This is a genomic window from Algoriphagus resistens (genome assembly GCF_001442615.1).
GTDB lineage: Bacteria > Bacteroidota > Bacteroidia > Cytophagales > Cyclobacteriaceae > Algoriphagus > Algoriphagus resistens.
The window spans coordinates 1-55,506 of sequence record NZ_LMXN01000023.1 but is presented as its reverse complement, the minus strand read 5'-3'; the positions used below and the strand labels follow the sequence as shown (position 1 = coordinate 55,506).

33 protein-coding genes are annotated in these 55,506 nt (G+C 42.9%); 10 read left to right on the top strand and 23 right to left on the bottom strand.

From position 1 onward, the window contains the following. The 8 genes from AS141_RS26740 to lpdA all read right to left on the bottom strand — a co-directional run. Nucleotides 1-22,094: DUF7507 domain-containing protein (locus AS141_RS26740; protein ID WP_198293619.1), on the bottom strand; the 22,094-nt coding region annotated here is incomplete at its 3' end. Nucleotides 22,095-22,609: 515 nt separating this feature from the next. Beyond that, a complete protein-coding gene (locus AS141_RS24755; protein WP_057940407.1) occupies nt 22,610-23,629 on the bottom strand; it encodes a threonine aldolase family protein in 1,020 nt (339 codons plus the stop codon). Continuing rightward, nucleotides 23,626-24,585, bottom strand: a complete 960-nt coding sequence (locus AS141_RS24750; RefSeq protein WP_057940406.1) for a glycerophosphodiester phosphodiesterase family protein — start codon at nt 24,583-24,585, stop codon at nt 23,626-23,628. Before AS141_RS24750 ends, AS141_RS24755 begins: the two co-directional genes overlap by 4 nt. Continuing rightward, nucleotides 24,575-25,033, bottom strand: a complete 459-nt coding sequence (locus AS141_RS24745) for a DUF2721 domain-containing protein (protein WP_057940405.1) — start codon at nt 25,031-25,033, stop codon at nt 24,575-24,577. The genes AS141_RS24750 and AS141_RS24745 overlap by 11 nt, the downstream gene beginning before the upstream one ends. A gap of 86 nt (nt 25,034-25,119) precedes the next feature. Further along, nucleotides 25,120-25,815 (bottom strand): DUF2490 domain-containing protein, encoded by a 696-nt coding sequence (locus AS141_RS24740; RefSeq protein WP_082632431.1) that lies wholly within the window; start codon nt 25,813-25,815, stop codon nt 25,120-25,122. An 89-nt stretch (nt 25,816-25,904) separates the two neighbouring features. After that, on the bottom strand, nt 25,905-26,729 hold the full coding sequence (locus AS141_RS24735; RefSeq protein WP_057940404.1) for an anti-sigma factor: 825 nt from the start codon (nt 26,727-26,729) through the stop codon (nt 25,905-25,907). Continuing rightward, entirely contained in the window at nt 26,729-27,262 is a 534-nt protein-coding gene (locus AS141_RS24730) for an RNA polymerase sigma factor (protein WP_057940403.1), read from the bottom strand. Before AS141_RS24730 ends, AS141_RS24735 begins: the two co-directional genes overlap by 1 nt. A gap of 92 nt (nt 27,263-27,354) precedes the next feature. After that, nucleotides 27,355-28,752: a dihydrolipoyl dehydrogenase gene (gene lpdA, locus AS141_RS24725; protein ID WP_057940402.1), complete on the bottom strand. Its 1,398-nt coding sequence runs from the start codon at nt 28,750-28,752 to the stop codon at nt 27,355-27,357. 293 nt (nt 28,753-29,045) lie between these two features. Here lpdA and fabG point away from each other — a divergent pair, with 293 nt between their 5' ends. Then, nucleotides 29,046-29,828 carry a 3-oxoacyl-[acyl-carrier-protein] reductase gene (fabG, locus tag AS141_RS24720; protein ID WP_057940401.1) on the top strand — a complete coding sequence of 261 codons (783 nt, stop codon included), beginning with the start codon at nt 29,046-29,048 and terminating at the stop codon, nt 29,826-29,828. 198 nt (nt 29,829-30,026) lie between these two features. Here the strand turns inward: fabG and AS141_RS24715 are convergent, their stop codons facing one another. The 3 genes from AS141_RS24715 to AS141_RS24705 form a co-directional block, all read right to left on the bottom strand. Next, nucleotides 30,027-30,800: a hypothetical protein gene (locus tag AS141_RS24715; RefSeq protein WP_157243589.1), complete on the bottom strand. Its 774-nt coding sequence runs from the start codon at nt 30,798-30,800 to the stop codon at nt 30,027-30,029. Next, entirely contained in the window at nt 30,773-31,189 is a 417-nt protein-coding gene (locus AS141_RS24710; RefSeq protein WP_057940399.1) for a hypothetical protein, read from the bottom strand. The genes AS141_RS24715 and AS141_RS24710 overlap by 28 nt, the downstream gene beginning before the upstream one ends. A gap of 418 nt (nt 31,190-31,607) precedes the next feature. After that, complete coding sequence (locus AS141_RS24705) at nt 31,608-32,411, bottom strand: hypothetical protein (protein ID WP_057940398.1); 804 nt, start codon at nt 32,409-32,411, stop codon at nt 31,608-31,610. Between the two features lie 446 nt (nt 32,412-32,857). On the opposite strand from AS141_RS24705, the gene AS141_RS24700 reads away from it, so the two are divergent. Then, nucleotides 32,858-33,817 carry an NAD(P)-dependent alcohol dehydrogenase gene (locus AS141_RS24700; RefSeq protein ID WP_057940397.1) on the top strand — a complete coding sequence of 320 codons (960 nt, stop codon included), beginning with the start codon at nt 32,858-32,860 and terminating at the stop codon, nt 33,815-33,817. A gap of 52 nt (nt 33,818-33,869) precedes the next feature. On the opposite strand, the gene AS141_RS24695 is transcribed toward AS141_RS24700, so the two are convergent. After that, a complete protein-coding gene (locus AS141_RS24695) occupies nt 33,870-34,859 on the bottom strand; it encodes a helix-turn-helix transcriptional regulator (protein ID WP_198293618.1) in 990 nt (329 codons plus the stop codon). Between the two features lie 137 nt (nt 34,860-34,996). Between AS141_RS24695 and AS141_RS24690 the strand changes: the two genes are divergently transcribed. The 3 genes from AS141_RS24690 to AS141_RS24680 all read left to right on the top strand — a co-directional run bounded on the left by AS141_RS24690 (nt 34,997) and on the right by AS141_RS24680 (nt 37,301). Next, nucleotides 34,997-35,491 carry a DinB family protein gene (locus AS141_RS24690; protein ID WP_057940395.1) on the top strand — a complete coding sequence of 165 codons (495 nt, stop codon included), beginning with the start codon at nt 34,997-34,999 and terminating at the stop codon, nt 35,489-35,491. 208 nt (nt 35,492-35,699) lie between these two features. Further along, nucleotides 35,700-36,425, top strand: coding sequence for a DUF4397 domain-containing protein (locus AS141_RS24685; RefSeq protein WP_082632430.1), 726 nt, complete (start codon nt 35,700-35,702; stop codon nt 36,423-36,425). Nucleotides 36,426-36,920: 495 nt separating this feature from the next. Continuing rightward, on the top strand, nt 36,921-37,301 hold the full coding sequence (locus AS141_RS24680; protein ID WP_057940393.1) for a VOC family protein: 381 nt from the start codon (nt 36,921-36,923) through the stop codon (nt 37,299-37,301). A gap of 270 nt (nt 37,302-37,571) precedes the next feature. On the opposite strand, the gene mph is transcribed toward AS141_RS24680, so the two are convergent. From mph to AS141_RS24660, 4 genes are all read right to left on the bottom strand, one after another. Further along, nucleotides 37,572-38,459: an Mph(E)/Mph(G) family macrolide 2'-phosphotransferase gene (gene mph, locus AS141_RS24675; protein ID WP_057940392.1), complete on the bottom strand. Its 888-nt coding sequence runs from the start codon at nt 38,457-38,459 to the stop codon at nt 37,572-37,574. Nucleotides 38,460-38,781: 322 nt separating this feature from the next. After that, complete coding sequence (locus AS141_RS24670) at nt 38,782-40,224, bottom strand: hypothetical protein (protein ID WP_057940391.1); 1,443 nt, start codon at nt 40,222-40,224, stop codon at nt 38,782-38,784. Next, complete coding sequence (locus AS141_RS24665; protein ID WP_057940390.1) at nt 40,211-40,759, bottom strand: RNA polymerase sigma factor; 549 nt, start codon at nt 40,757-40,759, stop codon at nt 40,211-40,213. The genes AS141_RS24670 and AS141_RS24665 overlap by 14 nt, the downstream gene beginning before the upstream one ends. Nucleotides 40,760-40,821: 62 nt before the next feature. Next, nucleotides 40,822-41,079: a hypothetical protein gene (locus AS141_RS24660; protein ID WP_157243588.1), complete on the bottom strand. Its 258-nt coding sequence runs from the start codon at nt 41,077-41,079 to the stop codon at nt 40,822-40,824. Nucleotides 41,080-41,379: 300 nt separating this feature from the next. On the opposite strand from AS141_RS24660, the gene AS141_RS24655 reads away from it, so the two are divergent. Further along, nucleotides 41,380-43,185 (top strand): hypothetical protein, encoded by a 1,806-nt coding sequence (locus AS141_RS24655; protein WP_057940388.1) that lies wholly within the window; start codon nt 41,380-41,382, stop codon nt 43,183-43,185. Between the two features lie 182 nt (nt 43,186-43,367). On the opposite strand, the gene AS141_RS24650 is transcribed toward AS141_RS24655, so the two are convergent. The 4 genes from AS141_RS24650 to AS141_RS24635 form a co-directional block, all read right to left on the bottom strand. Beyond that, complete coding sequence (locus AS141_RS24650; RefSeq protein WP_157243587.1) at nt 43,368-44,114, bottom strand: hypothetical protein; 747 nt, start codon at nt 44,112-44,114, stop codon at nt 43,368-43,370. Nucleotides 44,115-44,179: 65 nt separating this feature from the next. Further along, nucleotides 44,180-44,758, bottom strand: a complete 579-nt coding sequence (locus tag AS141_RS24645; protein ID WP_057940386.1) for a DUF6252 family protein — start codon at nt 44,756-44,758, stop codon at nt 44,180-44,182. 419 nt (nt 44,759-45,177) lie between these two features. After that, complete coding sequence (locus AS141_RS24640) at nt 45,178-47,784, bottom strand: ABC transporter permease (protein ID WP_057940385.1); 2,607 nt, start codon at nt 47,782-47,784, stop codon at nt 45,178-45,180. Then, nucleotides 47,774-48,115 carry a PadR family transcriptional regulator gene (locus AS141_RS24635; protein WP_057940384.1) on the bottom strand — a complete coding sequence of 114 codons (342 nt, stop codon included), beginning with the start codon at nt 48,113-48,115 and terminating at the stop codon, nt 47,774-47,776. The genes AS141_RS24640 and AS141_RS24635 overlap by 11 nt, the downstream gene beginning before the upstream one ends. Nucleotides 48,116-48,440: 325 nt before the next feature. Between AS141_RS24635 and AS141_RS24630 the strand changes: the two genes are divergently transcribed. Then, on the top strand, nt 48,441-49,364 hold the full coding sequence (locus tag AS141_RS24630; protein WP_057940383.1) for an NAD-dependent epimerase/dehydratase family protein: 924 nt from the start codon (nt 48,441-48,443) through the stop codon (nt 49,362-49,364). 2 nt (nt 49,365-49,366) lie between these two features. Here AS141_RS24630 and AS141_RS24625 read toward each other — a convergent pair whose 3' ends face one another. From AS141_RS24625 to AS141_RS24615, 3 genes are all read right to left on the bottom strand, one after another. Beyond that, nucleotides 49,367-50,446 (bottom strand): hypothetical protein, encoded by a 1,080-nt coding sequence (locus AS141_RS24625; protein WP_057940382.1) that lies wholly within the window; start codon nt 50,444-50,446, stop codon nt 49,367-49,369. Nucleotides 50,447-50,584: 138 nt separating this feature from the next. Then, nucleotides 50,585-51,739 (bottom strand): hypothetical protein, encoded by a 1,155-nt coding sequence (locus AS141_RS24620; protein WP_057940381.1) that lies wholly within the window; start codon nt 51,737-51,739, stop codon nt 50,585-50,587. Nucleotides 51,740-52,203: 464 nt separating this feature from the next. Beyond that, nucleotides 52,204-53,358: a hypothetical protein gene (locus tag AS141_RS24615; RefSeq protein ID WP_057940380.1), complete on the bottom strand. Its 1,155-nt coding sequence runs from the start codon at nt 53,356-53,358 to the stop codon at nt 52,204-52,206. Nucleotides 53,359-54,033: 675 nt separating this feature from the next. Between AS141_RS24615 and AS141_RS27510 the strand changes: the two genes are divergently transcribed. The 3 genes from AS141_RS27510 to AS141_RS27160 all read left to right on the top strand — a co-directional run. Then, on the top strand, nt 54,034-54,192 hold the full coding sequence (locus tag AS141_RS27510; RefSeq protein WP_082632429.1) for a helix-turn-helix domain-containing protein: 159 nt from the start codon (nt 54,034-54,036) through the stop codon (nt 54,190-54,192). Between the two features lie 323 nt (nt 54,193-54,515). Beyond that, complete coding sequence (locus AS141_RS27505) at nt 54,516-54,896, top strand: transposase (RefSeq protein WP_082632432.1); 381 nt, start codon at nt 54,516-54,518, stop codon at nt 54,894-54,896. A gap of 67 nt (nt 54,897-54,963) precedes the next feature. Next, on the top strand, nt 54,964-55,506 hold a 543-nt coding region (locus AS141_RS27160), incomplete at its 3' end, for a transposase (RefSeq protein ID WP_262481015.1).

Genomic DNA, 55,506 nt, shown 5'->3' with positions numbered 1-55,506 from the left:
ATGCCATTTACTACTATGGTGTCATCATCAATTACAGCACCCCCTTTAGGATCCGTTCCTGTAGCCGAGCCCGTATTGCTAAAGCTTCCATTATCCACATCCGCTTGAGTTACTGTGTAACTTGTAGTCGTAGTTATTGACTCCCCTGGAGCAAGTGTTCCTAAATTTTCGGTATAACCTGTCAGAGGATCTTCCACTATTACATCTGTCAAGGTTACATTACCTGTATTGGTAACTACCAGTGCAAATGGAATCACATCTCCTGATTCATCATAAGAAGCTACATCGGTGAACTTTTCAATGGCTATGTCAGGGTTTTGAATTCCGTCGATAGTGGTACCATCCTCGTCATCAGTCTGTCCACTGTCAGGATCGGTTCCGGTGGCAGAAGCAAGGTTAGTGATACTGCCATAATCCAGATCTTGCTGAGTCACCGTATAAGTCGTTGTAATGGTCACCGATTCTCCCGTCTCCAACGTCCCCTCATTATTGGAGAATCCGGTCAGGTCATCGACAACCGTTACATCCGTCAAGGTCACATTACCTGTATTGGTCACCACAATGGTGTAAGGGATAACATCACCGACTTCATCGTATTCTGCTTCATTGGCTGTTTTTACCACTTCCAAACTTGGGGCTTTTGTACCCTCAACTATTGCATCATCTGTATCGGTCACAGTACGGCTGATCGGTGTCAGACCATCGGCAGTCACCGTATTCTCAACCACTCCCGTATCCAGGTCGACTTGTGTCACTGTATAATAAGTAGTGAAGGACTGAGATTCATCCGGTACCAGGGTAGCAATTCCTTCATTCATTCCTGTCAGCGGATCTTCCACCGTCACATCGCTCAATGTCACATTACCTGTATTGCTCACCACGATGGTATAGCTCAGTACATCACCTTCATTGTTGTAATCTGTATCATTGGCTGTTTTCTCTACTGAGATCTCTCCACTTCTTCTTCCAAGAACTATTGCCCTGTCATTGTCGGTCAGGACTCTACCAGCCGAAGTAGTCCCTTCGGCTGTCGCATTGTTGACAATTCTGCCGGCATCCATCTGATCCTGGGTCACCGTCAGTTCAGTGCTTCTGTCCAGACTTTCTCCTGGTTCCAAGACCGGTATCACCGCATCCAGACCTGTCAATGGATCCACCACATGCACGTCTGTCAAAGTCACATTGCCCGTATTGGTCAAGGTAAGTGTGTAAGTAATCACATCGCCCGCTTCATCAAACAGGTTAGGTGAAGCCGACTTGGTAATCTTGAGTCCTGCAGCTCTTCTTGCCACTACCGTCGCATTGTCTGTATCATTGACTTCTTGGGCATGGATATCATGGGCAGAGACTGAGGCTGTATTGGTAAAGAAACCGTTGTCTATATCTTCCTGAGTCACATCTCTTGTAAGCGTATAGGTAGTTGACTCTCCGACGGCAAGCGTAGCGATCTCTCGTGGAGCTATTATCACCTGCGGATCCGTGATCACTACTTCGTAAAGTTCCAGATTACCCACATTGCCCACGATGAGTTCATAGCTGATCGTTTCGCCCGCTACATCATAGGTAAGTGGTGTGGCGGTCTTCAGAATCTCTATGCCCGGCTCACCATCGGCAAACACACGCACATCGTCATCGTCTTCCACAATGGAATTGTCAGGTGCTGTACCTCCCACCAGTACCGTATTCAGCACATTGCCATTTTCCAGATCCTGTTGCACAATCGTGTAGGCCGTAGTAAAGGATAATACATCTCCCGGGTTCATAGTACCGATATTTTCAGCATATCCTGTCAACGGATCTTCAAGTGTAACTCCTGAAAGAGTCACATTGCCGGTATTGGTCACCACAAGGGTATAGTTGATCACGTCTCCCTCGGCGTCATAAATTCTAGGAGCTGCAGTCTTCTTCACCTCTATGGCTGCTGCCTGCAATGCGAGAACGGTCACATCATCCTCGTCAGATACTGTATCGTCTGTCGGGGTAAGTCCTTCCACCGTGGCAGTATTTTCCACCTGACTTGCATCGATCTGCGCCTGGGTCACGGTATAACTTTCGGTAAGCGTAACTATCTCTGCCGGTGCTAGAGTGCCTATATTCTGGTCTAATCGAGTCAAAGGATCTTCCACCGTCACATTGCTTAGTGTCACATTTCCTGTGTTCGTAACTACCAGTGTATAAGTAATGATATCGCCAGGACTGTCGTAACCAGTCACATCCGAAGATTTATTGATCTCAACCTCTCCACGCTGGTCAGCTGTGATGATCACCTCATCCTCATCAGTCACCTCATTGTTATCTGTATCTGTACCGGTAGCTGTGACAGTATTGACCACTTCTCCGTTATCTACATCCTGTTGGGTGATGGTGTAAGAGGTCAATACGGTAGCAGATTCTCCAGGTGTCAAGGTACCTGGGCCGACTGTTTCATCCAGCTCGGTCAGAGGATCTTCGACCGTCACGTCAGTCAGAGTTACATTCCCGATATTGGTCACTACCAAGGTATAGCTGACCACTGTACCAGCCTCATCGTAAGTTGTCTGGTCGGCAGTCTTCACCACTCCTATGGACGGATTCTGGGTACCATCAATGATCACTTCGTCTTCATCCTCTGTTTCGCCACCGTCAGGATCGGTACCTGTGGCTGTCACAAGGTTGATGATACTGCCGTTGTCCACATCCTCCTGGGTAACGGTATATGCCGTGATGATTGTTGCACTTTCACCCGGAGCCAACGTGCCCACATTATCATCCAGACCTGTCAGTGGATCCTCTACGGTCACATCACTGAGGGTTACGTTGCCTGTGTTGGTTACCACAATACCATAGTTGATCTCTCCTCCCGCTTCTGTATAAGTTGTCGCATTTGTGGCTTTTTCCACATCAATAGATGGGTTTTTGATGCCGTCTACAGTGGCCCCATCGCCATCATCAATTGGGGCACCGTTCGGATCTGTTCCCGAGGCTGTCGCAAAATTTTCTATGATGCCTGTATCAACATCGGCCTGCGTCACGGTATAGTTCGTAGTCACGGTAACCGATTGACCCGGTGCCATCGTGCCGAAGTTTCTGCTCAGCCCAGTCAGGTCATCCATCCCGTTCACATCCGTCAACGTTACATTTCCTGTATTGGTCACGACGATGGAATAAGGAACCACATCTCCAGCCTCGGAGTAGCTTGACACATCAGCAACTTTGTCCACTGTCAGACTTGGGCTCTGAGTACTTGGGGTCACTGTATTATCCGTATCCTCTGTATCTCCTCCATCTGGATCAGTACCTGTTGCTGTCGCAATATTTTCCACCTCAGCATTATCCACATCCTCTTGGGAAACAGTGTAACTGGTGGTCACTGTTATACTCTCACCCGGAGTAAGCATACCTATATTTTCCATATATCCAGTCAGCGGATCTTCAATCGACACATCAGTCAATGTCACATTGCCTGTGTTGTTCACTACCAAAGAATATGGAATCACATCTCCCTCCTCCACATAAGTAGTTGCGGTCGTGTTCTTGTCAATTGTAATAGATGGATTTTTGACTCCATCGATGATCAGCTCGTCATCATCCTCTACTTCACTACCATCTGGTGTTTCGCCTGTAACGGAAGCCACATTTTCCAGCGACCCCCTATCCACATCAGCTTGCGTAACTGTATAACTTACAGTCAAAGTTGCAGATTCGGTTGGTTTCATAATGCCCACATTTCTGCTGGAGCCGGTTTTTGGATCGCTGACTGTAACATTGTCCAATGATACATTACCATCATTGGTCACAACCACCATGTAGTTAATCACATCACCAGCTTCATCAAACGTGTTTACATCTGCTGATTTCTCCAAAATAATGGATGGCGCTTGAGTAGCTCCTATCTGTACAGTATCGAGATCTACCACATTAACATTTTGTGGGGTGGTGCCTTGAGTTCCTGCAATATTTTCGTAGAAGCCATTATCCAGATCATCCTGATTAATTACATGTGTTGCAGTAAAGCTTAAAGACTCGGCCGGTGCCATTGTCGGCACTACTTCATCCAAACCGGTTTTTGGATCTTGAACCAACACATTGCTCAAGGTTACATTTCCGGTATTTGTGACGGTGATCGTATAGGTAGCAGTCTGTCCCACTTCATCGTAAGTGCTGATATCCGAAACTTTCTCTATAGCAATGCTTCCACTCAAAATGGCCGCTACCTCTTCATCATCCTGAGACACAACAGTTCTTGCCGCAGGAGTGAGACCTGTGGCAGTGGCTACATTGTCAAATACTGAAGCATCCACATCCTCCTGAGTGATGGTATAAGTCGTCGTGATAGTAGCACTTTCACCTGGTGCCAATTCCTCAATATTTTCATTTAAAGAAGTCTGGGGATCCGTCACGGAGACTTCGGTCAAAGTCACATTTCCGGTGTTAGTCACCACCAGAGTATACGGAATCACATCTCCAGTCGAATCGTAAGTTGACACATCAGCAGTTTTTTGGATGGCTATGCTTCCATTTCTCAATGCAATGACAACAGCATTGTCAGTGACATTCAGATCACGTCCTTTTGGTGTGATGCCGGTGGCAGTAGCAATATTCCTTATCAAACCTGCATCCACATCGTCCTGCTCTACGGTGTAATCCTCTGTGAAAGTTCTGCTTGCACCCGGAGCCAAATCACCTACTACCACGTCCATTCCTGTCAGTGGATCGATCACTTGCACATTGCTCAGCGTGACATTTCCACGATTGTTAATTACAATGGTATAGGTAATCTTATCCCCGGCATCGCGGTACAATCTAGGACTTGGCGTTTTATCTATTGTCAATAAGCCAGCTGTCAAAGCAGTCACTTTCTCATCGTCCTGATCGTTTACCACTTCATTATTAGAGGCAGTTCCTTGGACTGTCGCAATGTTTGTAATATTTCCATTGTCCACGTCTGCCTGTGTCACAGTGTAAGTGGTATTTCTGATTGCCATACTTTCAGGAGCAAGTGATCCTACGTTTTCGGAGAAACCTGTCAAATCATCGTTAACGATGACATCGTTTATTGTCAGGTTACCCGCGTTGGTTACAGTCAAGGTATAATTGATCACCTCTCCCGCTTGCGTGTAAAGTTTTGGCGTAGCAGATTTCTGAATTTCTATACCCGGAGTTCCTCTTCGGAATACAGTGACATCGTCAGTGTCCACCAAGCCATCTTCTACTGAAGTGTTTCCAGTTGCCGTGGCTGTATTTACAATTCTACCTCCATCCACATCTTCCTGTGTAATGGTATAGCTAGGTCTATAAGTCGCTGTTTCACCAGGAGCCAAAGAACCAAAGTCTTCATCTAAGGATAGTTTGCTATCGACCAGATTCAGATCTGTCAAAGTCAGGTTGCCTGTATTGGTCACTACCAAGGTGTAAGTGATTACATCTCCAGGTTCATCAAATATTCTAGGGGAAGCAGTTTTATCCAGATCTATAGAACCACTCTGAAGTGCTGTAACCTCCACAGCATCCTTATCCGTCACATCAGGTCCGACAGGTGGAGTGCCATTAACATTTGCATCATTGATCACCGATCCACTATCCACGTTGGATTGTAGAATTGTATAGGTAGTGGTAAATGTCGCTACCTCATCCGGAGTCAAAGTAGGCACAATTTCATTCATTGATGTCAATGGATCGGTCACAATCACATTGCTCAAGGTCACATTTCCGATATTGGTCACTGTGAGCGAGTAAGTAATCACATCGTCGGCAGCATCAAAGGTCGCCACATCTGCTACTTTCTCAAGGAGAATAGCTGGGCTTTGTTCTCCAATAATAGTCACACTATCCTCATCGGAGACTGTCGCAGGATTTGGGGAATTGCCTCTTACGCTTGCCGTATTGTCAATTTGGCCATTGTCCACGTCAGCTTGAGTTACAGTATATCGACTGGTCAACGTATAGCTTTCACCCGGTGCCATGGATGGATAGGATTCATCCAGACTTACCAATGGATCCGTTACATTCACATCTGTCAGTGTCACATTTCCAGTATTGGTGATGATTACCGTATATCTGATTACATCTCCTGCTTCATTGTAGGTGGAGACATTTACAGATTTTGTCAACTCAATCTCTCCTTCCTGTACAGCATCCACAGTTACAGCATCGCTATCCTCCACAGGATTTTCATTAGGATCCAAAGCTGTCACACTTGCTGTATTGTCGATTTGCCCATTATCCACATCAGCCTGAGTGACCGTATAAGTAAAATCTTTTGACAGACTAGCACTTGGAACCAAGGTATTAATAGGCTCGTCAGCACCTGTCAATGGATCCGTAACTTCTAAGGAATGAAGTGTCACATTTCCGGTATTGGTGATGGTAACTGTGTAAACAATCACTTCACCGGCATTGGTATATGTCGCTTTATCAGCTTCTTTCACTAAGTCGATTTCGCCATTTTGAAGTGCATCAACTATCACTGAGTCTTCATCTTCCACGGTATCGCCAGCTGGAGTTTCACCGTTTGCTGAAGCGGTATTTTCTACCTGACCCGCATCTATATCATCCTGATCGACTTCATACACCGCCGTGAAAGTCCTGCTTTCTCCAGGAGCCAAAGACTGTAGTGTCTCGGTCAGCCCGGTCAAAGGATCTACTACTTCCACATTGGTCAGAGTCACATTACCTGCGTTTTGGACCACAATGGTGTAAGTGATTTCATCCCCCACAGAATCATAAGCATCCACATCTGCAGATTTGGTGACAGTGATTTCACCGTTTTGGATAGCTGTCACTAGTTCATCATCAGAGTCAGCTACCGTTCTGTTTGCAGGTGAAGTACCCGAAGCAGTTGCCGTGTTTGGCAATTCACCGTTATCCAGATCTTGCTGTGTAATTGTATAGGCAGTTGTAAATGTCTGAACTTCTGTCGGATTCAAACTTGGAATAGTCGTACCGAACGCCGTAAGCGGATCAGTTACCCCGACATCTGCCAACGTCACATTTCCGGTATTGGTCACGGTCAGCGTGTAGGTAATCACATCACCTACAGCACCATATATCCCCACATCAGCCTCTTTGCTCAAATCAATCGCAGCGGATCTTCTGGACAGGACTACAGCATTGTCAGTATCTGACACGGTTCTACCCGGAGGAGTTGCACCGGTTGCAGTAGCCTGATTAACGATCAACCCTGCATTTACATTGGCCTGGGTGGCCGTGTAGGATACAGTGTAGGTTTCGTTAGCTGTCGGAGCCAAAGTCGGAACAGTAGTGACAAAACCAGTCAACGGATCGGTCACCTCCACCTCGGTCAAAGTCACATTGCCTGTATTAGTCACAGTCAAGGTGTAGTCAATCACTTCACCAGCTTCACCAAATGTCCTTTGGATCGGTACCTTGTCTATAGCAATAGAACCAGACCTTTTCGAAAGAACTCTTGCATTGTCAGTATCGGTCACAGTTCGATCAGCAGGAGTCAGACCAGTTGCCGTGGCTTCGTTAAGAACCAACCCTGCATCCACGTCATCTTGATCTACCTTGTAACTAGTGATCGTGGAAACACTTGCTCCAGGAGCCATAGTTCCCACATCCCAAGTCAGGCCTGTCAATGGATCGGTCACTTCCACATTTTCCAAAGTCACATTTCCCTCATTGGTCACTGTTATGGTGTAGCCTAACTCGTCTCCTGCTTCATCAAAAGTTAGCTGATTTGCTTTCTTATCAATACTAATCGCACCGGATCTCAAGCCTTGAACCCGTACATTGTCACTATCAATTACCTCGTTATTATCAGGATCCGTTCCGGCTACTGAAGCCGTATTTATTATAAATCCTTGATCCAAATCAGACTGGGTAGCGGTATAGGCTACTGTGATTGATGTACTTTGCCCCGGTGCCAAAGTCCCTACATTCTCATCGGTAGAAGTCAGTGGATCGGAAATTGTCACATCTGTCAAAGTCTCATTACCGATGTTGGTTACTGTAAGCGTATAAGAAATCAATTCTCCCGCTTGATCAAAAGTCTGTGGCGAAACCGACTTGGTTATCTCTATTGCAGGAGATCCGACCACATACACGCTCGCATTATCCGTATCTTCGACTTGTTCATCATCAGGAGTCATTCCTGAGGCAGTTGCCGTATTGACCAAGTTGGTGTTATCTACATCTTGTTGAGTCAAAGTATAAGTAGTCGTGAAGCGCTCACTTTCTCCAGGTACAAGCGTGCCGATTGTCTGCCCGAAGCTGGTCAATGGATCATTCACTTCCACTTCTTCCAAGGTCACGTTTCCGATATTGGTCACCTCTATAGTATAAGTGATCACCTCACCTGCGGAATTGAAGAATTTAGGACTGGAAGTTTTCGTCACCTCAATCGCTCCATTTTGCACCGCTATGATCTGCTCATTATCAGTATCCTCCACCATTTCATCATAAGGTGTGGTGCCGGTAGCCGTCGCTACATTATTCACAGACCCGGAATCTACTTCAGCCTGACTCACGGTGTAGGTAGTCTGGAATTGCTGAGATTCCTCAGGTAGTAGGGTCGGAACTGTTTGCGTCAGACCAGTCAATGGGTCTGTCACCGTTACATCTGTCAAGGTCACATTCCCAACATTGGTAACTTCCAGCGTGTAGGTGATTTCCTGACCTGCTGTAGTGAATATTTTTGGTGAAGCCACTTTCCTGATTTCTATTCCACCAATCTGATTTGCCCGGGAAGTGATCTCATCGTCATCGCTGACTTGATTGTCATCTGGATCATTGCCAACGACTGTTGCAGTATTGAGTATTTCCCCACTATCCATGTCCGCCTGCGTTACCGTGTAAGTGGTTTGACCGTTTTTGGATTCATTTGGAGCAAAAGAGCCAGCATTGTAAGTAAGCCCAGTCAGTGGGTCTGTTACAACTACATCCGTCAAGGTTACATTACCTGTATTGGTCACAGTCAAGGTATAGAAAATCACATTTCCAGCCTGATCATAAGTAGTCTGAGGCGTAGTTTTCTCAATTTCGATTGATGACAGTTGTATAGCTTCAATCGTCAGGTCATCTTGATCTGTCACCTGCGTATTTTGAGGTGTGGAGCCTTTAGCTGTTGCCTGATTATAAATCGACCCATTGTCTATATCCGACTGTGTGACAGTATAGTTTTCTATTACATTGGTAGATTCTCCAGGTGCCAACACGCCTACATTGGTAGACAATGTAGTTAATGGATCAGCAACGGATACATCGGTCAGGGTCACATTACCCGTATTGGTGATTGTAAGTGTATATCTGATCACATCTCCAGGCGCATCGTAATCAGATACATTGGCAGATTTCTCAATAGCTATAGCAGGATCAAGTAAAGCCGTGACAATCGCTTCATCGTCATCTCTTGCGCGACTATTATCCGGAGCAACCCCAGTGACCTCTGCAATATTATCCACTTCTGCTGCATCAACATCTGCTTGAGTAATAGTATAACGAGTGGTGATGGAGCTGGATTCTACAGGTTCCAAAGTTCCGATATTTCTATCCAACGAAGTCAATGGATCTTTTACCGTCACATCCTCCAGCGTTACGTTACCCGTATTTTCCACCATCAGGGTGTAAGTAATTACTTCACCAGGTGCATTGTATGTGGTTGGATCGGCAGTCTTGGTGATGCTGATTTCTGGATCTTGCAATCCAATGACTGTAGTGTCATCAGAATCCTGAACCTGACTTCCATCAGGAGTATAGGCGTTTGCATCCGCAGAATTATAGATAATTCCGCTATCCAAATCATCTTGTGTAACTTCATATGCTTCGGTGAAAGTCCTGGATTCGCCTGGCTGAAGTATAGGGATAAACCCACTGAGGCCGGTCATGTTATCTATACCATAAATCCGGGTTAGCGTCACATTTCCGGTGTTGGTCACCACGATGGTGTAAGTAATTACCTCGCCAGTTTCAGAGAAGGTAGCCTTGTCGGCTTCTTTCACCAACTCGATTTCACCGCTTTGGATTGCATCAACATTTGCAGAATCCTCATCTTCTACCGTTTCTCCATCAGGAGTGACTCCTGAACCAAAAGCAGTATTTTCAATTTGTCCAGCATTCAGATCGGTCTGATTTACAGTATAGACTTCGGTAAAGGTCACACTATCTCCCGGTGCCAAAGAGTCAACATCTTCGGTCAATCCTGTCAGTGGATCCAGAACTTCCACATCTGACAAGGTCACGTTACCTGTGTTTTCCACCACTAGGGTATAAGTAATCTGATTCCCTACGGCATCATATGTTCTAACATCAGAAGACTTGGTGATGGTGATTTCTCCGTTTTGAATTGCCCTCACCAGCTCATCATCTGTATCCCTTACAGTTAAGCTTGCCGGAGTGGTACCGGTAACAGAAGCTGTATTTGGAAGTTCGCCGTTATCTACATCTTCCTGCGTGATTGTATAGGAAGTCGTGAAATCCTGAGATTCCCCAGGTGCAAAAGTCGGAATGATTGTATTGAATTGAGTAAGAGGATCAACCACTTCGACATTTGTCAAAGTCACATTTCCAGTATTAGTCGCTGTCAATGTATATGTGATCACATCGTCTGCCTCATCATAAGTCTGGACATCTGCCTCTTTCGTGATGGAAACAGAAGCTGATCTTCTAGAGAGTACAATTGCATTGTCCGTATCATTGACCGTTCTATCTGCAGGAGTCTGTCCGGAGACAGTCGCTACATTTATAATGGTACCTCTATCTACATCAGTCTGAGTTACGGTATAAGACACCGTGTAAATTTTCGCTTCTGCAGGAGCCATGCTCTCAATTGCTGTCTCAAAACCTGTCAGAGGATCGGTTACTTCCACAGCTGTAAGTGTGACATTACCGGTATTAGAGACCACCAATTCATAATCAATTGTTTCACCTGCTTGATTGTAGGTCCGTCGAAGTGGTGTTTTCTCTATGGAAATTGAAGCTGATCTCCTGGAAAGTACTCTGGCGTCATCTTGATCAGTTACTACTTTATCAGAAGGAGTATTGCCTGTAGCTGTGGCTTCATTCAACACCAGTCCGGCATTGACATCGTCTTGATCCGCACTATAAGCCGTCACGGTAGATACACTTGCTCCAGGAGCCATTTCTCCGACATCCCAAGTTAGGCCTGTCAATGGATCGGTCACTTCCACATTTGTCAAAGTCACATTACCTTCATTGGTCACTGTAATGGTGTAGCCTAACTCGTCTCCTGCCTCATCAAAAGTTAGCTGATTGGCTGTTTTCTCTATGCCTATAGCTCCGGAACGAAGTCCTTGAACCCGTGCATTATCGGAATCTTCAACTGTCTCTTCATCCGGGTCAAGACTGGTAACGGTTGCTACGTTGGTAATGAAACCTTGGTCGAGATCCTCTTGGCTAGCAATGTAAGTGGTAGTGACTGTCTTACTTTCCGCAGGCTCCAATATCCCATCTTCTACCAGTTCATTCGTCCCAGTGAGTGGATCGATGACCGTTACATTAGTTAAAGTCACATTTCCGATATTGGTAACCGCCAGGGTATAAGTGATCGTTTCTCCCGACTCATTGAAGGTCAGCGGATCAGCAGTTTTCTCGATTTCTATAGCCGGGGATCCGACTACATAAATACGGGCATTGTCAGTACCTGATACTTCCTCATCCGTAGGGGTCAATCCAGTGGCAGTGGCGGTGTTCATCAGATTGGTGTTGTCCACATCAGCTTGAGTGAGGGTATAATGGGTGGTGAAAGTCTGGGTTTCTCCAGGCGCCATTGTACCCACGAGCTTATCAAAGTTTGTCAGTGGATCCACTAGTTCTACTTCATCCAAAGTCACATTCCCGGTATTGGTAACTTCTAGGATATAAGTGATCACCTCGCCGGCAGCATTGAAGAATTTAGGACTTGAGGTCTTTTTCACTTCAATAGAACCACTTTGTTGGGCAGTGACCAGATCGTCATCCGTATCAGAAACATCCTCACCTTGGGTAGTTTGCCCGGCAGCGCTTGCCGTATTTGGGATACTTCCATTGTCCAAATCTTCCTGAGTAGTATTCAGGGTGGACGTATAGGTTTCTATTTGGCCAGGAGCAAGAACTTCTATCGTCTCATCCAATCCGGTCAGCGGATCTGTTACTGATACATTTTCTAGGGTAAGATTTCCGATATTTTCTACTGTTATCATATAAGTGATTTCTGTGTCAGGAGCACTGAAATCCTTAGGATTGGCAGTTTTGGTGATTTCAATGTCACCATTTTGAAGTGCATTAATCAGCTCATCATCTGTATCATTTACCTGATCACCATTCGGATCGACTCCATTTGTTGCTGCAGTATTGGAGATGGACCCATTGTCAATGTCAGCCTGGGTAATGGTAATTGTAGTTGTATAGGTAGCGCTTTGCCCTGGTGCCAACGTACCAACGGCTTCATCCAAGCCTGTCAGTGGATCTGTCACCTCTACACCCGTCAAAGTCACGTTGCCTGTATTTGAGACGACAATAGTATAAGTCACTACTTCACCAGGCGTATTAAAAGTAGTTTTATCGGCAGATTTATCAACTTCTATAGCTGGAGTTTGGATTGCATTAACAAGTTCATCGTCCGTATCGTTAACTGAAGAGATCTCGCTGGAAGCAGGAGGAACTGCAGTGACGGATGCCGTATTTGGCACTGAGCCATTATCTACATCTACCTGGTCGGTGGTATATGTGGTGGTAAATACCTGCGTGGCCCCAGGTGCAAAAGTTGCAATGCTCTCATCCATTTCAGTCAATGGATCTATTACCTGGACATCCGTCAAGGTCACATTGCCTGTATTTATTACTGTGACCTGGTATGAAATCACGTCTCCGTCTTCTGAATAGCTAGTCGTAATGGCGGTCTTGTCGATAGAGATGCCAGGATTTTCAATCGCCGGAACTGTCACCTCATTGGTTTCGGTATTTACGTTACCGCCATTGGTATCCTGTCCTGTAGCAGTGGCCTGATTGGTATAGGAACCCGCATCAATGTCAGCCTGCACGACCACATGCTCGGCAGTGACAGTGGCATTTTGCTGAGGTGCCAAAGTAGCGATCGGACTTCCTGAGATGATCGTCGCTTTTGGATCTGTGACCACAATATTCGTAAGTGTCACATTTCCTGTATTTCTGACGACAATGTCATAGTTAATCACATCACCAACAGCGGAGTAACTGCTTGTGGTGGATCGTTTGACAGAGGCCAAAGAAGGAGACTGAATAGCAGGCACGATGATTTCATTAGTGGAAGCATCAGCATTGTTGTTTTTTGGATCTTGGCCTCTTGCAGTTGCCTGATTTCTATATTCACCTGCATCCAGATCTTCCTGGGTCACCACATGCTCAGCGGTGATGGTAGCGGTTTCAGTTGGTGCCAAAGTCAATACAGGATTCCCTGCTGTGATTACCGCTTTTGGTTCATTCACCGTGACATTTGTTAGTGTCACATTTCCGGTATTTTCTACTACGAGGGTGTACTCAATCACATCACCCACTTCATCGTAATCTGCAGTGGAAGTCGCTTTGGTTGCTACCAAAGATGGATTCTGGATAGCTTGAAGCGTCACCTGATTGGTAGTGGTAGAAATCGGAACACCGGTCTTCAATGCCCCCTCAGCAGTAGCCTGATTGGTGTAAGAACCTGCATCTATATCCTCTTGAGTCACTGTGTGCACCGCAGTTACTGTAGCGGTTGTATGAGCAGGAATGATTAAAATTGGATTTTCGCTGGTGACTTCAGCTTTAGGATCGTTGATCTCCATAGTATAGAAGGAGACGTTACCTGTGTTATTGATCAGGATTTCATAATTGATCACCTCCCCTACAAAAGAGTAGGTGGTCTGAGGAGAGGATTTGGAAGAGGAAATAAATGGATTCTGAACCCCGGTGATTCTTTCCAGGTCATCGTCAGACACAGGCAGTCCATTAAAGTCTGTGCCCTCAGCAATCGCTGTATTGTCAATTCTGGAGTTGTCCACATCGTCCTGAGTGACTGTATAAACCTCTGTATAAGTCACACTTTCACCTGGTGAGAAAGTCGCTACATTGGTAGAAAGTCCAGTCAGATCATCAGAGACTTCCATGTCGAATACCGTAATGTTACCTGTATTTGTTACGATTATGGTGTAATCCAAGGCTTCACCTGCATTGATGTAGCTATTCTGTTGTACTGATTTGTCGATGGTAATTTGAGGACTTTGGGCACCGTTTAATAATTCGGTGTCGTCGTCTTGCACCACATTACCTAGAAAGTCAAAGCCTGTAGCATCTGCAGTATTTTCAATTGTTCCCCGATCAACGTCTTCCTGAGTTACTGTATAAGTTTCTTGGAACGTTCTTGTATCACCAGGCTCCATAGTTGCAATTTCAGTACTAAGTAAAGTCTTAGAATCTGAAGCTGTAATATCATATACAGTCACGTTTCCGATATTTTCCAAAACAATAGTGTAATGAAGCACTTCACCCACTGCTGTATAGCCGCTTTCCTCCACTGATTTGGTTACTTCCAATCTCGGGTTTTGAATAGCATTGACGATTTCTTCGCCCTGGGCATCGGGTAAGTTGCCTCCGGCAGGGGTCCCTGTAGCCGTAGCCGTGTTGGTAAACGAACCTGCGTTGATGTCCTGCTGGTTTACCGTGTATTTGGCAGCGTACTCCCATGTCTCTCCTACATCCAGGATATCATCTCCGTCTTTGTCGCCAGTTCTATATGTCGGGCCTTCGGCAACAAACGGATCAGTGACATCTACATTGCTGATCGAAATATTCCCGGTGTTTTCGAGCTCAAGCTGATAGGTCAGAATATTTCCAGGAGCTGAATAGGAATTAGGCAGTGTGGTGCTGGTTTTGGTTAATGTCCATTCAGGGTTTTGGATAGCATTTATAGTTTCACTATCTGTAAGATCAGGTATCGATCCTCCTGCCGGACTGCCTTTGGCTGTGGCGGTATTCACAAATTGGCCATTATCAAGATCCTGCTGGGTAATGATGTGCGTAGCTGTATAAGTCCAGCTTTCCCCTACATCTAGGACGTTATCAGTATTGACATCTCCGTCAAGGTAGTCTGGCCCAGTAGTAGCATTTGGGTCTTGAATGTTGACATTGCTGATGGAGATATTTCCAGTATTGGCAAGTACGATGCTATAATTAAGTGTTTCGCCTACCTCGGTGTATGCGCTGGGATTATCTATTCCAGCCTTATCCAACGTCCAGCTTGGATTTTGGATTCCAGCGACTGTTTCATTTGCACTTCCCTGAGTGGATCCGCCCCCTGCCAAATCTCCACCCGCATTGACGGTATTATCAAAATCCCCATTGTCCACATCTGCCTGAGTGGTTATATAGGAAGCCGAGTATGTCCAAGTTTCATTGACATTCAGTAAACCGTCTCCGTCATCACCACTGACATATTCCGGACCCGAGCTGACTTTGAGATCTACTACGTCCAGATTCGTAACAGTTACGTTACCAGAATTAGTTACGGTAATGTTATAATTAATCTCCACTCCAGGAGAATCAAATTCTGCGATATCTGCATCCTTGGTTACAATCAGTTCAGGTTGTCTGTCAGCAGGGACATTCACCGCGTCCTCATCTGAAACAATAGCACCACGGAAATCTTTTCCAGTAGCATTTGCAGTATTGAGGATATTTCCCCGATCTATATCCTCTTGAGTAACCTCGTAGGTGAAGGTAAATGTCGCCGATTCAGTAGGCGCCAATTCCGGCACAGTCTCTTCAAATCCGGTGAAAGGATCTGTGACATCCGTGTCAAAGACAGTGAGATTTCCTGCATTGGTGACAACCAAAGTATAATGGAGTTCATCTCCAGGATTGGTATACGTAGATTCCTCGACTGTCTTGTTTAGGGTCAGTTTCGGATTTCTGGCACCGGTTTCATTTTCAGTAGCGTCACCGGATACCTGCACATCGTAGTAGTCCTCCCCTGCTGCGGTCGCTGTATTTGTCACCACTCCAACGTCCAGATCTTCCTGAGTGACGGTGTAACTTTCGGTAATGGTTAAAACCTGACCAGGCGCAATAGTAGGTTCGCTCAGGGCCAATCCTGTCAGTGGATCTGTAATTTCTACATCAAACAATGTGACGTTTCCGGTATTGGCGACCAGTATGGTATAGTTGATTACATCCCCAACTGACTTATATCCTCCCTGACTAGCCTCTTTTTCCACTTTGATCTGTGGTGTCTGCACACCGTTGATGCGCTCGGAGTCAGTATCGGTTAGCGTTTCATTGGAGGTATTCTGACCCGTCGCTGTGGCTGTGTTGGTAATGAATCCTATATCTACATTCTCTTGGCTGACGGTATAGGTTTCGTTGAAAGTCTGGCTTTGCCCAGGTTCTAAATCAATAGTCTCACTCAGCCCGGTTAATGGATCAGTTACCACCACATCGGTAAGTGCATCATTTCCCCGATTGGATACTACAAGGGTATAGTTCAGCAGGTCACCCTCTTCGGTATAGCCAATTTCTTGAACCGTTTTGGTTACCCTCAACTCGCTGTATGGCCCATCTCCACCATCAGTAGTAGTGTCTGAATCACTGGTATCGTTTCCATCCGGGTCCTCTCCTGTTGCTGTGGCGGTATTGGTAAAGCTGCCTGCTGCAACATCCTCGGCTGTTACGGTGTGGAAAGTAGTCAAGGTATAAGATTCTCCCGGAGCCAAGTAACCGATATTCACATCTAGCCCTGTACTTGGATCGGTTACTTCAATGTCAGAAATCGTGACGTTACCGGTGTTGGTCACCACTATCGTATATTCCAAGACCTCTCCCTCTACCAGATCACCTGAAGTTTGGGTTTTGTTGACATTCAATTCCGGATTTTTTGCTCCGTTTATTGTCTCTGAATCATCATCTTGTATATCCTCCCCGTCTGAATTTGTCCCAGAAGCAGTGGCGGTATTGCTGATGGTACCGTTGTCCACATCTACCTGCGTGACGGTGTAGGTGGTAGTATAAGTGACCGTCTGACCCGGATCAAGAGTCCCGATGTCTTCTGTCAGGCCAGTCAATGGATCTACTACCGTTGCATCACTGATGGTCGAATTACCGGTGTTGGAAACCAAAATGGTGTAGGTCACTACTTCCCCTGCTTCAAAATACCCCGACTTATCGGCATTTTTGAGCACGGTGATTTCATCGGATTCCGCCCCATTGGTTGTTTGGGAATCGTCATCAATGATGTCTTCTCCGTTCGGATCCTGGCCTGAGGCCGTTGCAGTATTGGTGACTGAACCATTGTCCACATCAGCAACGGTTACCGTATAGGTTGTGGTAAACACCAAACTTTCTCCCGGAGCAAGGCTTGGGATATTCTCACTCATTTCTGTGAGGGGATCAATCACATCCACATCACTCAGCGTCACATTTCCGGTATTGGTAACAGCAATGGTATATTCCAAAACATCCCCCGCTTCCACATAGCCATCGCTGGTCAGGGTTTTATCTACGTTGATGGAAGGTCTCTGATCGGCATCGGACTCAGTGGAATCGGAGTCATCGACATCTTCTCCATTTGGATCTGTGCCTGAAGCGGTCGCCGAATTGATAATCGATCCACTGTCTAGATCTTCTTGGGTTACAGTGACCGAACCTGTATAAGTCAATTCCTGACCTGGCTCCAAAGTGATTCCACTTTCATCCAAATCAATCAAGTCATCGACAATTGTAACGTCGCTGAGCGTGAGATTCCCAGTGTTTCTGACGACAACGGTATAGTTCAGGATGATTCCTGTATCGTCATAAGTCACCTTGTCGACAGATTTGTCAAGGGAAATATCCGGGTTTAGGATTGCATCTATAGTGGAAGAATCTTCCGAATCCGGAAGGTCGTCGCCATTTGCAGGAGTGCCGGCGGCTGTAGCAGTATTTGTGAAACTGTCATTATTGATATCTTGCTGGGTAATGGTGTATTCAGCGGTGAAGACCCACACCTCATCCGGCTCAATATTTCCGTTGTTGTTAGAATCGCCAGAGACGTATGCAGGCTCAGAGGTCAGTGGATCAGTAAGTGTGATCTCAGAGATCGAAACATTGCCTGTATTTTCCACTTCGAAAGTATAGGTGATTACTTCACCTGCGTTGGTGTAGGTATCGCTGGATGGAGTCTTGGTGATCTTCCAATCAACTACCTGATTAGCAGGGACGGTTTCATCGTCGTTAATATTCGGCAGATTTCCCCCAAAAGAAATCCCGTTTGCTTCGGCAGTATTGGAGTAACTACCATTGTCAATGTCTTCCTGGGTCACCACATAGCTGGCTGTGTAGGTCCAGGTTTCCCCAACATCCAGTATTGAATCATCGTTGTCATCTCCACTTTCATATATTGGTGGATTGGTAGCTCCGGTATCGAATACTTCCACGCTTTTGATGGAAACGTTTCCGGTGTTGGCGATTACTATGTCATACTCAATCGCATCGCCAGCTGAAGCATATTCTTTAGGATTGTTGGTGGCGGTTTTGGTCATCTCCCATTCTGGGTTTTGAATGGCCGGCACCGTCACTTCATCCATTTCATCAGGTAAGGTTCCCGCCGCGGGGTCACCACTGGCGGTGACCTCATTGGTGAAGCTACCATTATCAATATCCTGTTGGGTCACGACATGGGTAGCAGTATAAACCCAGGTTTCTCCTACATCCAACACGCCGTCAGAATCCTCATCGCCCGTTTCATAGCTTGGACCGGAAGTAGCTAACGGATCTTCTACTTGCGGATTATTGATGGTAATATTCCCGGTATTCTCAAGGATGATGGTGTAATTCAACACCTCACCAACTGCGATATAATCCGGTTCAGCAGCTGATTTGCTCACCTCCATCCTCGGAGTTTGGGAGGCCTTGATATCTTCGGAGTCATCGAGGGTGAAAGTAGTTCCGTTCGGGGTTGTTGCAGTGGCTGAGGCGGTATTTTGCAAAGAGCCCCGATCTACATCTTCCTGAGTGACAATATAGGTTAAGGGAATGGTGACGGTCTGACCAGGCTGGAATTCTGGATAGACGTCTGAAGTCCCAACTTTTGGGTCAGTGATGAGCAGATCAGTCAGGGTAACGTTACCGGTATTGACTACGGTGACATTATAGTGCAGTTCCTCCCCAGCCTCGGAGTAGCCGCTTTCCTCCACGGATTTACTGATGGAAAGCTTTGGGTTCTGAGAACCTACCAAGGTCTCATCATCGGTAGCGTTTTCGAGATCTCCACCCGCAGGGTCACCGGAAGCAGTCACTTCATTTGTAAAGCTTCCAGCGTTCAGATCATCTTGATTTACCACATGCTCAGCAGTGTAAGTCCAGCTTTCTCCTACACTCAGTTCATTGTCAGAATTGGTATCTCCGGAGACATAGGTAGGACCGGAAGTCGCCTGTGGGTCATTGACCACTACATTGCTGATCGACACGTTACCGGTGTTTGAAAGTATAATCTCATAGGTAAGCACATCGCCTATTTCGCCATAACCATCTTGATTGACAGACTTGGAAATCGTCCATTTTGGCGTTTGGATAGCCGGTACAGATTCATCATCTGTCACATCATCCAAGTCCCCACCTGCAGGATCGCCGTTAGCTGAAGCAGTATTATTAAATGAGCCATTATCCACGTCTTCCTGGGTGACGGTATACTCAGCGGTAAAAACCCAGGTTTCGTTTACGTCGAGCTCCTGATCGTTGTCCTGATCGCCTGACTGATACGCAGGAGCACTATTGGTCAATGGATCTGAAACGACCACTTTGCTGATGGATACGTTTCCTGTGTTTTGAACAGCAATGGTATAAGAAATGACATCGCCCGGTTTACTATACGAAGCAGTATTGCTTGTCTTGGAGATAGTCCATTCCGGAGTCTGGATGGCAGGGACGGTGGCATCGCCGCTTTCCGGATCAAGTGTTCCGCCGGCAGGATTCCCATCAACTGTGGCAATATTGGAAAAACTTCCTTTGTCCACATCGTCTTGGGTCACCGTGTAGGATGCCGTAAAAACCCAAATCTCCCCTGGAGACAGCCTATTGTCATTGTTGTCATCTCCAGAAGAAAAAACAGGCACGGATGTCGCCTGAGGGTCTGAAACGATCACATCACTCACCGATACGTTACCGGTGTTTTCTACTTCAATGGTATAGGTTATTACATCGCCGGCGTTGGTGTAGGAAGGAACATCCGGCGTCTTGGAAATTGTCCAGGATGGATTTTGAACTGAAGGCACTGTAGCCTGACCGCTTGCATCTGGAATCGAGCCGGAAATCAAATCACCTGAAGCCGTAGCTGTGTTGGTATAGCCTCCGCTGTCAATGTCTTCTTGGGAGACCACGTGTGTGGCTGTGAACTCCCATGTTTCGCCTACTTCCAAAACCCCGTCACCATCATCACCTGATAAATAAGCAGGTGGAGAACTCGCACCAGGGTCGGTCACGATAGGGTTTTGAATCGAAACATTCCCTGTATTTTCCAGTGCGATGGTGAAATTAATCACATCTCCAACAGCATCAAAATCTGATTCAGCCGCCGATTTGCTAAGCGTCCAGGATGGGTTTAGTATCGCATTGGCCGTAGTTTGGCCAGTCGCATCTTCCAGATCACCGGCTGTTGGATCTCCTGTGACAGTGGCGGAGTTGGTGAAGCTTCCGTTGTCAATATCCTCCTGCGTCACTTCGTAGGATGCTGTGAAGACCCATGTCTCATCTACCTCCAGAATATCATTCGAATTCGTGTCACCGGAGCTATACTCGGGTCCGGAAGTGGCCTGCGAATCTGTTATCATCACATTTGAGATGGAAACGTTCCCTGTGTTTTCTACCTCTATGTTATAGACAATGACATCTCCGGGATTTTCAAAGCTATCCGAACTGCTTTTGGTCAAAGTCCAGCTTGGATTGGATACTGGAGTGGTTATTTCGCTTGCTGAATTATTGGCAGGATTAGGATCATTTTCGTTGCTGCCAATGATCGAAGTATGATTTTCAAAGTCAGCACCTGAGACGGGCTCTAAGACTCTGGCAGTAATGCTCAGGGTTGCAGAAGCTCCAGAAGCCAAATTTCCTACTGTCCAGATTCCCGATCCCTCATCGTAGGTACCCTGCGAAGGACTGTCAGAAACATATTCATAGCCGTCTGGAAGCTGATCTGACACTAGTATTCCAGTGGACGGCGACGGTCCGCTGTTGTTGACAGTAATGGTGAAATCCACGGTACTACCTACATCTGGCGCACCATTATTTGCCATCTTGGTGATTCCCAGATCTGTCTGAGGAACAGGTGTCAAAGTTATTGAGCTCTGATTGTCGGAATTATCCGGATCAAACTGGTTTGCCCTGGCTGTCGCTGTATTCCCGTAATCCCCATTACCATTGACCAAAACAGTGATTTCTATACTTGCTGTGCTACCATTTGCCAAATCACCTAAATTCCAATCACCGGTACCGGCGTCATAGGCTCCTTCACTGTTATCGCTTATATAAGTATAGCCAGATCTTAGCTGATCGTTGACTACTACATTGGTAGCATCGTAATCCCCGTTATTGGTTACTGAAACGGTGAAAACAAGCTGTTCACCGGCATTGGGAAAGTTGTTGCCGGTAGTTTTAGCAGTGGACAGATCTGCTATCAGAACAGGATCTATGGAAATTCCTGCCTGATCATTTTCAGGATCAGTATCTATCTCCTCATGCGTGACAGCCGCAGAAAATTCATAATCCGCCGTAGTAGTGACTGTCGTAGTAATCTCAATACTTGAAGATTCTCCGGTAAGCACTCCCCCGATATTCCATATACCGGTAGCCGCATTATATACCCCCCCTCCGATATTGTCACCCTGATAGTCATATCCCGCAGGAAGCAATGCCACCACTTCAACCCCGCTGGCATCATTGGGTCCATTGTTATTTACTGAGATAGTAAAAACTACATTGTTTCCAAGAATCGGGTTTGGATTATTGACAGATAAACTGATTGCCAAATCTGTGGGTGCAAAAGTTAAAATACCTGATATAATTCCAGCTTCTGATTTTTTCCCCGTTGACGCATTGAGAACACCTATCTGCAAAAAAAGGAAGAAAGAAAATGTAAGAAGTACCCCTATCCAATGCTTGCCAAACAACTGAGTTTTCATAAAATGAAGCAGTTTTTCAAATCCTTGTTGAGGGCAAATGTGATCCAATTGAAAAAACATATCGTCAGTAAAGTTGAAATCAAAAATTCTTAATTAAATCTTGAAATTATTATTAAAATAAAATACAGATTATTCAAACTAAGGCAGCTGATGTTAAATATAGTGAAAAATTAAAAAGCAAATACAATAAATTGAAGTTAGTTCAAACTTTTTTTACCTTCAGTTGCGGCCAAAATCCAATAAAAAAAAATAAAAAATAAAGACCCAAGTAGCTGAATAAAAGGATTTAACGAAATTAATTGATGAAATCACCTCTATACAGGCGGGTCAGTAATCAAGATAAACTACCTTTTACTTGAAATCTACGCTGAAAAAAAATGGATACCGCGTCAAGAAATCAGCGTAACTAGCGAATATATAAATATTTGGATAAATTATATTCTCTAAATGCGTATGCACTAAAGGTACCCAGCTCTTTAATGAGAGATTGAAGCTGCAAAAGCAATAAAAAAAAGTCAAGGTCTTAGACTTTCCAATCTTTCCCCAAATTGCTCCAACTGATTATCTCCAAAATCGAGATGGGTTACAAACCTTACTAAGTCCGTCCCAAATTTGACAGCTTTGATGTTCTTGTCCGAAAGCTTCTTCAAAAATTCTTCAGGTGAAACACCTTCCAATCTCGCGATCACAATATTTGTGGCAACAGGCAAAACTTCATGCACAAAAGACAATTTCAACAGCATTTCCCCAAGCACTCTAGCACGGGCATGATCTTCTATTAATCTATCCACTTGATAATCCAAGGCATAAATCCCAGCCGCAGCCAATATCCCCGCTTGCCTCATTCCTCCACCCCAGACTTTCCTGACTCTTCTTGCACGCTTAATATCTGCTTTAGTCCCCAAAAGCAAAGAGCCGACAGGGCAACCAAGTCCTTTGCTAAGACATATGGAAATCGTATCAAACTGAGCTCCCCAATCGGTCGTGCTTTCACCTGTTTCCACCAATGCATTGAAAAGCCTTGCCCCATCCAAATGCAACTTCAAACCATGCTCATCACAAACTTTCCTGATCGGCCTGATTTCATCCAACGTATAGATACTTCCACCTCCCTTGTTCATCGTATTCTCCAAAGAGACTAGTGTCGTCGGAGGTGTATGCACATCATCTGGATTGATCGCCGCTTTCACCTGATCTGCAGTAATTTTGCCCAATTCCCCTTCCAGCAATTTTACAGAAGCCAGTGAATTTGACATAATTCCCCCACCCTCATAGAGGTAGATGTGTGAATAGTTGTGGCAGATTACTTCTGTCTGAATCTGGGTATGTAAACGGATTGCAATCTGATTAGTCATCGTACCGGAAGGGCAAAAAATCGCAGCTTCCATTCCAAAAAGCCGCGCGGCTTTCTTTTCCAGCTCATTCACCGTGGGATCCTCACCAAACACATCATCCCCTAGAGGAGCAGAAAACATCGCTTCCCTCATTCCTAAAGTAGGTCGGGTAACTGTGTCACTTCTAAGATCAATAATCATTTTTTAAAATATTTGGATTTGGAACTAGTCGATGGAGCCAACGTTTCGATGGCAGATGCAGCTTCGATGGGTCTATCTGTGGCTAGAATATCGGCACCTTTCTGGATGAAGCTTGCATAAATCTGGTCACCTCTCGCTACGGCTCTTTTATCAAGGTTACCCAAAACACCCAAAATAGTAAATACGCCCTTCTTATGAAGAGCTTGATTAAATTCCTGTGAGCGCTCAGAAACCCCGGTAAAAGCTATCACCCGATTCCAGGGGATGCCTGTTTCCTCCATTCTCTCAATTTCCTCCATATTTCGGATCGTCACTGAAAGCATCATTTCCGGAGCCATCTTATGGAGCTTTTTAGCTGCCGCAAGAGAATAGGTAATCAAAGCAGCATGTGCTTCCGATTGCGTATTACGAACAGCTTCGACGATTTTCTCATAAGGGACAGACTGTTTGATATCAACTGTAAGAAGGGCTTTACCTTTTGACCAAAGCAAGACTTCTTCTAAGGTTGGCACCTTAAAATCGGTAAGATTTCCCTCATTGTCCCTTAGAAAAAGCGCTTGAATTTCTTTGTAGGTCGCATCGCCCACCAAGCCTTTTCCAGTAGTCGTCCTATCCAGCTTATCGTCGTGCATCAGTACCAATATACCATCCTTGGTCATCGCTACATCCAATTCTATAATGGCGGGCGTATAATTGAGCACATTTGCAAAAGCCTCTATTGAATTCTCAGGAAAACCGGGATACGGTCCACCGCGATGCGCAGAAACCATCGGAATGCGGTCCGAGGTCCAGGCATAAAAATCACGGGTTTCTTCTACATTGCTTAAGTGAATATGATTGCTCGACGGTTCTTCATTAGCATCTACCGTTAATGTCTCCTGTTGTTCCCCTGATTTCTGATTGCAAGCGCCAAGAAATAGAAGTAGCAACGGGATCCACAAAAATTTATTCTTCATCTTTCTTGGAGTCTTTTTTGAATATAAAGTCGAGACCGGAACCTGGCTTCCTGAATATTTCCTCCATATCTGCCAATTCCAGGTTCAATGCTTTGGTAGATATCTGGATTTCTATCAAGGACAAAGCGAGCGAGATAAGCAGGGATAACATACTCCCGACAAATACCCAATTGGCTGCCACTGTGATCCCGCGAAACAACAGAAACATACAAATCACACACAATAAAAAGCTAAAGACCCCAAAAAGTTGCATGTTTTTAATAAGTGTAAGTCTTCGTCGAAGATTATGGATTTGCTCTACGATAATGCCTTCATCAGGCGTTTCAATAAACTTTCTGTGTAGACCACGGATCAGATTGGCAATAGCCAAAAAGCGGTTTGTATAGGCAAGCATCAGCAGTGTAATTGCCGAAAAAAGTAAGGCAGGTGTTGAGAGTTGAAGTTCCATAGGTAAACGTTGGTAGCTTAAAGATGCTTCAATTTCCTCAAAATGAAAAAAGCTTGTTCTCTTCGGGCAGGATAAGTATTTCAAGTTTAAAACTTATGATGCAAGCTAAACTGTAATTGCCCCTTACTCCAATCATCTGTGGTCTGCAACATCCAGCCGGTTTGCACTCTGAGGTTTGACTTCAAACCATAGCCAATACCAAGGTAAGCTCTGTTCCTATCAAAAATCTCTACAGATCTTCCTCCACCAATAGCTTTCTGCCCATTGATAAACAATTCATTGTACATCGCAAGATAAACCACACCATCGTCCAAGGCAGATCCATTGAATGGAACATTAAGAAATAGGTTGTACCTGTATCGGGTACGCATATCCTGTGTTTCCACCCATCGTTGCTCATACCTGAACCGATGCGTAAGGAGAAAAATCCGACCTATTTTATTTGAAAAAAGAGCTTCTTGGTAAATCCTATTCTCCTTTACGGTTGCATCAGATTCCCCATAGGCGCCCGAGGTTATATTGGCGTACCCTAAGGTGAACAGGATATTTGCATTTTCTGGAGTATATGTGATACCGGATCTGAAAAGCAATTGCTCTATATCTTTGGTTGGTTTCCAAAATCTGAACTGGAAGTCTCCCTGTATACCAAATTGTGAGTTTTTAAAAGATTTACTGAAAAAATACATATACCAACTGCCAAGTTGGTCCTGGTCAGGCGCTGTTTGAGCAAATAAAACTAGGGGAAATGCTGATAACAACAGGCTGAGGAGTAGCTTTCTCATGGTTTTTATAGTGCGGAACTATATTAAATCAAAACGCCTGATCTCTTCAGAACAGGCATTTTCAAATTATTAATTTATGGTTTTAATTCCTAGGTAACTTCTCCCAATACTACCAATTTCTCTAGGGTAGGTGCTTTTGATCCTCCTTTTGGCTCAATAGTGATGGCAAAAGCACCTGCCTGAGCTACTGCTTCCATCTGCTGCAAAGTCAGTTTCTCCTCTGATTTCACCAATCCAATCCCTATTGGACCATCATCTCCGATTGCCCAAAGCTGATAATCGAACTCTTCACTCAGCTCATTGAGCTTATTCACCGCGATAAATACTTCTTGGGCATTTTGATCCCAAAAGACATCCACTTTCGCATCCTTCTGCATCTCAAAACCTTCACCTCTCATTTCCACACGTTTGAAGTCGCCTGCGATCATTTTGTCAAGCTGGGAATCCTTTTGCTCATATTCCTGCTTCACTTGGTTCAGGTTGTCAGCCATGACACTTTGATCCTGAAGTAGCGCTGTAAACTGCTCATCTCTTTCCTGGTATTTACCAGCATAATAGAATGCCGCTCCGGAGGCTACGATGGCAGCAATAGACGCTGCTATTGCAAAAGGCTTCCAAGGACTATTGATCGGAACCACTTTACTGCCGGCCGGCACTGCGGTCGGTTTTGGCATCTCTTTAAGAATAAAGTCATTTTCTAGGGTAGAGAAAATCTTTTCCTTCACTTCCTGAGACGGGGCCGCACCAGACATATTATCAAAAGCGAACATAGTCTGCTCCAGTTCATCCAATTCTTGTTGGATCTCTGGATGCATCTTAGCCAAGCTCAATACTTCCTCACGCTCCCGCTCCGTCAACTCTCCCAAAAGGAATAGTTCCAGTTTACCTGACGATATGTAAGATTGAATATCCACTAGATTCTTGCTACATTTTTTTTCAACACTTGTATTGCTGCTCTCACCCTAGACTTGACGGTGCCCAGAGGTATTCCGAATTCCTCAGAAACCTCTGAATGCGTATATCCTTTGAAGTAAATATACTCTACTATAAACTTCTGATCATCATTGAGATCGGTCATCAGTTCCCTCACCCCGATCCCATCTATGTGTTCTTGGGTGCCGGATTGACTTTCCATTCCATATACGAAATCATCTATGGTGTTGGTCTTACCGGATTGGGATATTTCTTTGGAACGGAGTTTATCAATGGCTGAATTACGACAAATATTGGCCATCCAAGTGTATAAGCGGCCTTTTGACTCGTCGTAATGCTCTATTTTTCTGGTGATTTTCACAAAGGAATCATGAAAAACCTCTTCTGCTATGTCCTTGTCAAAAATAATTCTGGAGATCACCGCATAGAGTGCTCTGGAGTATTTGTCGTACAAATACTCTGTCGTCTTTCTGTCCTTTGCCCTTAATCCGGCGATGAGTTGTTCCTCCTGCAAAAATCGGTGTTTTGAAAAGTTTATTTCTTAAATGTAAAGCACAAGACCAACTCTATATAGGTCTTGTGCATTTTATTTTCAAAATTTTTATATCAAAGGTGAATTACCTCGTCATATGCAGCGGCAGCGGCTTCCATGATTGCTTCAGACATCGTTGGGTGAGGATGCACGGTTTTGATCAATTCATGACCAGTGGTTTCCAGTTTACGGATAGCCACGATCTCAGCGATCATTTCAGTCACGTTGAATCCGATCATGTGTGCTCCGAGTAATTCTCCGTACTTTTTGTCAAATACCAATTTCACAAACCCGTCCTTTGCGCCAGCAGCGGATGCTTTTCCTGATGCAGAGAATGGAAATTTGCCTATTCTCAACTCATAACCCGCTTCCTTAGCTTTGGCTTCAGTCATTCCTACAGAGGCAATTTCAGGAGAGCAATAGGTACAGCCAGGAATATTCCCATAATCCAAAGGCTCAGGATTCTGCCCGGCAATTTTTTCCACACAGATAATTCCCTCAGCAGATGCTACGTGAGCCAATGCAGGTCCAGGTATTACATCGCCTATTGCATAATACCCCGGCATATTTGTTTTATAATACTCGTCAACTTTGATTTTGCCTTTGTCTACCAAAACCCCCACGTCTTCCAATCCAATATTCTCTAGGTTCGAGACAACCCCTGCAGCAGAAAGTACGATATCACAGTCTAATGTCTCTTCGCCTTTGGCTGTTTTTACGGTCACTTTACAGCCTGTTCCCTTGGTATCTACAGCAGTAACTTCTGAGGAAGTCATGATCGTCATTCCCGCTTTTTTGTAAAGTTTCTCCAGCGTCTTGGATACCTCAGCGTCTTCCACGGGTACTATTCTATCCAAAAATTCTACGATAGTCACTTCTGTTCCCATGGTGGCATAGAAATAAGCAAATTCAATTCCGATAGCTCCAGAACCTACGACTACCATTTTCTTAGGCATCTTATCCAAAGTCAATGCTTCACGGTAACCGATAATCTTCTTCTTATCGATCTTCATGGAAGGAAGCTCACGGGATCTCGCACCTGTGGCAATGATGATATTATCAGCAGAATAAACAGTTTTCTTATCCTCGCTGTCAGTGACCTCTACTTTTTTTCCTGGCTGGATTTTGCCCCAGCCTTTGATCACTTCAATTTTATTCTTCTTCATAAGGAAAGTCACTCCCTTACTCATTCCATCTGCTACACCACGGCTTCTTTTGACAATGCCGGTAAAATCCGCACTGGCATCCTTTACGGTAATACCGTAATCTGCAGCATGATTGATGTACTCAAATACCTGAGCACTTTTCAATAAAGCTTTGGTGGGAATACAACCCCAGTTAAGACAAATACCACCCAATTCCGCAGCTTCTACTACGGCAGTTTTTAGGCCGAGTTGAGAAGCTCGGATAGCAGCTACATAGCCACCCGGCCCGCTGCCCACCACGATCACGTCAAATTTGGTCGAAGACATATATTACTTGTTTTTTAGAACGAATTGATTAACGCAAAAATAGGCCTTTTGGCTTCAGAAAAAAATTTGGTTCCCATCCGTTATTGGGGTTGAAAAACTGTTTTAGCTATTCAAACTGCCATAGTTTAAAGCTATATTCTGTCGTTTGGACCAATCATAAAATTATATTTTTGACAATTTTTGTTTTTCAAATTAATCATTAGTAGCTCAAGGAAAAGACAGGTGAAATCAATTTTAGAATCAAAAGTTTTAGCTTTTTTTCTAATTTTGACCAAACAAAATTTTATAACCCTATGGGATTACTTTCAGGAAAAACGGCATTGATCACTGGAGCATCTAAAGGCATCGGAAGAGCAATTGCGCTCAAGTTTGCCCAAGAAGGCGCCAGAGTAGCCTTCACTTACCTCTCAAGCGTAGAAAAAGCTGAATCGTTAGAACATGAATTGTTAGCGTATAATACTGTTGAAAAAGGGTTTGGTCATGCAAATATCCCTAAAAACGCAATAGGTTTTAAATCTGATGCTTCCGATTACAGCTCCGCAGAAGAACTTATCACCAAGGTAGTGGCAGAGTTTGGCTCCCTGGATATCCTCGTGAACAATGCGGGAATTACCCGTGACAACCTCTTGATGAGGATGTCAGAGGAGAACTGGGACGAAGTGATTAATACCAACTTGAAATCCTGCTTCAACACAGTGAAAGCAGTTACCCGCACCATGATGAAGGCTAAGTCAGGTTCTATCATCAATATCACCTCCGTAGTGGGAGCAAAAGGGAATGCAGGTCAGGCAAATTATGCTGCTTCCAAAGCGGGAATTATTGGCTTCACCAAATCAGTGGCTCTGGAACTTGGTTCTAGAAATATCAGATGCAATGCTGTCGCACCGGGATTTATAGAAACCGAAATGACTGAAGTATTAGATGAGAAAACAGTGCAGGGCTGGAGGGATGGCATCCCGATGAAGCGTGGTGGGCAGCCGGAAGAAGTGGCGGATGCCTGTGTATTCTTAGCCTCGGACATGAGCAGCTATATCTCAGGGCAGGTGCTACATGTGAATGGGGCTATGTATACCTAAGGATTTAGGAATTTTGATTTCGATTTATTGGCGGCTGGAGAGATTCAGCCGTTTTTTTATTAGCTACGAAGAGCACGAAATGATGAAAAGAGCTTAACCACTGAATAAACATAAATCTTTGAGATGCTAATATAGGCCATAAAGGAGCAGGCAGGAGTCTCGAAGGTTTTTATCGTGGTAAGTATACATTCTCAAAGCTCAGTCTGCGAATCTTGATAAATCAATCCAATAAAATTCATATGCATCTTCTGATTCTTGCACTGGTTTATTGATGAACAGTCCTTCGGAAGTCAGGAACCAATCTTGTAGCCCCATCTCATTCTCAAAATCAAAAAAGTATTCCCCTCTCGGTTCCCAATCGCCAGAATAGATGCTCAGCACATAATGCCTGGTGCGTTCAAATTCAGTCTCACCCGTACCTGATTCTTTGATTTTTGAGCAGCGGACGAATAAACCCTTTTCATGATCATACATTAAAAACAGGTGGGCAGAAGCCTCTCTTGGAAGACGCCAAACAGTATGTACTCCCCACGGAACAACCTCAGATGGCAAAAAATTAAATTTTACATTTGATCTAGGTATCACTTTCCTTATAAGCTTTAAGTCTTTTAGCTCATAAACTTCATTTGAATATGGCCAGCCTAAAAAGTAATGACCTCTATTGCGCTCATAAGCTCCAAACAGGAAAGTGGCTGTCATATCCTGCTGAAATACTTCATAGCCTTCTGGAATTAGGAAATCACTTGATTGGATTTTACCCGTAGTCACATCGGTTAAGGTCAGCCAATTTGTAAAGTCCAAAGGAAATTCATTTCTATTTTCACCTGGGCCTGGCTTATCTCTGACATTAACGATATGAGAAGGATTCTGGCCAAATTGAAGATGAGGATATGCAAAAAAGCTTAAGCCATTTCTAAATTCTACATGCACCATGTTATCTAGTGTCAATGGAATATCCAAGTCAGAATCCACGTAAGAGATTTGTTGGCCTGAGGAATACTACTTGTTAGAAAAATAGTATTTCGATCATGCACTAAAACCCCCATAATTCCACCTTTCATAGAATTAGGTCCCTCCATTGGTATTTCAACCACATGTTCTTCTTTTCCGGTCAGAGGATTCAGAAATACGACCCCCCATCCTTCAACCTTTCTTGCGCTTCGATTATAAACCAGGTACTCTTTCCCTGCATCATTTATTGCTTTTAAATTGAAAAATCCAGTTGTCAACGAATCCTTTTCTAGGCTAAAATCCTCCAATAGTAATTCTTCCAACTTTCCCTGATAGATTTCTTCATCTCGCTTTTCAACGCAGGAAAAGAATAACCCAATAGATAACAATGGTAAAAGTATTCTTTTCATCAGTCTCCGAATTGTGATAAATCAACTTTGTAAAATTCGTATTCATCCTCCTACTTTTGCTCAGTCGTACTAAATCTCCTGGATTGCCTCTTTTTCTTTGGCACAGCAAAAAAATACATGGATCAGGAAAAGCAAGTATAGATTTTTCATTTACGAGATTTCAGAAGGACAACTAAAAATAAAGAAATTAGCCAGTTTCACAAATTCATCCAACAGCTGAATCTCTAAAATTTTGTAAAACCTAGCCATGAATTACGGGTTTCACAACCAGAATAAAAGATGAACTTCTTTTATATGGAATCCGTGACAATCTGCTCGGGAGGCCGTCAAAACTGAGCCCCCATAGGAATTTTCATAAAAAAACTCCATGTGAATCAATCACATGGAGTAATACTTTTTGGTGGCCTTTTGCTCTTTTCTAGTCTTTCAAAGTCACTGTTCTCGTTACCTCATTGAAGTCTCCGGGGATGAGATTTCCGTTGGCATCCAGCAATTCCAGTTTGATGGTAACCTCGCCTTTAGGAAGTCCCTTTATCACATAAGGAGCCCATTCGGTGATCATAAATTCCTGGCCATTAATCGTAGCTCTCACTTTATTTCCACTCTCTGACAGCGTTGTATTTAGCAAGAAAAAGTCAAGTAGGAGATTTTCAGTATCTGCTCCGCTATACTCTCCTTTTGGGCGGCTATAGATCATGGTTGGCTGATCCAAATCTACATTCATTTCATCGCCTGCTTCACCTACAACCATTTTTTTTGCAATGAACGATTTATCATTCTTCACTGACTCATGGTATGATCTGCTTAAAAATGCCACTAAATAATGTGTACCCTCAGGAAGTTCTCTCTTAAATTCAGGTTCGTAGTGAGCCGAATAAGGCATATTATCTAAGATAAAATGGATATGTTGGCCATCGCCTGAATTGGCTAAATTACCTGCCATTCCATTTTTCTCAGTTTGTGCTCCCAACTCATAGTTTCCTACTTCGAAAGCAAACTCAACTTCTCCTGCTTTAGCAATTGTGGTGCTAGTGGGTTTTTTCAAAGTTAAAGAAGACGTCAAATAGTCCGGGGAATCGGTGAATTTCTCAATGGAAATTTCTGCAGCTGCAGTCATTTCCGTTTCCTCCATTACTAATTCCTCATTTTCTGCTTTTTTCGATTGGCAGCTAACTGTTATCAATAATGCCACTGCAGCGGTACCCAATATTTTTGCATTCATAGTTTTCAGTTTTTGATGGTTATAATTTTAGTAAAAGTCTCAAATGCCATTCCATGGCTATTCTTTATGATAGTTGAATTCAAAGTTATGGATCTCAAAATTAATATCATCTCATCTGGCAATTGATTTCTATTCGGGATCCATCAAAAAAGGTAGGTAAACCTAAATTTACGATGTTTTGAAAAGAACTCCATCATTTTATTAAATCTAAATCTGAACCTATCATGTATTAACATGCTAGAATAACATATGGTCAAAAAGAATTAATTGCGCCAAACCTCCCTGAATTGGGTAAATTTATCCCCGCTTCAACCTTACCTATCACATCTTCTCCAGAATAAAGGGATTAAAGAACAAGCGATACCATAGAACTACCTATTAATTCCCATCTTACACTTTCCTACATCCTTACATGAAGTTTAGATTTAATCGATAACTATTTTGAAATGAAAGCAGCAATCCGAAGATCCTATGGTAGTCCTGAGGTAATTAGTGTTGAAACCATTGAGCAACCAGTTCCCGATGACGATGAACTTTTAATCCGGGTCTTTGCCACCACAGTGAATCGAACGGATTGTGCCAATCTCACAGGCAAACCTTTTATTATGCATTTGATGCTTGGATTAATAAAGCCTAGAAAAATAATTATTGGGACAGATTTCGCTGGCCAAGTCGTGGAAGTAGGGAAAAACATCAATGGCTTCCATAGCAATCAACGGGTTTTTGGATTTACAGATATGGGTTTAGAATCTCAGGCGGAATTCATTGTTTTAAAACCCAAAGGCAATATTTTGGCTATCCCGGAAAACATCAGTTTTAGGCAAGCCGCCGCAAGTCTTGAAGGTGCACATTATGCCTATACATTTACTCGCAAGGCAGCAATACAATCCGGACAAAAAATACTTATAATTGGCGCTACCGGGGCAATAGGCTCCGCTTTGTTACAATTTCTCAAAACATTCGATGTATATGTGACCGCGACCAGCAACACGCAAAACATCCCCCTAATCCTATCACTGGGAGCAGACAGAATATATGATTACACCAGGGAGGATTTCACTCAGGATGATGAGAAATATGACTTCATAGTTGATGCAGTAGGAAAAAGTACCTTTAGCAAGTGCAAGCACCTATTGAAAAAAAATGGCATCTATAGTTCTTCAGAGTTGGGGCCTTATTGCCAAAATATATTCTTAGCAATGCTCACTCCTTTCTTAGGCAGCAAAAAAGTGATCTTTCCTATTCCTTATAGCCTGACGGAAACACTTCCCTATATAAAATCCATGCTGGAAAAAGGTCTTTTCAATCCCGTAATCGATCGTGAATATGCTCTGGACGAAATCGCAGAGGCCTATGACTATGTACTTTCCGGTGAAAAAACCGGAAACGTACTAATCAATTTATAGCCCTTGATGAAGTACTGTATCCTTAGCCAATTGCGAGGGAATCAACTATACACTAAAGACAATGCCCTCTACTTTCCGACCTGTCGCCTGCTGTATATTGTCTCTCTTTAATTTCTCCAAGCAGCTCATCTAAGCGGTTTTTTAGAATCTGGGGCTGTTTGATCACCACCAAATCACCCAGTGCGATCACCCAACGCACAAATCCCTCAATGGAGGAATTCATAAAAGTCATCTCTGTCAATCCTCCCATTTTTTCTTCTGAAACAAAACCATTATTGTACTTTGAGTTGGCCAGGTATTTCAAAGAACCATCCGGTACCTCCAGAATAATCTGATGCAGTTTTTGTTCACTGGCTATTTTGTCCAGATAGGTCTGAAGGGAAGGATGTTTTGCCGTGGAATAAGAATTTTCCGTCACCTGCATTTTGCTGAACCGATCTAGCCGGAACGTACGATAATCATTTCTCAGACGGCAAAAGGCCAAAAGATACCATTGCTCATAGGAATGAAACAAACCAATGGGCTCCAGTTCACGATCTGATTTTCGCTCTGGGTCAAATGTCATATAGCTTGTAGCCAATATTCTTTTCTCAGAAATAGCGAGAAGGGCCACTTGAAAAGCCTTACTGGATTTATTTGCAGCCTGGGAAGGGCCTGACTTCAAAACCTTGATGGTATCCTGCACTTCTACCAACAAATCTTTCTCGCTTGATTTCAATACCGCTTTGATTTTAATCAGCGCCTCTTTAAAAAATTTACTGCTCTGCTCATCCAGAAGTTTTTCCACCAACTTGTCAGCTACCAAAAATGCCAATGCCTCTTCCCTGGTAAACATGATTGGAGGAAGCCTATACCCTTCCACCAGGGAATACCCCTGCCCCGCCTCACCGATAATCGGCACCCCAGATTCTTCCAATGCTCTCACATCCCGGTATATAGTGCGCAAACTTACACTGAAACGCTCCGAAAGCTCCGCAGCACGAACGGTACGCTTGGACTGAAGGTGGGTAAGAATGGCTGTAAGCCGGTCTATTCTGTTCATGGAAATAGGGTCAATAGTATGAAAGTAAAGAAACTTGAAAAAAATCAGAAAAACTTTCAAATCCCAAAATCCTACTGACATAGGGCTGACACTACGCGGTTGTTTATTTGGGTATTCTTAAACAAAACACAAGCAAAATGGAAACTACAACATCATCAACAACAGCTCAAATCATCAACAAAGATCAGCTTTTGACCCACTGGCAAGGACATCGCAAACTTACCCGAAAAGTGTTGGAAGCTTTTCCTGAGAAAGAACTTTTTGAATTCAGTATAGGAGGTATGCGGCCTTTTGCAAAGCTGGTCAAAGAAATGCTGGCAATGGCAGCACCAACAGCTCAGGGATTAGCTACCGAGGAATGGGAGGCTTTTGATGAGGAAAAAGCAGAGCTGACTACAAAAGCTGCACTTTTGACCAGCTGGGATGAATCTACTGAAAAGATCGAACGCTATTGGAAAGCTATTCCTATGGAGAGATTTCAGCAACACTTAGTGGCTTTCGGGCAATATGAAGGCACAGGCTACAGCACATTGTTTTATATCATAGACAATGAAATTCATCACCGCGGGCAGGGCTACGTATACTTGCGTGCCCTGGACATTACTCCTCCTAACTTCTGGGAGCAGTATTGATTTTAATTTTCTCAGCAGTGGTCTGTGTATGCACAGACCGCTTTTACTTCACCTTTTCAGGTTTATCCTAAAGCTCATTTATATTCTTCATAGTCTATTTCAGAACATATCTTCATTTTCCAAGCAATAAATTTCAAATATTTCTGTAGCGAATAAAACTTGTCTTTCGTCTTGGTAAGGTATTAAAAAACTTAACCAACGATTATCTATGATGAGTGTAAAATCTTTTGCAAAGAAAAATCTTAAATCACTTTCTACTGTAGTATTACTAACCGGAATAATGGGGTTGACGAGCTGCTTGGATGACGACAATGACCCTATTGAGTATCCAGATGCAGGTTATATTTCTATTTATAACGGAGCTCCGGATGGCCCTGGAATAATCGTTTTTGCTGATCAAAATCAGGTGAATAATTCCCCGTTGAAATATTCTGAAGCGCTGCCATATAGCAATTTCTACCCTGGTGAGAGACTGTTCAAGTTTTCCGAAGGCAATTCTGTGACTTCCCTGCTTGAAAAAGAATTTGAAGTGAAAGTGGATTCAGTGTACTCTCTATTTATGGTAGAAGACGGAGAAGAACTGGATGCAATTTTGATAGATGATGACTGGTCAGAACCTACAGCTAGTAAGGCCCAAATCAGAATGATCAACCTTTCTCCTGATGCGGGAATAGTGTCTCTTCTGATCGATGACGACGAAGTGCCTTTATTCGATGACTTAGAGTTCAAGAGCGCATCGGAATTTAAAAGTGTGGATTCGGATAGAATAGATTTAACATTAGTGTCAGGTACGGGAGATACCCTGGCGACTGCCACAAATGTGGAGCTTCGAGGAAGTAGAGTATACTCACTGATAGTGAGGGGCTATGCCCTTTCCACTGAAAATTCCAAAAAACTTGATTTGCAATTATTGACCAACTATATAGACTACTAAGTTAGCTTACTATCACAATTGAAAATCCCGGCCAAATCAGGTCGGGATTTTTTTATGTAAGTTTCAAAGCATTGTGGATGTATAGGACGCAGCTTCGTGACATTCATCGCCACCGTTCGTACCACGAATCGCTTTCCCGTTGAGCTTTATGCTATTTCTCCAGAAGCAGGATCTGATTTACCCTTTTATTCCATTCTTGCTTGTCCTTCAGGGCCGATCTGCCTCTTCGTTTCTCAAGTTCATCAGTTATTTGCTTTTCATACTAATCTCTGGCGGATCTGTTGTTTTATTACCATGTAGTCTCTTAATAAATAGATATAGCGACCAAAAGATTTAACATCCCTGATTCCTTGAAATCATTGTTTTGATTGATGATCTTTCCGGAAGAGTTTTTAATATGAACCCGGCTAGATCATTGAAAAATTGGAAGATTGATAAAAACTGGCGAAATTATGGCTTAAGAACCTGATATTGAACTTATAAACTCTCTTTGCCATGCTTCAAAATTCCAACGCATTCAGTGGTTTTTCAGTGGATGACCTCGCAAAAGCCAAATCTTTCTATAAGGGCATTCTTGGTTTGGATGTATCAGAAGATGAAATGGGATTTCTAGTACTTCATTTTAGTGGTGGAGGTAATGTCATTATTTATCCCAAGCCTGACCATACACCGGCTACGTTTACTGTTCTTAATTTCCCAGTGAATGACATTGATCAAACAGTGGATGGATTGACTGCAAAAGGCATTAAGTTTGAGCAGTACTCAGGCACTATCCAAACCGATGAAAAGGGAATCTGTCGTGAAAGCGGTGGGCCATTGATCGCCTGGTTTAAAGATCCGGCAGGGAATATTTTGTCGGTGCTTGAAGAGGAATAATTGGTTGGTTTTCAAACTGCCTTAGCAAACTTTATTAAGATGAACTTCTTGCCTAGGATGAGGATCAATGTATAAAACCACTGGCCCTATTGACCAAATCATTAACATCTTTACCTTCCGCGCGTCAAAACAAACAACGTCTTTCTGAGCGCTGTTAAATTTAAAAGTGATCTTTGTACATGGCCCACAGCGTGATTCCAACTTCTGGAGGAGTAAGACAATTGCCTGACCTTTGCTGTCGAATTGCACAAAAAAAGAGTTTTGACTTTGCTATGATTCCACTCCCAATTGTGATTTAGCTCCCCGGATATGGGTTTCGTCTTGCGTTTCTACTGCAAAGAAACCGTAGGCCAATGGCGCAGCAGCGGCACGTTCCAGCGTCTGTTCATAAAGATTGTCCCAGACTTTTCCACCTTGTTTTTCGTACTCGGTGATGAGTGCTTTAAGGCTCTCTTCACCAAAAACATTTACATGTCCAGAAAAGTCATGTGAAATATCACTGACATGTGCAGTGGACCAGTCAATAATTCCACTCACAACACCTTCCTCAGATGTGAAGACATGTCCTGCATACAGGTCACCATGAATAAAAAGCGTAAAGTCAGGCCAAAGCTTATCATTATCCAACCACTTTCTGTAACGCGTTTCCAACTCAGTACAAATACCAAGCTCCGATTTTACCAGCTGCAAACGATCTGCAATTTCAGGCCTCACTTCATTCGGTTTCAGTATCTTCAAACCATTTTCCACAACATCCTTTTCGTCAATACTGTGTAGTTCCACTAAGGCCTTTGCCAATGATGGTACATAGTTAGGACTTTCCTGATTCATATTCCATGTCACTTCGTAGGTTATCGCATCAAAAGTCAAAGCAGGCTTGTCTTCCAATAATGGATAAGCGACCAGTTTCGGAGAAGCGATTTGCCAATCAGGAACCTGTACCGAAAGGTGTTTTTTAACCAACTGAAGAATGCATTTTTCTTTTTCGATCTGTTCGCCTAAGTCATTACGTCTAGGAATTCGCAGCAACCATTGTTTTCCGTCTTGATCAGTGGCAAAACCTACCTTGAAGTCGATGCCCATCTCATTAAATTTCATATCGCCCGAAAGAAGCAACCCATGCTCTTCGGCAATTTCTTGAATATCTTTGATTGTCATTTTAATTTTCAAGTATATCCACTAATCTGTCACTAAAAGGTCAACGCGACATAGAATTTGCTGAGTTCTAACAAAAATGGGGTATATACCCATCTGTTATCGGTTCTCCAGCCATTAAATCACAGCAAATAAAACTCCTAGCTGCCATCAGGGATAATTATATTAATTTTTTCTCAAATAATAGGTCAGGCATTCTCATTCTTTCCCTAGATCCAGGTACTGCCTTTAAAGGCAATTCGAATAAATAAGGGAAAAAATACCCCCCGACCAGGTTTGCATGACAGTCTACCCAACCTAAAATCTGAATACTGGTAACTTCCTGCTATTTCTCCCCTCCTCCAAAATTCATTTTAAAGCTGGCTCCAAACAACCCAAAGGTATTGCCATAGCCAGAGACTTGCTTTACTTGATAATTATAAAATGGCATGATCACATAGTTAGCTCCTTTAGTCTCCAAGACACGAAGGTTGACCCCAAAATTCAACGTGGCAAAAGGATAAAATTTTCCGCTTTTGGATTCAAGCGGCATGCTTTCTGTCACTGTCTGCTGCTTCATGGATAATGAAGAATAGCCCATTGCATCATTATTATAGACTGCTACTTGTCTTTCTACCGTATTTTTTTGATTTGCATTTTCATTTACCGCATAGAAATTCGAAAATCCTGCCTGGATGGAAATGGAGTTGCTCCTAGTGACAGGGTACTTCACAAATACAGGCATCTCTACCTGCATCTGACGCACCTCCAGTTTTTCTGTCTGAGGATAGTTGTTGCCCAGGGACATCACCATGCTTTCCTGCTTCGCATTTTGACTGAGATAATTAACCCCAAGACCAGAACCCAAAGTCAGTTTGCCAGGAAGTTTGATATCCACCAGCATCCCCACTCCAATCGTTGAAGCTGTGGCCATCTGATTTTCACCTTGCACGGAGCCAAATCCAGGTGATACGCCCATGCCCAGCCCAACAGTCGTTTTATCTTTTGGAATAAGAGGGAAGTCGCTCTCTGTCACAAACGCCTCCTTTTCCTCAGGTTCCACAGGTTCTTCTACCTTAGCCAATGCAGGTATTTGCTCTGTCGATTTCACCGTTGGCAGCTTTTCCCCCTCTTCTGATTTCGCTATAAGTGGAGGATGTTGTTTAATAATCTTTTCTGTATCTTCAACTTCTTCTGTTTTGGGGATTAGGGGAGGCTCTACCATTTTTGCGTTTTCCTTTACCTGGGCAATGGTCTTTTCATTGGAAACTAAAGGCAGTTCCGGTAAGGATTTCACTCCTGTTTTCTCAGGCTTTTCTACAGTCTCAGGAGCAGTAGCTAAAGCCTTGGTATCGATAACGTTCCCTTGCGGCCTGGTATTATCTGATGGTTCTGCTTGATTTTCAGAGCCGGAGACATTTGTATTTGGCTTCAGCGCTTCTAGATTCGCAACAGGAGAATCTTCAATAGATTCCTGCTCTATAGCATCAGTTATAGTAAAGTCCTCTACTGTGTTTTTAGGCGATTCTCCAGCACTTTCTGCAAGCTTAGCTTCTCCTGAATCTGCAGCATTTTCATTTCCGGAGAAATCAACAGAATTCAATCCCACTGCCAACAGCAGTAAAGACGCGGCAATCCCGCTTGCCCAAGCGGCAATGGTTTTACGCTTCTGGGCTGCGCGTTTTTTCTGAAAACCTTCCCATGCACCCAATTGGTAAGGCACGGAGGCTTCGACTAACTTCTTTTTAAGGGAAGCAGCGATTTCGTTATCCAGCTTATCTTCCTTCATATACTTTCAAGTGTAATGAGACTAATTTGCGGAGCTGGGACTTTGCCCGGGCCAAATAGACTCTGGACGAGCTTTCTGTCAAGCCCAGCTTTTCACCAATTTCCTTATGACTATACCCTTCGACTTCATAGAGATTGAATACCATTTTATGGTCTTCCTGCAGTTGGTTGATCAGCTTGATGATATCCTGAAATGCCAGGTCCTGAAGTGCACTCACCTCATGGAACACAGCCGTCTCCTCGGATACATCCGTATGATTCTGAAACTTCTTCTGCTTGCGGAAATAGTCTATCGCGGTGTTGACGGTGATACGGCGAAGCCATGCCTTCACAGACTGGAAGTCATCGAAATTTTTAATAGACCCGAAGAATTTGATAAAGGAGTCGTTCGTGATCTCATCGGCAAGCATTTTATCTTTGGAATAGGACAAACTTATCCCCATGACATAGCCATAGTATTTTTTATAAAACACCTCTTCATACTTAGCTGATCGTCGTTTGCAACCTTCAATCAGCTCCTGATCAGTCCAATTCAATTCAAACCTATTAGTCTATGGTTCACGACAACCCCATTGTAGTCGGAATTCTTATTAGCTTGCTATTTACTTTTTCTTTTGGCGGGCATTCCCTCTGAGCTACCCCCCGTCTTAGCCCCTTCTATCGTCTTATGCTCATGTTCAATCGAGGAACTTATACAAGCGGCTATTTCCTTTAGATCCTGGTGGTAGCCAGGATTTGATACAAAATTAGACGCTTCTACCGGAAATCCCGAATTGATTGAATCATTCACTGAGCCAGCATCCATAGCGCTACTCGCCAATATCAAAACCAAATAGATTCGAAGAAGTATCTTCATAATGCTTTTTTACCCTGACGGACAGCATATCCAATACGCTACATCAACCGAAAAATATTTTTCCGATTGATGTAGCGGTATTCAGCGACAGTCGCCGATAGCTGCAACCAATGAGGCGTATGGAAGTAGTTCGTTGGGTCAGTATAGAACTTGCCCTGGTACTCAGATCTCCAGGCCATCTATTGTTTACACCATAAACCTGACGAAAGTCAGTCCCTTCACTGAGCTCTTGCAGTGGTAGGGGAAACAGATGATCCTACTTTTACACTTTCAAAAAAGCAAGTCATTTACATTACACATATGAATTATCCACCACTTGTACATACATTCCACATCCCGGTAATGGGACTTGGATATACAGTAGATACACCGATCAAAGTTGCCAAATATGGTATTTCCAGTGTGATCTCTATCATGGATGATCACCTGCTGGAAGACATGCGGAAAATCTACTCAAAAAAATATGTGCGAGAGTTTGTTCCTATTGCCGATACCCAAGAAGACTATCGGGCAAAGCGCATTACGGCATATCTGGATTTGACCCAATCCATAGTGGAGGAGCAATTCAATAAATTGGTGAACGGAGATTGGACTACCAACACTGAATTCAGAAAATATCTGGAACTACTTCCAGAAAGTGCATCTATCTTGAGTATGGTTCAAAAAATTGAACAAGGACCGGATTCAAAGCAATTTCAGCTTAAAGAAGAATTGAAATCCAAACTGGGTATGGGTTCCATCGATGTGAATATCATGACGAAAGTAGACAAACTCAACAGTGACAAAGCTGGAAATGAATTGCCACGGGAATACTCAGACGCATTATCCGCTCTGAGAGGATTTGCCCATAGTAACGTAAATGGATCAGTGGTTTTCTCTGCCGGAATGAATCCGGCGCTGTACAGCTATTTAGCGCAATTCCCAGCATTCTATCCAAATCAATTCGGAGAGCTTTCCAAAGGGGTTATACTCAAAGTCAGTGACTATCGTTCTGCATTGATCCAAGGAAAATTTTTGGCCAAGAAAGGGATTTGGGTATCAGAGTTCAGGATAGAATCAGGATTAAATTGCGGTGGACATGCCTTTGCAACTGATGGTTTCTTGATCGGGCCAATATTGGAAGAGTTCAAGACCAGAAGAATAGAGCTTTACCAAACACTTTATGAAACCTGCCAAAAGACACTGGAAGAAAGAGAATTAAACAAACTTTCTGCCACTCCTCCTTTCAGGATAACGTACCAAGGGGGGATAGGCACCGCTGGTGAAGATGTGTTTCTGCGGGAGTTTTATGGATTGGACGGCACAGGCTGGGGTAGCCCTTTTTTGCTTGTGCCGGAGGCCACCTCAGTAGATGATGATACGTTGAAGCGATTGCTAAGCGCAAAGAAAAGCGATTACTTCTTGAGTTACGCATCACCTCTAGGCGTGCCATTTAATAATATCAGAACTTCTTCAGGTGAACAGCAGCGCTTGGCAAGAATAGAGAAAAGCCGTCCCGGCAGTCCTTGCTACAAAAAATTCCTCCTGAACAACACAGAATTTACCGACAACCCCATTTGCACTGCATCCAGGCAATACCAAGGCCTAAAAGCTAAGCAATTTGAAATCGGAGAAATCAGTGCTGAGGAAATTGAAAAAGTAAAAGCAAAAGATTGTCTATGTGAAGGATTGAGTGCGCCTGCGATTTTGGCGGCCGGAGAAATTCCCCGTCGTAATCTGACAGCAGTAACAATTTGTCCCGGCCCAAACTTGGCCTACTTTAAAGGTATTTTTCCCCTTAAAGAAATGGTGGATCATATCTACGGTAAGCTTTCCTTGAACGTGGATCCGGAAAGACCACACGTTTTTGTAAAGGAATTGCAGCTTTATGTGACTTATCTGAAGAAGGAATTTGAAACAAAAATCACAGAGAAAACAGCCAAAAAAGATGCTTACTTGGAGAAGTTCAGAAATAATCTGATTGACGGAGTCAGCTATTACCAAGAATTGATAAACAGCATTCAATTGGATTCCGAAGATATTTTGCAAAAAATGAAAGGGCAGTTTCTAAGTATTAAAAAAGAAATTAAGTCTTTCCGATCTCATTTAGTGACTGAAATTCCGTGAAAAAATTTAATTCTTTGGCCTGTGTCTGCAGGCCTTCCCTAAACACCTCCCAAAGGGATGTGCATCTAGGCCATTGTCCCTTTTCCGAAAAAAGCGTCAGCCATACTAAGAACTGAGCATTCTCAATATGGCTGATGCATAGACGACATTTTTTAAACTGTCGGATGTTTTATGCCAGGGGATTATTTATCCTTGAACTCTCCATTTTTTAAAACCATGGCATTCTCCATATTGGCAAGGATGGCGTCATAAGCTTCACCATTTCCATCTTCATTATTAGGACCTACTTCTACCAGTCCATCCCCGTTACCATCGGACACTAAAGATGGTGACACGCCTTCAAGGAATTTGTCCATGTACATTGTCAATAATAGATCCTGAGCGCCATCTACTTCCAGACCTTTATTGAACATTATCTCTACTTTATCTTCAAGATCTATGTACATAATAGCCGGAGTATCAAACCAAGTAGCCTTTGCTATTATAGAATAGCCATACATTTCATCCTCTTCAGAAACATCCTGGGCTTTTACCAGATCAAAGTCAAGTTTCCCATAGACACCATTGTAAGCCTTAGCGGTTCCTATTGGGACCACGGTAACTTCTCCGTCTTTCACCAAACTGAGCGTTTGCGGGCTATTAGTTCTGAGTTGGACAATAGTCGGTTTTTTACTTTCTTCACTGACAGCCCTCAAGATAAGCTTGACGTTATCTATCGACATCCTTACATCAGAAATGGCAAAGTTGCCATACACCAAATTTGTGGTACGGGCATTCGGATCAGCTTCACTGTCTGCGATAGTGGCTGATATAGTCACTTCACTCTCAGCACCAAGAGGGGCCGTCTCATCTTCCGGGGTACATGCTGCCACAAAAGCTGTTGCCGATACAGCCAACAGAAGGCTCTTAAGATTTTGTTTACATGTCATACTAGTAAATTTTAAGGTTAAGGATTGGTTAATTTTTATTGATTGTTTTCTAATTACCTGGGAGATTACTTGTTCACCCATTTGATGTTTTCAAATGCGCCTTCTGTCACCTCAATGACTTCCCCGCTTTTTTGGTCCTTGGCGGTAAAATGGAAAGTTCCGGAAATCAATTGATCCAGGGTATCGATAGCAGTGACAGTTATATTCATCTTACCTGTATGATTTGAACTGGCCTTAAGCAAATGCTCGTCTGCGCTTTCGGATTTCCTTTCTTCTACGCCCCCCATAGCTCCTTCAAAAGTTCCCTCTATCTCGTCAAGGACTTCCCATTTTGTAAATGTGTCCCCTTGGCCTATGTCCATCAGACGCTCTCCTCCGAGCTTAAAACCCACAGCCAGCCCCCTCTTCTCTTCCTCTTCTTCCAATACCCGGATCCCGTACACAGTAAGCAAAAAATAATCCTCACTTTTCTCCATTTCTGCCTTCACAAACTCTGAGGCCAATAAACCCTTTCCCCCTTCTACTTCAAATGGTTCCCCGTTCATTAAGCAACTGATTGTACCCTCGTTATTTTTGGTAGATAACCCTTCATCCACCAAACTGCATCCCACTATTCCCGAGGAGATCAGAAAAAACAAAATCATTCTTATAATAAACTTAATATACATGCAGTTTTATTTAATACTTAATGACCTTTATCCGTAAGGGAAGTTTGTTGATGTTCACCATATTTTGAGGGAAATATCCCCGACTTGTCATGTTGCTTTCCTTTCTAAAATTCCATATAAACCGTTATTAGCTCATATAGTACATTTTTTCCTATATATGATCATATTATATGCCATTCATCGAATAACATTAGAATCCATTGGCAGAGCTGTTTGGAAAAGATTCTCACCACTAAAGACAGTAGTTTACAGCTACTATCAGGAACTGCATAGAACCAAAAAACATCCTTCGGGAAGGATGCCTTATGTTCAATTGTAATTTGCTTTAGAAAAAGAGGGATAAGATCAGGGCATTCATACAAGCACAAGTAGATTGGTGTATCTTCTTTTTTCCTCTACTCCGCTTTCAGAATTGTGGCCGGATTAGCCTTCACTATTTTCCTAATCTGGGAACTGACTGTCCCGGCAATTACCAAGAATAAAACTAAAAGCCCAAAACCTAATGGAATTGCCCCCACGCCAGAATGGAAAGCAAAGAAACTATTGAGGAAGGCTGAGATCAAATAAATTGACAACCCTCCACCCAGCAAAGATGCAATTCCCCAAATAATGAGGTATCGCCTGGCGAGTTTCATAGATAAATCCCCCAAGTCAGCTCCAAAAACTTTTCTCACACAGTAATCTTTGATGTGTGTATTCATGTTCAAAGACACCAGACCAAACAGGCCCAGTGCAGCCAGAATAATGGCAAGGATAGCCGAGAACAAAATCAGATTCTTTACCCCACGGACATCGGCAAAATCTCTGTCAAAAACTTCAGTCTGTAACTTGCCTTCGAAAACTCCTCTTGGGATTGTTTCGTGCCAGATTTTTTTAACCAATTCCATGGTAGACCCTGCAGATCCCGGAGCCATCTTCAAAGTAAGGTAATTGAATGTTGTGTCCGCAGACGCACGGATCACCAGAGGGTCAATTGGGTTTTGGAAGAAAACTGTATGGAAATCCTCCACCACACCGACGACTGAAAACTCCATGCTATCAAGGGTTATCTTTTCCTTTAATGGAAACTCCAGTCCTAACCGATCCAGAAAAGTCTGGTTTACCACAACGGATTCTTGACTCTCAGAAATCAGATCCGGATTAAACATGCGCCCTTGCTTCACTTTTAATTCCAAAACTTCAGAATAATTGGCTTCCGCATCCATAAGGCTTACCTCATACTTTTCTTCATCAAAAACCACTTCCTGCTCTCTTATCCAGTTTCCAACGTAATCCTGACTCCCACTGATTTTGTTCACAGCAGCAAGGGCTGAGAGCTTGTTCTTCAACGGTAAATAGTCTTCAGAAGCTGGCACATTTACGATAATTTTATCCGAGCTTTCATATCCCCAATCTCTGGTTGAATTAACATAATTGGTCTGGACAAAAGCCACTCCTGCTACAATACTGATGATCGCAAGGGTAAATTGAAAAGTCAGCAATACACTGGTTAAGAAACTTTTACTTCCAATCTTTTGGTTACCCTTTAGGATACTGACTGGCTTGAATGAAGAAACGTAAACCGCAGGATACAATCCAGAAACTATCGTAATAAAAAAGAGCATAGTTCCTAAAAACATCCAGACGTACCGATCATTAAGCAGATCAATTTTGAGATTTTTAGAAGCGATATCGTTGAATCCCGGAAGAAAGATAAAACCTGCGAAAAGGCAGCCAAGAAAAATGGCAAAAAAACAGACCATAAGATTTTCGCTCAGAAACTGGGCCACAAGCTGGCTTCTCCTGCTGCCCATCACCTTACGCACCCCAATCTCCTTTAACCTTCTGGATGCCATCAACACAGCTATATTGATGTAATTGAACACTGCTAAAATCAATATAAAAAGTCCGATTGAACCCAAAAGTATCTGTGGGCCTATTCCTAAAAAGTCCCTAACCCCTTTTTTAATCTTGCCTATTTGATAAACCAAATCTGTGTAGGCGAGGAGACCCAACTCAACGTAAGGCTTTTCAGGATTGATTTGGTTTTGTTGCTTTTTCAGTACTGCCAATCCGGGACTCAGCATGGCTGGACTTACTCCCTTTTCCAATTGAACAAAAGTCCATAACTCTGAATTCCATGCATCTTTGACGGGAAGGTCTGCACTGGAATACGGGTGCGATTCAAAATTCACCAAAAGGTCAAAATTGAACATATCCATGTCCTTCAGGTCGGCAAGAACTCCACCGACTTTATACAGTACTTCTTCTCCGTTGACCACTAGTGAGAGTTCCTGCCCGATAGGGTGAGTATCCCCAAAAAGTTTTTCAGAAAGCTCATCGGTCAAAATCACTTGATTTGGCTCCCTGAGTGCTCCAGGATATCCGTATTCCATCCGGTAAACAAACATTTCCATAAATGCAGGATCTACATACAATACGCGTTGATTGTAATTTTCATTGTTTTGCATCAAAAGGGAAAAATCCATCAAAACACGTGAGTGATTTTTCACCTGGCTGAGCTGCTCTGGGATCAGCTCCGAAATCGGTTCAGCAACAGATCCGTAGGTCACTAGACCATTTTCCTCCTCAACAGTATAGGTTAGTTGATAGATTTCCTCCTTGTTCGGCTGAAGCATGCCTTTGAACCAAATCTGGGCGATAAAAAGATAAGCCACCATACAGCAACCCACAGCACAGGCCAATCCAAACACAGAAATAAAGGTGGTCCCTTTTTGCTTAAGGAGATTCCTCCAACCGATTTTAAAATAGTTCTTTAACATAGCCCCTTGGTTAAATGACCGATAAGTTGATTTGGTACGTCTGATGTTGCTCCATCTAAAAAAGCTGAGCACATGGATAAAAAAACGGAACCTGGCATAGCCTATTCCCCGCTCGGCTAAATTCAGGTAAAATAGCTCATATGCATCTCCCTGAATCTGCTCCAATCGATTGGGATTGCAATAAAATTCCAAAAAGCGATCTGGCCATTTGGGAGGATAATGTTTGCGCTTATTGTCCATAAGAGAAGTCCAATGCCAAAGGGGGAAGTTGGTCGAAAAGTTTGTTTCTCTGGTTTTTGACTTCTTCGATTGCTAATCTGCCTGTAGCGGAAAGAGTAAATAAACGCTTGCGCCTACCTCCTCTTTCTTCGGTGGCTCCGCCCATGTAGGATTTTAAAAACCCCTTTTCTTCCAGCCTATTTAACACGGTATGTATTGCCGAAATATTGACTTTTCTGCCTGTTTGATTTTTGATCTCTTGCAATACAGCGACTCCATAAGCCTCCTGGTCCAAGATCCCTACTGTCAGTAGAATCAACTCTTCCAATTCACCCAAATGATAACCCTTCATCTATGTTCCATTATGTTTACAAATATAAATGTAATACATTATTTTCATATTTGTAAATATAATAGATGAAAAACTGTTAAGCCCAATTCCTTAATAATCCGTCCTGCTCAGAACAGCAGCAAAAGTCCGCAATAACTAACCAGACCTGTTTCGTAACCAGACGTGCTTTGGGGCTGGCCGCAAAAGCTAATAGAAGGATAACTGGACTTCATAAAAATTTCAAAGTGAATAACTTATCTTGGGAAATGAATGTTGAAGTAGCGATAGCCCAACCTTCAAAACATGCTATTCTAACTGAGTTTTTTTCAAACAAAATCCCTTTCTCATGCCAGTCCATACTATTCTAGGTGCTAATGGCAATATTGCTAAAATTGTATCGGCAGAACTTGCCCATTCAGAAATTTTAGTCCGTCAGTTCAGCCGAACTCCTAAAAAAGTAAATCCCACAGATGAATTGATTTCCGGCGATTTACTGGACCCCACTGCTGTGTTGGAGGCTGTAAAAGGCTCAGAAGTAACATTTTTATTGGCTGGGATCCAGTACAAATCCGCTGTTTGGGAAAGAGACTGGCCAATTATCATGAGGAATACATTAGATGCCTGTATTGCCCATGGATGCAAACTGGTCTTCTTCGACAATATGTACGCATGCGATCCATCGCAAGTCAGTCATCTCACAGAAGAAACCCCACTCGAACCTCGAAGTAGGAAAGGAAAAGTAAGAAAGCAGATTTTGGACATGCTATGGGTTGAAGTGAAAAGCGGAAAAATTTCTGCTATTGTAGCCAGAGCCCCAGATTTCTATGGGCCGGATGCCAGCAATTCGGTGCTGGATGAACTGGTAATCAAACGGATGAAAACCGGTAAAAACGCACTATGGCTTTATTCGGGAAATAAAAAGCATTCCTTCATCTATATCCCCGATGCGGGAAAAGCAACGGCATTTTTGGCATTGCAGGAAGATTCCTGGAACCAGACATGGAATTTGCCAACCGATGATTCCTATCCTTCTGTAAAAGAAATTGTAGAAATGATCAATCATGAGCTTGGCACCCAACTTAAGCTTCATGTGATGCCGGCTTGGCTGGTCAGTACCCTCGGGCTATTCATGCCTCTGATCAAAGAAATCGCCGAACTCCGCTATCAGTTGGATTCACACTATTGTTTTGATTCCTCCAAGATCGAGAGAGCCTATGGGCTCAAGCCCACCAGGGCGAAAGAAGGACTGAGCCTTTGCTTAAAAGACTGAAATTACTTGGCACTAAGCTGTAAGGTGTAGAGTATAACCCCATCATCTTCTGTCTCGGATAAGCCTGCGACTTTGGAGACTACAAATTCACCGTTTTTATTAATCACTGTAGGACTATCACTAGTGGCTGGAAATGCCACATCTGCTGCAAGTTGATTGAAATCTTTATCAAAAATTGCAGCATAAAATGGATCAGCCTTACGAACTGAAATCCTGTATGCATGTACATCATCTCCCCTTTCAGGATGATTTTCCTCAGAGAGCCCTTTGTGATAAACAGCCACATAATATTCTCCGGACTTAAACAGATTGGTGACTGCACCTCCAATCTGTTTATTGTTCAAAAGATAATATTGCGAAGGGTCATCTGAAGAACTCGGTATATTTTCTACCCATCCAGGAATGTCAATAGTTACTGTTTTCTCATAATCATATCCCAAATCCCCCTTTTGATAGATATAGATTTTTGGCTCAAACCATGTACTCAAAAGTAAATTTTCTTCAGTTCGGGTATAAACAGGAAACAACATTCCATGCATCTGACCATCTCGCAGAGCGGAAGACTCTGGCAGTCGTACCGTATTTACCGTATCCCCTGTCTCAACATTCTTTCCTTCAATGACCGGTGAATTATAAAGCGCCTGGTAAAAATCAATTTCTCCCATCCCTATACTGGAAGAGGCCGGCCATGGTTTGGGATAATATATCATGCTTTCATTCTGAAAAACCCCCAATTTCTGAAAGAACATATATGGCTGGAAATCATATGGAATCTTTATCTCCCCTATTTTAACTGAATCCCTAAATCTCACATAGCCTTTGGTCTCCGACATCACAGTCACGTCCCCTTCCAGGTACCCTATGCCCAATACCGAAGCAACTGCATCTACCCCGTCAGGATTCAATTTATGATGGGTGAGAATTTCTCCGGTCTGTGTCACTTCCATATACTCCATATAATCGGCTGTTACAATTAGATACTTGTCTAGCTCATGATCATAATCTATTAATCTCATTTCCCCCAGATAATCAATTTCAACGGAATCAATGATGTCAAAAGAAAAAGATAAATTCTTATTCATTCCAGCATCTGTTTTTCGATTTCCGCAGGAAAAAATTATCAAGGAAGCTATGGATAAAAATGTTACTCTAAGAATCAGTGACATAGATCTTGATTTGAAAGGATATTTTTAAACGGATGGATTAAAACTATTGAAAGTTTACTTTTCAGTCAACTTCAATTTATATAGAACGATCCCATCCTCTTCGGTCTCGCTCAGACCCGCAACTTTTGAGACTACCAATTCCCCTTCATTATTGACCACCATCGGAGAATTGCTTGAGCTTGGAAAAGGAACATTTGTGGCTAATTGGTTGAAGTCCTTGTCGAAAATTGCTGCGTAATAAGGATCTCTTTTTAGTATATCTACTCCATAGCTGGTGGATGGATCAAGCTGAGCTAGCTCTTCTTCTGAAATTCCGCTGTGATAGCTAATCAAATAATAGTCTCCTACTGTAAAAACATTCCCCAGATTTCCAGGTCTAATTTTCCTGATTTCTTCAAAGAACTTCTTAGGCTTATCCGCTGGCACAGGTGTATAAGCTACCCAATCTGGGATAGCAACCTCTACAGTCTTTGAATAGACAAACTGATCCCCTTCCTTATGGTACACATAAAATTTTGGCTCAATTCCGATACTGAGAAGCAACTTATCCTTATCCATAGTATAAACGGGCATCAGAAATCCGTGAATCTGATTATCAAATACTTCAGAGGTTTCAGGTAATCTGAGTGCACTTAAGGTATCTCCGGTGGTTTTATCTTGAGATTCAATGATCGGAAGATTATACATAAGTTGAAACATGTTTTCTTCTGCATGATTGGCCATCAATGAAGTTGGAACTGGCTTTGGGTAATAGATTTTATCACCGGATTCGAACAAGCCAAGCTTTGGATTGAGAAGAAAAACATCATAGTCATAAGGCAAAGTGATTTCACCAATTTTGGTAGAATCCTGAAATCTGAAGTAACCCTTTTGAACATCAAAGACAGTCACGTCTCCATTAAAATACCCAAGGCTTACTGCACGGACCACTACATCTATTCCGTCCCGGTTGAATTCATTGTGATTCAAAATATTTCCCTGCCAATCTACTTCAAGGTATTCCCTAGGCTCTTCTGTAGCAAGCAAGAACTTCTCGGTTTTTGGTTCATAGTCCAGCAGTTTCATTTCCCCAAGATGATCTATCTCCACCGAATCAGTGATTTTTAAAGAAAAAGTGATTGGCGTGCTCTCCGATTGGTTTTTTTCTGCACAGGAAAAAAAGCTACAGAACAGAACAAGGGTTGTAATTTGGTTGAAAGGACTTTTCATCTGTTTATAAGTTAGGTTTCTTAGTTCATTTAGGACGGTAGTCGAGAGACTTTCGGCAAGTAATAATCATTCCCCTGTGTGTCGAGCTCCCGTCATGGGTATTTCATATGATTATAATTTGTCTTTTAAGGGCCATATGGAATCTCGCATGCATTATAATCATCCCAGTGTGTGACATTTTCGTCATGCTCGATTTCATCTGTTTATAAGTTGTCTTTTAGGGTCATATGGAATCTCGCATGGATTATAATCATCCTAGCGTGTGTCGTTTTCTACATGCTCGATTTCATCTTTTTATACTTGTTTTAAGATGGTCAGATGGAACCTTTAGCGATTAAAATAATCATTGTCCTGTGTGTTTTAATGATGATTTTAATCGTGTCGATTTCATATGTGAGTATGGGTTAAAGTAAAAATCTGATTTAATATGCTAATAATAAATTACTTGTAAACATATCAATCCATTATTTCTGCGTCAATTTCAACTTGTAAAGTATAATCCCATCCTCTTCTGTCTCAGATAAGCCGGCTACTTTTGAAACAACCAATTCTCCTTCATTATTGACCACCATCGGGTAGTTGCTTGTGCCAGGAAATGGGACATTTGTAGCCAATTGGTTGAATTCCTTGTCAAAAATCGCAGCATAGTTTGGATTCTTTTTGCGCCGGGACAGCCCACCGTCATTTGGTTGGCCAAGCTCTGACAGCTGCGCTTCTGAAATCCCTTTGTTATAGACTACCACATAGTTATCTCCCACTCTGAAGAAGTTTGTTAGATTGCCTGACAATTTCTTTGAAAAACCTTCAAAAAATTGCTCTGCCTTATCCATAGGGACAGGATCATAGTGAATCCAATCTGGAATGTTCACATCCACAGTTCTTTCATATTCAAACTGATCCCCTACTTTATTGTACACATAGATTCTTGGTTCTAACCACATGCTTAGGAGTAACTTATTCTGATCCATGGTATAAACCGGTATAGGAAATCCGTGAACCTGATCATCAAGTAAGGGAGAAGTTTCCGGTAATCTCAGCGCTGCAAGTGTATCTCCCGTGGTTTTATCCTGGGATTCAATTATCGGAAGTCTGTACATAGCATGATAGAATTCGCCTTCTTCCATGTTAATGGCTAGCGATTCAGGCCAAGGTTTTGGATAAAAAAATTTATTACCGGATTCGAACAAGCCCAGCTTTGGGTAAATCATAAAAACTTGATTGGGATATGGAATAGTGATTTCCCCTATTTTAAGAGAATCCTGAAATCTAGAGTAACCCTTTGGAGGATTGAAGACAGTCACATCTCCATTGAAATAGCCCAAACCAAGTGGAGAGCTCACAGCGTCTATTCCATCCTCATTGAATTTATTATGATTAAGAATATTTCCCCGTGCATCAACTTCTAGGTATTCCTGATAAAATTCCGTGGAGAGCAAGTATTTTTCAGTTTTCGGATCAAAATCTATCAGCATCATTTCCCCGAGATAATCTATCTGAACTGAGTCAGTAATTTCGAGGGAAAAAGTTTTAGGAACGGAAGTTTTTTCGGTTTTCTCACTACAGGATATAAGTCCAAGAACTGCCGTGTTGAGTGCAATTAAAATCAGGTTGTGTTTCATGAGAAATGGAAAAAGTTAGGAAGTGAAAAGTTTACATAATTTATTAAGCCAATGGTAAAAAACTAAACGCTAGGCTATTATACAACTAAATCTATGTTTGTTAACCCATTTTAACAAAGCAGTGAAATGCCGATTATCAACGATTTTAGAATTTATAAATAGGAACGTAAAACCCACCCATCGCCTTAGCGTGGGTGGGATGTAAGCGACAAACACTAACCTGGTGAAAGAATGTACTGATGGATCGTTTCCGGTGATGCTTCACCTATTGAACAAACGAAATTTCCATCCGACTAAAGTAGATACTGATCCCCCTAGTGTTTACCAAGTGTAGATGGGTGCAGAAACCATAACTGATGGGTGATCCTTGTTCTAACCTACGGGGCCATTTACAGTACAGCTAGGCGGGGAATGTACCGGATAAGAAAATGGATAGGGCTTACCTCTAGCCCCCTTACTTCAGTTTCAAAACCTGCTTTACCGGCTATGGTGAAAAACAGGGTTTAACTCCTCATTTAACTGGCCTGCCAAGCTATTTCTAGGATACGTGGTAACAGGGATTAGATGGAATTTTAACTACTATGGATATACGGAATCCTGCGGGTAGCTTATATACTGACAGTTGGTGACAATAGCTTGGTTGTCAGTAAAAAACAAGGTTATTTGGTCAGTAGAATGAAGTTGATATACAAATCATACAGGTTTAGGATCTACCCGACAAAGGAACAAGAATCTTTGTTGGCCAAACATTTTGGGCATTGTAGGTTTGTGTTCAATAGGTTTTTGGATGAACGTAAAGAGAAATATTTAAACGAAAAGACTTCTCTTAACTAGTATGACAACGCAAGGACTTTAACTGAACTGAAAAAAGAGGAAGGGTTTTCCTGGTTAAAAGAAGTGAATAGCCAATCATTACAGGCATCTATCAGAAACTTGGATACTGCCTACAAGAACTTTTTTAACAAGCAGAACAAGTTCCCAAGATTTAAATGTACGGCAGGAGTTTCAAAATACCACAAAATGTATCCGTTCAAGACAGCAAACTCGTGATACCCAAATTCAAAGAGGGGATCAGGTTAAACCTTCATAGAGCGTTGGAAGGTGAACCTTTGTTTGCCACTGTTTCAAAATCAACAACCGGTAAGTAGTATGTTTCTATTACGTGTGAAACAGAACATAAACCGTTTCAAAAAACTGGTAAATCAGTAGGTATAGATACGGGTATAAAGGAACTTGCAATACTTTCAGATGGAAGCAGCTATGAAAATATCAGATCACTTAAAACCAAATTAAAGAAGCTCAGGTTTGGGCAAAGACAGCTTTCAAAGAAAACAAAAGGAAGCAGATCAAGGGGCAGTCATTGCAGGCATCTATCAGAAACCTGGATACTGCCTACAAGAACTTTTTTAACAAGCAGAACAAGTTCCCAAGATTTAAATGTACGGCAGGAGTTTCAAAATACCACAAAATGTATCCGTTCAAGACAGCAAACTCGTGATACCCAAATTCAAAGAGGGGATCAGGTTAAACCTTCATAGAGCGTTGGAAGGTGAACCTTTGTTTGCCACTGTTTCAAAATCAACAACCGGTAAGTAGTATGTTTCTATTACGTGTGAAACAGAACATAAACCGTTTCAAAAAACTGGTAAATCAGTAGGTATAGATACGGGTATAAAGGAACTTGCAATACTTTCAGATGGAAGCAGCTATGAAAATATCAGATCACTTAAAACCAAATTAAAGAAGCTCAGGTTTGGGCAAAGACAGCTTTCGAAGAAAACAAAAGGAAGCGGGGCAAGGGGCAGGCAAAAACAAAAACTTTCTTTAGTACACGAACAAATAAGCAATATCAGAAAGGATTATCTGCATAAGGGATCAACTGAACTCATCAAAAACCACGACATACTATCAGTTGAAGACCTTGCTGTAAAGAATATAATGAAGAACCATTGCCTGGCACAGGCAATGGGCGATGTTTCGTTGGGTGCATTTTACAGTATGCTTGAATATAAGGCCAATTGGAACGACAGACCATTTGTTAAAATCGACCGGTGGTTCCCATCAAGCAAAAGCTGTTCAGCCTGTGGATGGATAAAACAAGAGGTAACCCTTTCCATAAGGGAGTGGGTTTGTGGATCTTGCGGTGAG

Bases quoted from the DNA above. Each gene is read 5' to 3' on its own strand.
- lpdA (WP_057940402.1), bottom strand. From the start codon at position 28,752: ATGTCTTCGACCAAATTTGACGTGATCGTGGTGGGCAGCGGGCCGGGT.
- AS141_RS24645 (WP_057940386.1), bottom strand. From the start codon at position 44,758: ATGATTTTGTTTTTTCTGATCTCCTCGGGAATAGTGGGATGCAGTTTG.
- AS141_RS24750 (WP_057940406.1), bottom strand. From the start codon at position 24,585: ATGAAGAATAAATTTTTGTGGATCCCGTTGCTACTTCTATTTCTTGGC.
- AS141_RS24700 (WP_057940397.1), top strand. From the start codon at position 32,858: ATGAAAGCAGCAATCCGAAGATCCTATGGTAGTCCTGAGGTAATTAGT.
- AS141_RS27510 (WP_082632429.1), top strand. From the start codon at position 54,034: ATGAAGTTGATATACAAATCATACAGGTTTAGGATCTACCCGACAAAG.
- AS141_RS24655 (WP_057940388.1), top strand. From the start codon at position 41,380: ATGAATTATCCACCACTTGTACATACATTCCACATCCCGGTAATGGGA.
- AS141_RS24670 (WP_057940391.1), bottom strand. From the start codon at position 40,224: ATGAAGGAAGATAAGCTGGATAACGAAATCGCTGCTTCCCTTAAAAAG.
- AS141_RS24680 (WP_057940393.1), top strand. From the start codon at position 36,921: ATGCTTCAAAATTCCAACGCATTCAGTGGTTTTTCAGTGGATGACCTC.
- AS141_RS24705 (WP_057940398.1), bottom strand. From the start codon at position 32,411: ATGAATGCAAAAATATTGGGTACCGCTGCAGTGGCATTATTGATAACA.
- AS141_RS24695 (WP_198293618.1), bottom strand. From the start codon at position 34,859: ATGAACAGAATAGACCGGCTTACAGCCATTCTTACCCACCTTCAGTCC.
- AS141_RS24755 (WP_057940407.1), bottom strand. From the start codon at position 23,629: ATGATTATTGATCTTAGAAGTGACACAGTTACCCGACCTACTTTAGGA.
- fabG (WP_057940401.1), top strand. From the start codon at position 29,046: ATGGGATTACTTTCAGGAAAAACGGCATTGATCACTGGAGCATCTAAA.
- AS141_RS24640 (WP_057940385.1), bottom strand. From the start codon at position 47,784: ATGGACAATAAGCGCAAACATTATCCTCCCAAATGGCCAGATCGCTTT.
- AS141_RS24745 (WP_057940405.1), bottom strand. From the start codon at position 25,033: ATGGAACTTCAACTCTCAACACCTGCCTTACTTTTTTCGGCAATTACA.
- AS141_RS24630 (WP_057940383.1), top strand. From the start codon at position 48,441: ATGCCAGTCCATACTATTCTAGGTGCTAATGGCAATATTGCTAAAATT.
- AS141_RS24650 (WP_157243587.1), bottom strand. From the start codon at position 44,114: ATGACATGTAAACAAAATCTTAAGAGCCTTCTGTTGGCTGTATCGGCA.
- AS141_RS24615 (WP_057940380.1), bottom strand. From the start codon at position 53,358: ATGAAACACAACCTGATTTTAATTGCACTCAACACGGCAGTTCTTGGA.
- mph (WP_057940392.1), bottom strand. From the start codon at position 38,459: ATGACAATCAAAGATATTCAAGAAATTGCCGAAGAGCATGGGTTGCTT.
- AS141_RS24620 (WP_057940381.1), bottom strand. From the start codon at position 51,739: ATGAAAAGTCCTTTCAACCAAATTACAACCCTTGTTCTGTTCTGTAGC.
- AS141_RS24685 (WP_082632430.1), top strand. From the start codon at position 35,700: ATGATGAGTGTAAAATCTTTTGCAAAGAAAAATCTTAAATCACTTTCT.
- AS141_RS24625 (WP_057940382.1), bottom strand. From the start codon at position 50,446: ATGAATAAGAATTTATCTTTTTCTTTTGACATCATTGATTCCGTTGAA.
- AS141_RS24690 (WP_057940395.1), top strand. From the start codon at position 34,997: ATGGAAACTACAACATCATCAACAACAGCTCAAATCATCAACAAAGAT.
- AS141_RS24660 (WP_157243588.1), bottom strand. From the start codon at position 41,079: ATGAAGATACTTCTTCGAATCTATTTGGTTTTGATATTGGCGAGTAGC.
- AS141_RS24740 (WP_082632431.1), bottom strand. From the start codon at position 25,815: ATGAGAAAGCTACTCCTCAGCCTGTTGTTATCAGCATTTCCCCTAGTT.
- AS141_RS24710 (WP_057940399.1), bottom strand. From the start codon at position 31,189: ATGAAAAGAATACTTTTACCATTGTTATCTATTGGGTTATTCTTTTCC.
- AS141_RS24635 (WP_057940384.1), bottom strand. From the start codon at position 48,115: ATGAAGGGTTATCATTTGGGTGAATTGGAAGAGTTGATTCTACTGACA.